Origin of the sequence: Actinomadura rifamycini DSM 43936, from assembly GCF_000425065.1 — a bacterium.
GTDB classification, from domain to species: domain Bacteria; phylum Actinomycetota; class Actinomycetes; order Streptosporangiales; family Streptosporangiaceae; genus Spirillospora; species Spirillospora rifamycini.
In genome coordinates this window covers 1-54133 of record NZ_AULB01000025.1, presented here as the reverse complement: position 1 = coordinate 54133, position 54133 = coordinate 1, and the positions used below count along the sequence as shown (strand labels likewise).

Below are 54133 nucleotides of genomic sequence, written 5' to 3'. Positions count from 1 at the left end.
CAGGGCGTCCAGGTCCGGGACGAACCAGACGTGGCCGCCCGCGTTCGACTCGGCGACGAGGGCGCGCAGCGCCGAGCTCGTCGCCAGGTGCCCGGAGAGGTCGCCGACGATCGCCAGCCGGATCCGGTAGTTGACGAACTTCTGCATGATCTCGCCCGCGAAGCGGGAGCCGAGGGCGAAGAACCGCTCGTCCAGGCGCCGCACGGGCACGGCCACCACCTCGGCGCCGAGGAACGCGGCGCCGATCAGGTCGAGCGCGTCCGCCTCGGTGGCGATCGGCGGGCCGTCCGGGGTGCACACCAGCACCGGTGTCCCGGCCCGCTCCGCCATCTCGTCAGCCATCGCGTTCCTCCGCTCCCAGCAGGTCGTTGCCGCCGTCGAGCACGCTCTCGAGCAGGCGCAGCACGTCCGCGGTCGGGCCCGCGCCGCCGAGGACGACGAACTTCAGGCGCCGCCGCTCCGCGTCGTGCACCGCCTGGACGCGCAGGCGGTCCGCGGCGCTCCCGCCGCTCGCGCCGGTGTTCGCGGCGGCGAGGACGAGCGTGCTGAGCCGGTCGGCCGCGGCCCGGTCGACGCCGTCGATCTCGACGATGCTCGACACCTCGACGGACGCGCCCGCGCCCGTCCCGCCGGGGGTGGAGGGGCGGCCGGTGAGCGCTTCGAGGTCGGCGGGCGCGATCCGGTACTGCTTGCCGATGCGCACGGCGTTGAGCCGTCCGTCGCGGATGTAGCCGCGGACCGTCCGCACGTGCAGCCCGAGAAGGTCGGCGACCTCCTCGACCGAGTACATTTTCTCAGCCATCGCTCCCTATCGTACCGTGAAGAGGAGTGATGGGTGCGTTTGCGTCGCTAGAGCGGGTGATGTTTCACGGGAAACACGCCACGGTCCGGAGGCGACCGGACACGCCCGGATACGGCGACGGGCCGCACACCCCGGACGTCCGGGATGTGCGGCCCGTCGGGCGGCCCGCGGCCGGGTCAGCGGCCGGTGCCTCCGTAGACGACGGCCTCGACCTGCTCGGAGTCGAGGTCGAACGCGCGGTGGGCGGCGGCGACCGCGGTGTCGAGGTCGTCCTGCGCGACGACCACGGAGATCCGGATCTCCGACGTGGAGATCATCTCGATGTTCACGCCCGCGTCGGCGATGGCGGCGAACAGCTTGGCGGTGACGCCCGGGTGCGAGCGCATCCCGGCGCCGATCAGCGACACCTTGCCGATGCGGTCGTCGTAGCGCAGCGACTCGAAGCCGATGCGCTCCTTGACCTTGTTGAGCGCCGACAGCGCGGCCTGCCCGTCCGTGGCCGGCAGCGTGAACGAGATGTCGGTGCGCCCGGTGGACGCGGCCGACACGTTCTGCACGATCATGTCGATGTTGATCTCGGCGTCGGACAGCACCGTGAAGATCGTGGCGGCCTCACCGACCTTGTCGGGCACGCCCACCACGGTGATCTTGGCCTCGCTGCGGTCGTGCGCGACGCCGGAGATGATCGCCTGCTCCATGTCCTGTCCTTCGAGTTCGCTGCTGTCGACGACCCACGTGCCTTCCTTCTGGCTGAACGAGGACCGCACGTGGATCGGGATGTTGTAGCGGCGCGCGTACTCCACGCAGCGCAGATGCAGGATCTTCGCCCCGCTCGCCGCCATTTCCAGCATCTCCTCGTAGGAGATCTTCGGGACCTTCCGCGCGGCCGGCACGATGCGCGGGTCGGCGGTGAAGACGCCGTCGACGTCGGAGTAGATCTCGCAGACGTCGGCGCTGAGGGCCGCCGCCAGCGCCACCGCGGTGGTGTCGGACCCGCCGCGGCCGAGGGTGGTGATGTCCTTGGTGCCCTGCGAGACGCCCTGGAAGCCGGCGACGATGCAGATCGAGCCCTCGTCCAGCGCGGTCCTTATGCGCCCCGGGGTCACATCGATGATCTTGGCTTTGCCGTGGGAGCCGTCGGTGATGACCCCCGCCTGGGAGCCGGTGAAGGACCGGGCCTCGTGGCCCAGGTTCGCGATGGCCATCGCCAGCAGCGCCATGGAGATGCGCTCGCCGGCGGTGAGCAGCATGTCCAGTTCGCGTGCCGGGGGCAGGGGGCTGACCTGCTCGGCCTTGTCGATGAGATCATCCGTCGTGTCGCCCATGGCGGAGACGACGACAACGACGTCGTTGCCCGCCTTCCTCGTCGCGACGATGCGCTGGGCGACCCGCTTGACGCACTCGGCGTCGGCGACGGAGGAGCCACCGTACTTCTGCACGATAAGAGCCACGGTTTTGGGCGCTCCTCGGTTCGGGGTCAGGCGTACCAGCCGTCCAGTCTACCGAGGTCATCCGCTATGCCTACGTCCAGGTAATTCACGGACCGGTCACCCGGCCCGGGACGAAGCCGTACAACCGGCCCGTGGCGCCTTCGCGACTTCGGCCGTGCGCGCGTGCCGCGCCCGGGCCGGGCGCGTAGCCGCCCGGCGCGGTCGGGCGGGTCAGGTGCGGCCCAGTGCGCCGGTGACCATGGCCGTCGCGAGCGCGACGGCGTTCTCGGGGGTGACCCGCTCCGGCGGGCCGGTGAGCAGGCCGAACAGGGCGTTGGCGTACAGCAGCATCAGCGTCCGGACGGCGGCCTCCGGCGTGTCGAGCCCGAGGGCGCGGTGGTGCACGACGGTGAACCGGACGGACGCCTCCTCCATCCCCGCGATCGTCTCGCGGAGCGAGGGCCGCCGGGTGGCCTCCAGGCTGAGCTCGCACACCGCCAGGTACCGGACGCGGTGCTCGGTCGCGGCCGCGAACAGCGACATCCCGATCATCTCCGCGATCCGCGAGGGCGGGACCGGCGGGCCCTCGTGCGCGGCGGCGGCGTCCATGCCGGCGAAGTGGAGTTCGGCGACGCGGGCCGCCGCGGCGGCGAGCAGCGCGTCGCGGCTGCGGAAGTAGTTCGAGGCGGTCCCGGCGGGGACGCCGGCCCGCTCGTCGACCGCGCGATGGCTGAGCCCGTGCACGCCGTCGCGGCCGAGGACGTCGATCGCCGCGTCGGCCAGCGCGCGCCGCCGCTCCGTGTTCTGTGGCGCCACGCCCCGCACCCTACCCGCCGTCACAACGATCGTAGTGTTACGGTTATCGTAGTACAACGATCCTAGTGGTTAGGGGCCCGGATGAAGGTGCTGGTCATCGGAGCGGGCGTCGGCGGTCTCGCGGCGGCGCGCGGCCTGCTCGCCGCGGGGCACGACGTCGAGGTCCACGAGCGGGGACCGGCGCTGCGCACGTCCGGCGCGGCGCTGACGCTGTGGGCCAACGGCACCGGCGCCCTCACCGCGCTCGGCGCGTCGCTGGACGGCGTCGGCGCGCCCATCGACGTCCTCGAGCAGCGCGACGCGTCCGGCCGCACGCTGGTCAGCGTGGACACCGCGCACGCCGCCCGCCGCTACGGGCTCCCGAACATCTCCCTGCCCCGCCGCCGCCTCGTCGAACGCCTCGCGGCCGGACTGCCGGACGGGACGGTCGCGTTCGGCCGCGCGTGCACGGGCATCGCGCACGACGCGGGCGGCGTCCGCGCCGAGTTCGCCGACGGCGCGACCGCGACCGGCGACATGCTGGTGGGCGCGGACGGCGCCCGCTCGATCGTCCGGCGGACGCTGTGGGGGCGCGACCCGGCGGAGCCGAGCGGCTGGGCCACCTGGCAGGGGCTGAGCCGCGTGCCGATCGACGTGGTGGCGGGCCGCACCGGCCTGCTGATCAACGGCCCGGAGGGCGTGTGCGGGCTGATGCCGGCGGGCGAGGACCTGCTCCAGTGGTGGTTCGACCGCCGCTGGACGCCCGGGGAGCCCGAGCCGCCGTCCGTCCTGGACGACCTGCGCGCCCGGTTCGGGCACTGGGCGGCGCCCGTGCCGCAGGTGCTCGCGTCCGTCGCCGACGAGGAGATCGAGTTCTTCCCGCACCACCGGCACCGCGTCCCGGACGTCTGGGGCGAGGGGCGCTGCACGCTCGTCGGGGACGCGGCGCACACCATGCCGCCCACCCAGGCGCAGGGCGCCAACCAGGCGCTGGAGGACGCGTGGGCGCTGAGCCGGGTGCTGGCGGAGGGCGAGCCGGCGGACGTGCCCGCCGCGCTGCGCCGCTACGAGCGCGGACGGTCCCGCAAGGCGGCCCGGATCGCGCGGGTGGCGGCGACCGAGGCCACCGACGCGCACCCGGCGTCCCTCACCCGCCTCCTCCCCGACCGGTTCGTGAGCTGGGCGTACACCCGCTGGCTCGCGTCCATCAGCGACTACCTCGCGGCGGACGGCGCCGCCCGCCGCGCAGGAGCCCGCCGCACCGGAGCCCGCCGCCCGTGACGCGCCCGCCGGGCGGTGCGCGCGTCAGGCGGTGTGCTCGGCGGCCTGCCGGACGAACGCGTCGACGGCCTCGTCCCAGGGGAGGTCGTCCGCGTCCATGCCCACGAGCTCGGCGGAGTCGCGGCCGAGGACGTCGGCGTGCATGAAGACGGTGAACCGTTCGCCGCCGACGGGCACCCAGTAGGGCTCGACGTCGTCGCCGCCCGCGGCGTCGACGTCCACGGACAGGACGCCGGGGTCGATGCGGGGTCCGCCCCGCGCGGCCACGTCGTCCAGGAAGGCGAGGATGTTCGCGAGGAACATCTCCCATTTGGCGGCTTCCTCGGTGAGCCCGGCCAGCAGCGCGTCCCAGGACGTGCTCGTCCCGTCCTCGCACGGGGCCCAGCGGTCGCCGCCGCGCGCCGCCCGGACCGCCTCCAGCGGCACGCCGGGCATCTGGACCGACGTCTCCTCCCACCCGTCCGCGTCGCCGGGCGGTTCCGTGGAGGTGGAGAGCAGGAAGGTGCGCCGCGCGGATCCGTCCATGGCGCGGAAGTCGTCCTCGACCAGGACGTTTCCGCGCCAGCCGATGTGCGCGAGTGCGGAGCGGAGCGCGGCTTCGAGTTCACTGCGCAGCGCCTCGATGTTGGCGCGCGCGTGCCGCTCGACCGCCTCCGGGTCGTTGACGATGCCGTCGAAATCCTGATCCATGCGCGAGAGTGTGCCATCGCCGTCCGTCAGACCCGGCCGCGTCACAGGCCGCTGCCGAGGACGTACCAGACGACGTACACGACGACACCTGCGGCGACGCCCAGGCCCAGGAAGAAGCCGATGGTCTCCCAGGCGTCCGCGTCGGGGCGCATCAGGACGCGGCGCAGCGCGAAACCGATCAGGAACAGGCCGGCCGCGGCCATGCCGCCCGCGCTGACGAGCAACTCGGTGATGTTGGCGCGCCCGGTGTCGTCGGAGCGCGCGATGGCCGGATCGCCCAGTGGGCCGCCCGACGGCGGCACGTAGCGGGCGGGGAAGGAGTCGCCCACGTCGAGTCCCCCGGACTGGTGCCCGTTGTCGGGCGAGACGACCGTCCCCCACGAGCGGCCGTCATCGGCACGGAAGGAGCGCCGGCAGTGCTTCCTTCCCCGGCTGTCCCTCTCGCAGCTTTCCAGCGTGTAGGTGCCCGGTATGCCGTCGTTGAGGGCCCTCTTGGCCGTCAGGGCGGGCGCGGCGCAGATGCTCCAGCCCATGACCATGAGCACCACTCCGCCGACCGCGGCGCCCACGATCCTTTTCCACTCGTGCTCCTGCAGTTCGCGCAAGGCCGTCCCTTCGTCGGATCTTGGACGCCGTCCCGCCCGTCCCTGTTCCAGGGCATCGCGACGCTGATGTCGGTTTCCGCCAGTGGGCGCCCTCCGTGTCGTGTTATCCGCCGCCGTCCGGGGCGCCGGGTTCGCCGACCGCATGGGGCCGCTCGGGGACGGCGTGGGCGACGACGAGCTTGAGCAGCAGGACGACCGGGAGCCATGCGAGCCCCTCGGGTGCGGGGATCGCGGGGGCGAGCATCGCCCCCGTGAGGACGGCCAGCAGCGCGACCGGACGGGCGAGGCGGCGGGGCGCGCGGGCGACGAGGACGACGCCGGCGAGGGCCCACGCGTACCACAGCGGCCCCCACCACCACGCGGCGCCGAAGAGCGCTCCGACGATGATCGGCTGCACGTGGACGGCGGCGAAGCCGATCTCGTCGTGGAGGAAGCGGTTCACGCGGGTGGGCGGCAGCGGCAGGGGCCCGTGGTAGAAGCGCTTCGCGGAGTCGAGGCCGTTGGCGACGACGCCGCCCGCGAGGTCGTACGCGACCGCCGCGGCGACGGCGAGCCGCCACCACGACCAGCCGGCGTCGAGGCCGAGTCCGAGGGACGCGGCGACGCCGAAGGCGCCCGCGAGGTGCGCGAGGGCGCGCTCGCCGCGGGTCGAGCCGACGCCGAAGAACCAGCCGGGTTTCACGCGGGGCCCTCCCCGTGGCCGGCCGCGGCCTCGGCGGTCCAGCGGGCGAGGCCCTCGCGGGACAGCGGGTCGGTGCCGAGGACGTCCGCGATCCGGTGCCGCAGCAGGAGCACCGCGAGGTCGCTGACCAGGAGGAACGCGGCGCGTTCGGCGGTCGGCGCGTGCCGCCGGGCCGCCTCGAACAGGAGGCGGAACAGGCGGGCGCCGGCGGGGTCGTCACCGGGCAGCAGCCGCGCGAGGTAGGCGGGCACGGGGGAGCCGGGCGGCAGCCGGCGCAGCAGCGCGTCCGCGAGCGGCGCGGTGCCGCCGTCCGCCGGGTCCGGGTGGGCGGCGAGCTCGCCGAAGATCTCCTCCAGCAGGTCCGCCACGTGCCGGTCGACGGCCTCGCGGAGCGCGTCCTTCGACCCGAAGTGGTGGATGACCAGGGCGGCGGAGACGCCCGCGGCCGCCCCGATCCGGCGGACGGTGACCCGGTCGGGGCCGTCGAGGGCGAAGAGGCGCAGGGCCTCGTCGCGGATGGCGGCCCGGGCGGTGCGATCGTCGGCTGAACACATGTTCAAGATGCTAAACGTTTGTTTAGCCGGCGCGCAACGCTGATGTCGGTTTTCCGCTAGTGGACGCCCGTGGCCGTCGACGATGCTGGGGAGCATGCACGAGGACGTGGAGAGGTGCGTGCGCGCCGTCCGATCGAGGGACGCCCGGTTCGACGGGTGGTTCTTCACCGGGGTGCTGACGACGGGGATCTACTGCCGGCCGAGCTGCCCGGCCGTGCCGCCGAAGCCCGAGAACATGCGGTTCTACCCGAGTGCGGCGGCGGCGCAGCAGGCCGGGTTCCGGGCGTGCAAGCGGTGCCGCCCGGACGCCAGCCCCGGCTCGCCCGAGTGGAACCACCGGGCGGACGTCGTCGCCCGCGCCATGCGGCTCATCGCGGACGGCGCCGTCGACCGCGAGGGCGTCCCCGGCCTCGCGCGGAGGCTCGGCTACAGCACGCGGCAGATCGAGCGGCAGCTCAACGCCGAACTCGGCGCCGGGCCCCTCGCGCTGGCGCGCGCGCAGCGCGCCCAGACCGCGCGGCTGCTGATCGAGACGACGCCGCTGCCGATGGGCGACGTCGCGTTCGCCGCCGGGTTCGCGAGCATCCGCGCGTTCAACGACACCGTCCGGGAGGTGTTCGCGCTCACGCCCACCGAGCTGCGCGACCGGGTCGCGAAGGGCCACCCGCCGGCCGGGTCCGGCACCCTGGCGTTCCGGCTGCCGTTCCGGGCCCCGCTGTGCCCCGACAACCTGTTCGGGCACCTGGCGGCGACGGCGGTGCCCGGGGTCGAGGAGTGGCGGGACGGCGCGTTCCGCCGGGCGCTCCGGCTGCCGCACGGCCACGGCGTCGCGTCCCTGCGCCCGCACCCCGAGTACGTCGCCTGCACCCTCGCGCTCACCGACCTGCGCGACCTCACCATCGCGATCAGCCGGTGCCGGTGGCTGCTCGACCTCGACGCCGACCCGGTCGCCGTCGACGACCAGCTCGGCGCCGACCCGGCCCTCGCGCCGCTCGTCCGCAAGGCGCCGGGGCGGCGGGTGCCGCGCGCCGCGGACGGCCCCGAGTTCGCCGTCCGGGCCGTCCTCGGGCAGCAGGTGTCGGTCGCGGCGGCCCGGACGCACGCGGCGCGGCTCGTCGTCGCGCACGGGGAGCCGATCGACGACCCGCTCGGCGCCGGGGGCGGGCTGACGCACCTGTTCCCGACGCCCGAGGCGCTCGCGGGCCTCGACCCGGAGACCCTCGCGTTCCCCCGGTCCCGCCGCGCCACCCTGGCGGCCCTCGTGGACGCCCTCGCGCAGGACGCCATCGACCTGAGCGTCGGCAGCGACTGGGAATCGGCCCGCGCGCGCTTGGCGGCACTCCCCGGTTTCGGACCGTGGACGATCGAGACCATCGCCATGCGCGCGCTGGGCGACCCCGACGCGTTCATCCCCGGCGACCTCGGCGTCCGGACGGCGGCCCGCACGCTCGGCCTCCCGCACACCCCGGCCGCCCTCACCCGCCGCGCCGAAGCGTGGCGACCGTGGCGCGCCTACGCCGTCCAGTACCTGTGGGCGACCGGCGACCACGCCATCAACTACCTGCCCGCCTCTTAGGAGAATCGCCATGCGGACAACGCACACGGTTTTGGAAAGCGCAGTGGGGCCGCTCACGGCGGTGGTCACCGACGGCGCCCTGTCCGGCCTCTACATGCAGGACCAGCGGCACCGCCCTGCCCAAGACACGTTCGGTCTCCCCGCGGACGACCCGGACGAGAAGCCGTTCGCGCAAGTCGCGGAACAGCTCGACGCCTACTTCGCCGGGGACCTCACCGAGTTCGACGTGCCGCTCGCACTGAACGGCACCCCGTTCCAGCGGCGCGTCTGGGACGCGCTCCGGCACATCCCCTACGGGGAGACCGTCACCTACGGCGAGCTGGCGCAGGACATCGGCAGCCCCACCGCCTCCCGCGCCGTCGGCCTCGCCAACGGCAAGAACCCGATCAGCGTGATCGTCCCGTGCCACCGGGTCGTCGGTTCGAACGGCGACCTCACCGGGTACGGCGGGGGCATCGAGCGCAAGCGGTACCTGCTGGAGTTCGAACGCACCGTGCGGCACGGCGCCGCCCCCGCGCTCTTCTAGGCCCGGACGAACTGTCGGAGCCCTCGGATAACGTGCGGGCACGGGCCGGACGTCCGGTCCGCGCGGTATCGAAAGGGCAGGTCAGATGGAGTTCCGAGTCGACCGGCACACGCTCGCCGAGGCCGTCGCGTGGGCCGCGCGGACGCTGCCGTCCCGTCCCGCCGTGCCGGTCCTCGCGGGGATGCTGATCGAAGCCGGCGAGGACGGGATCGCCCTCGCCGGGTTCGACTACGAGGTGTCGGCGCGCGCCCGGATCGACGCGGAGACCGCCGAGCCGGGCCGGGTCCTCGTCCCGGGCCGGCTGCTGTCCGACATCGTCAAGAACCTCCCCGCCCAGCCCGTGGAGGTCTCCACGAAGGGCTCCGAGGTCGTCGTCCGGTGCGGGCCCGCCGAGTTCGGCCTGCTCACGATGCCCGTCGAGGACTACCCCACCCTCCCCGAGCCGCCCGCCCGTGCCGGCACCCTGCCCGGCGCCCTGTTCGCGGAGGCCGTCGCCCAGGTCGTCCCGGCCGCCGGCCGCGACGACACCCTCCCGATGCTGACCGGCGCCCGCATCGACATCGAGGGCGACACGATGTGGCTCGCCTGCACCGACCGGTACCGCATCGCCGCCCGCGAACTGACCTGGTCGCCCGCCGACCCGGGCTTCACCGCGGGCGTCGTCGTCCCGGCCCGCACCCTCGCCGACACCGCCCGGGCCATCCGGCAGGGCGACGAGGTCGCGATCGACCTCGGCGGCTCCGGCGAGGCCCTCATCGGCATCTCCGGCGCCGGCCGCACCATGACCAGCCGCCTCCTCGACGACCAGTACATCAACTACCGGGCCCGGCTCACCGGCGAGTGGACGTCCACCGCCCGCGTCCGCACGGCCCCGTTCGTCGAGGCGATCAAGCGGGCCGCGCTCGTCACCGACCGGGGCACGCCCGTCCGGCTGGCGTTCACGCCCGGCGAGGTGCGGATCCGCGCCGCCGCGGGCGACTCGGCCCGCGCCAACGAGGCCCTCGGCGCCGAACTCGACGGCGACGAGATCGACATCGCGTTCAGCCCCCAGTACCTCCTGGACGCCCTCGCCGGAATCCACACCGAGTGGACGCGCGTCGAGTGCACGGGCCCGACGAAGGCCGCGCTGATCACCGGGATCCCCGACGAGGAGGACGCCGCCGACCGCGACACCGGCTTCCGGTACCTCGCGATGCCGGTCCGCCTCACGTCCTGACCTAGAGGTCCAGCACCGCCAGGACGAACCGGACGTCCCGGTCGCCGGCGTTCGCGTACGAGTGCGGCCGGTCGCCGACGAACACGGCGGCCGCGCCCGCCTCGACGAGGTCGGTGCGCCCGTCCACGCCCAGCGTCAGCACGCCGTCCTCCACGTAGACGATCTCCTTGGTGCCGGGCACGTGCGGGTCGCTCTCCCGGGTCTCGCCCGGCCGCAGCTCCCAGCGCCACAGCTCCAGCGACGGCCGCGGGTCGCTGCCCGCCAGCAGCGTGCCGCGCCCGCCGTGCGCGCCCTCCCACAGCACCACGTGCCGCTCCGGCGGGAACATCCGCACCGGCGGCTCCTCCTCGACCTGCACCAGCCGGGTCAGCGGGACGCCGAGCGCGTCGGAGATGCGGATCAGCGTCCCCAGGTTCGGGTTGCCGCGCCCCTGCTCCAGCCCCACGAGGACGCCCTTGCTGACGCCCGCCCGCCCGGCCAGCTCGTCCAGGCTCCAGCCGTGCCCGGCCCGCAGCGCCCGGACCGTCCGCGCCACGGCCTCGCCGATCGCGCCCTGTTCGCCCACGCATTCCTCCTCAACGCGGACACCAGGATGCCACCGACCCGTCCGGTCGGTATGATGCACTGTCGAGTTCATCGAAATGACCGGAGGAAGGGCATGCTGGAGCGGATCACCGTGGACGAGGCCGTACGGGAGCTGCGGCCCGACTTCGCCGTCCTCGCCGTCACCGCGGAGGGACTCGCGAACGGGCCGGGCGACGCCGCCTCGGCCGACCTGCTCGCCCGCGCCGCGGATCGCGCCGACGCCGCGCACCCGCACGTCGAGGCGTGGCGCGAGGCGTACCGGGCGTTCGGCGCGAAGCCCAAGCGCACCCGCCCGTCCGTCGACGCCCTCATGCGCCGCGCCGTCCCGTCCATCAACCGGGTCGTGGACGCCTACAACGCGGTCAGCGTCGAGCACGCGCTGCCGATCGGCGGCGAGGACCTCGACGCCTACCGCGGCCCCGCCCGCCTCGTCCGCGCCGCCGGCGACGAACCCTTCGACGTCGTCGCGTCCGGCGAACCGGCCGTCGAGCACCCCGAGCCGGGCGAGGTCGTCTGGCGGGACGACGCGGGCGTCACCTGCCGCCGCTGGAACTGGCGGCAGTGCGTCCGCACCCGCATCACCGAGGACACCAAGAACGCCCTGTTCCTCCTGGAACGCCTCGAACCGTACCCCCTCGACGACCTGCACGCCGCCGCCGACGTCCTCGCCGCCCGCCTCCGCGAGATCTCCCCGGACGTCCGGATCGCCACCCGCCTCCTCGCATGGTGACGGTCCTCGCCCTCGGCGCCGCCCTCGCCTACGGCGTCGCCGACTTCCTCGGCGGCGCCGTCTCCCGCCGCGCCACCGCCCTCCAGGCGCTGCTGTGGTGCGTCCCCGTCGGCTTCGCCGTCGTCCTCACCGCCGCGCTGGTCGACGGCGGCGCGCCCACCGCGCCGTCCCTCGCCTGGGGGTTCGGCGCGGGCCTCGCCGGCGGCACCGGCCTCATCACCTTCTACGGCGCGCTCGCCCGCGGCCCGATGAGCGTCGTCGCGCCCGTCTCGGCCCTCGCCGCAGCGATCCTCCCCGTCGCCTTCGGTGTCCTGCGCGGCGAACGGCTCGGCGCCACGGTCGTCGCGGGCGTCCTGCTGTGCCTCGTCGCCATCGGCATGGTCAGCATGGAGCGGGACGCCGAGGCGCCCGCCGAGCGCCGCCTCACCGACTCGGGCCCCCTCATGGCGGCCGTGTCCGGCGTCTGCTTCGGCGTCTTCTTCACCGTCCTCGGCGCGGCGGGCGAGGACGGCGGGCTCTGGCCGATCGTCGGCTCCCGCGTCGGCAACCTCGCGGTCGTCCTGACGGCCGTCGCCGTCACCCTCCGCCTGCGCGGCGGGAACCTCGGCCCCCGCGTGTCCGGCCGCGCGCTCATCGCCCTCGCGCTGCTGTCCGGCACCCTCGACGCGGGCGCGAACGTCCTGTTCGTCGTCGCCACGCAGCAGGGCCTGCTCAGCCTCGCGGCCGTCCTGACGTCCCTCTACCCGGCGATCACCGTCCTGCTCGCCCGCGTCGCCTACAGCGAGCGCCTCCGCGCCGTCCAGCGCGTCGGCCTCGCCGTCGCCGCCACCGGCGTCGTCCTGGTGACTGCGGGCGGATAGTGGAATAGATTATTCCGTTCTGCTAGAATGGGGGTCCTGAACAGCGGGGCGAAGGGGCGGAAGATGAACCGGAAGAGCGAGTGGACGATCCTGGACGAGGCGCACGAGCTCCTGCGGGCGGCCGTCCGCGGCGTCCCCGCCGGGGACATGGGCAAGCCGACCCCCTGCGCGGACTGGACCGTCGCCCAGGTGCTCCAGCACGCCGTCGGCGACCAGCTCGCCTACGCCGCCGCCATCACCGGCGGCCCCGGACCCGAGGAGAACCCGTTCACCCCGTCCGGGACCCTCTCCTCCTCCCCGGAGACCTTGGTGGACGCCGCCGTCCGCGCCGTCGCCGACGCGTGGGCGACCGTCGGCAAGGAACGCGCGGGACGTCGCCGTCCCGATGCCGCCCAACACGATGACCGCCGAGACCGGCGCCGGAGCCTGCGCGCTGGACGCCGCCGTCCACGCCTGGGACATCGCCGTCGCCACCGGCCAGGGATCCCCCCTCGGCACCGACCTCGCCCGCGCGCTCCTGCCGGTCGCCCGGACGGTCGTGATCCAGCCCCTCCGCGACTACGGCGCCTTCGGGCCCGTCCTCGCCGACCGTCCGGGCGACGACGACGTCGCGACGCTGCTCCGCTTCCTCGGCCGCGACCCCGAGCACCCCGTCGCGTCCGCCTGACGGCCGCCGACTGGCAGACACTCGTGTCTGCCAGTCGGCGCGAGTGCCTTCTCCCCGCCGCCCCGGCCCGATAGGTTCCGATCATGGGCTGGGACGGCGACGGGGTACTGGCGGGGCGGTACCGGAGGCTCGGCCGGATCGGCCAGGGCGGCATGGGCGCGGTGTGGCACGCCCGCGACATCGACCTCGACCGCGACGTCGCCGTCAAGGAGCTCCGCGTACCCGACCAGGTCACCGACCAGGAACGGGACGTCTGGTACGCGCGGATGGAACGCGAGGCCCGCGCCGCCGCACGCCTCCGGCACCCCGGCATCGTCACCGTCCACGACCGGGTGATGGGCGACGACGGCCGCCCCTGGATCGTCATGGAACTCGTCCGCGGCCGCTCCCTCGAAGACCTCCTGGCCGAACAGACCGCGCTGCCCCCGCACCGGGTCGCCGCGATCGGCCTCGCGATGCTGGACGCCCTCACGGCGGCCCACGCCCAAGGCGTCGTCCACCGCGACGTCAAGCCCGCGAACGTGCTCCTCGAAGGCGACCGGGTCCTCCTCACCGACTTCGGCATCGCCGCCCTGGAGGGCGACGTCACCATCACCCGCTCGGGCGCGGTGCTGGGCACGCCCGCCTACATGTCCCCCGAGCAGGTGCGGGGCGGCGCCGTCACCCCGGCCTCCGACCTGTGGTCCCTGGCCGCCACCCTCTACACGGCGGTCGAGGGCCGCCGCCCGTTCGACGGCCCCGGCCACGGCGCCGTCTTCGTCGCCATCGCCACCGCCCGGCACGCCCCGCCAAGCTGCGGCGGCCCGCTCGCCCGGGTCCTCGACGGCCTCCTGCGCAAGGACCCGTCCGACCGCCTGTCACCCGCCGAAGCCCGCGACCTGCTCCAAGCCGCCCTCGGCCCGGCCACCGGACAGACCACCACCCTCGACCGGCCACCGCCCACCGCGCTCCTCCGCCCGTCCACCGGCGACGTCCCGTTCAGGCGCCACCGGACGGCCATCGTCAGAGCCGCGCTCCTGTGCACCGCGGTCGCCGTCCTAGCCCTTTTGGCCGGGCCGTGGAGAGGGGGGAGCGGGACGCTCCCCATCGAGCTGTACTGGCGCGAATCGATTTTTCTGCTGCTGCCCGTGGTCGTGGTGTTGGTCCTCATGTGCGGGGCGTGGTTCCTGCCGCACAGGCCGCCGCTCGTCCTCACCTTGATGTTCGCGATCCTCGGTGGCCTTCACCTGGAAACTCTCATCGTCTTCGGGCATCAGCGGTGGTTCGGCGGCATACCCAACATCGAGCCCCACGTCGGGTTCGAGGTCTCCTGGGTTCTGAGCGCCCTCGCGTTCATGCTCGTGTTCGCCGCGGTGAACCCGTCGCTCGCCGAACAGGTGGCGCACCCGCTTGCCCGCCGCGCCCTGCTCACCGTGGTCGTGCCCGTCGAGGGCCTGGCGGCCCTCCTCTGGGTCGTCCCCGTCTATTCGGCGGCAGGGGCGGGCCCGGACCTGGAACCGGACCAGAACGGCCCCTTGTTCGCCGCGCTTCTCCTCCTGGGCCTGTTCTGGCTCGGCGTCCAGCCGTTCATCTGGTCGAGCAAAGTCAGGGCCGAGTTCTCCCGCCGCTGACGTCACCAGTAGTCCGGGGTCGGGACGGCACCCCGGAAGTCGCCGGCGCGCAGCGCCTCGACCGGTATCGACCAGTGCATCCAGCCCCCGTCGCCGCCCATGTGCCAATCGTCCTGCTCCGACAACTGGAGCAGATGCTGATGGGCTCTCGACGCCTCGGCGTCCGGAAAACCCGACGCGCTTCCCGTCGGGAAGGCCGGCCAGCCGAAGGCGAGGTCGGTGCTGTAGAGCGCGCCCGGCCGCTCGGGCCAGTCGCTGTCCGGGTTCCAGGTGGCGATGTAGTCGCGGACGGCGTCCGTCCCCGCGCCGAGCACGTCCCAGGCGGGGTCGTAGTCGTCCGGGAAGGCGAACCCGGGCGAGACCGTCCACGCGACCGACGCGAAGACGCTGCACCCGCCGGGCGCGTCCGTCTCGGCGGCGAGCCCCGGACGCGCCGGGACGACGGCCCCCACCTCCGGCGCGTCGAGAGCGAACTCGAGCGCCCGCTCCACCGCGGCGGGTGCCGCCAGGTCGGAGTGGCCGTCGAGGTAGAAGAAGTTGAGCACCCCCGTCCCGTCCGGCACCAGATCGCCGAGCCAGGGCGCCAGGACGTCGAGGTCGAGGACCGCGAACAGGCTCAGCGGAACACCACCGCACTCCGGCCACGCCGTCCCGGGGTCGAGCATCGCCCGCCCCCCGAACCGGCAGTGCCCCGAACCGCTCAATACAGAACTCACGCAACGCCACGCGTCCCGCCCCGCCCGCTCCAGCGAACCGAGAAGCCGGTGGACGAACTCCGCACGGGCGGCGGGCCGCCGACGCACCGTGTCCCCGACACGGACACTGGCGTTCCCGAAGCCACCGGGCGGCGAGGATTCGGACACCCGTCCATCCTGCCCCGCCGACGACGGGTGCCCCGAGCGTCGAGTCCGCGCCTCAGGCGCGGAGGGAGTCGATCAGGGTGTCGACGGCGGCGAGCGCGGTGCTCGTGTCGAGTCCGGTGCGGGACACCAGGGACAGGCCCTGGACGGTGAACAGCAGCAGCTGGGCCTGGGCCTCCGGGGCGGCGTCCCGGGTGACCTCGCCGGTGGCCTGCGCGCGCCGCAGCGCGTCGGCGACGATGCCGGTGAAACGGGCGTGCGAGCGGGCCACGATCTCGCCGGCCTCGGCGTCCTCCGGGACCAGTTCGGCGGTGGTGTTGCCGATCATGCACCCTCGCGGAACGCCGACGTCGGAGGCGTACTCGTGCGCCCGGGCCGGGGTCGCGAGCACCTCGCGCAACGCCGGCAGCACCGGCCCGTCCTCCAGCGCCGCGACCAGCCGCCGCTCGTAGGTGTCCCAGTAGAGCCGGACCGCCGCCAGGTAGAAGCTCCGCTTGTCGCCGAAGGCGCCGTACAGGCTGCCCCGCTCCACGGCCAGCGCGTCGACGAGGTCCTGGACGGAGGTCGCGCCGTAGCCCCGGGACCAGAACAGCAGGAGCGCGCGCTCCAGAGCCTGCTCCTTGTCGAACGCGCGGGGGCGCCCCGTCCGTGCCATGCCCCCAGGCTACGACTTTTTGACCGCCCGCACAAAACTCCGTACGGTGCTGCCCGAGGTACTTCTTGAACGCCCGCACAGAAGTCGGGCGCACCGCGACGACGCGCCTTGAGCGCGAGCGAGGAGAAAGATCGATGGGTCGTCTTGAGGAGAAGTACGCGCTGATCACCGGCGGGACGGGCGGCATCGGGTTCGAGACCGCCCGCGAGTTCCTCGCCGAGGGCGCGTCCGTCGCGATCACCGGCCGCTCGCCGGAACGGCTGGACGAGGCCGCCCGGCGGTTGGACGGTCCGCTGCTGCCCATCCGCAGCGACGCCGGCGACGTGCCCGGCCAGGCGGCCCTCGCGGCGCGGCTGCGGGACGAGTGGCCGCGGCTCGACATCGTGATGATCAACGCCGCCGACGTCACCCACCTGCCGATCGAAGCATGGACCGAAGAGGCGTTCGACAGGCTCGTCGCCACCAACCTCAAGGCGCCGTTCTTCCTGATCAGAGCCCTGCTGCCGCTCCTGTCGCAGGGAGCGTCGGTCATCCTCGTCGGCTCGGTCTCGGCTTTCATCGGGCACGAGAACGCGGCCGTCTACGGCGCCGCCAAGGCCGGCCTGCTGTCGTTGTCCCGCGGGCTGACCTATGAGCTGAGGGACCGGGGCGTCCGGGTCAACGGACTGAGCCCGGGGCCGACCGTCACCGACACGTTCAAGCCCCTCGGCCCCGAGCGCCAGGCCGCCATCTACGACGAACTCCGCCGCACGGTGCCCCTCCACCGCCTCGGTACGGCCACCGAGCTGGCGAAGGCGGCCGTCTACCTAGCCTCGGACGAGTCCGCGTACACCGCCGGCACCGTGCTGCGCGTCGACGGCGGCATCGGAGAACTCGCCTACTGACCACCCGCCTCGCGGAACCTCAGAGGTCGTGGGCGCCCGACCTGATCGCGCCGAGCAGCGCCCCGAAGGCCCCCCGGTCGAACAGCAGCTTCGGCCCGACGGCGTCCTTGCTGTCGTGGACGGCGACCGCGCGGCGGAGGCCGCTCACCTCGACGCAGTTCTCGCCGATCGTGGGCGGCCGTCACAAGCCGGTCGACCTGAGGGGCCCAGGCCCTGCCGCCACACACATCACATAGAGCACACGACGCTCACAGTGACGGCCCAGCGCTCCAGGCGCCCCCTCGCGAGTACGGCGGGGGCTGCGAGGGATTCCGTCGGAACGGGGGCGGACGACCGTGTGTCCATAATGGCTATCGCGAGAAGTGGATGACTTGAAGGAGAGAGCCATGTGGGCCGTGAGTTCGTTGCCCTACCTCGCTCCCCGGCGGGACGGGGAGGGCGACGCCTGGTCCCAAGAAGCGGCTCAGGCCGGACGCACGGGCACGCAGAATCTCCGCAAGGTCGTCATGACGGCGCCACCTGCGGATGCGGCCGCGGCCCTGGCGTTGCCGGAGGACGCGTCGGCCGTGCTGCGCGGGAGAACGATCCTGCTGGACGATCGCCCTGTCGAACTGGTCGACTCGTGGTATCCGGCCGACGTGGCCGCCGGGACGGCGCTCGCCGAACACGCGAAGATCAAAGGCGGTGCGGTCACGTTGCTGGCCGACCTCGGATACACCGTGCACGAGGCTCGTGAAGAGATCGAGGTTCGTCCGGCGACCGCTGAGGAAGCGGACGGGCTCGGGCTCCCGGACGAGGCTCCGGTGATCGTGCTGCGACGGACGTGCCTGACGGCCGAAGGAGTGCCGTTCGAGTACTCGGTGATGGTCATGGTTCCCGAGGGGCGCCGCTTGCGCTACCGGATGATTGCGAGTTGACGGACATGGTGCGTGCTGACGAACGGCCGCCGTACGAGCGGATGGCCGCGATCCTGCGAGCCCGGATCATGGCGGGCGACATCGCACCCGGAACCCAGCTGCCCTCCACGGCGCGCCTGGTGGAAGAGTTCGGGGTGGCCAACACCACCGTGCAGAAGGCTCTGGCGGTGCTCAAGGGCGAGGGCTACCTGACCAGCCGGCAGGGCAAGGGCGTGTTCGTCCGTGACCGCCAGCCGTTCCGGGTCGGGGCCGAGGTGTACTTCGAGCCGGCTCCGGGCGGCTACTCGTACGAACTGCTGGAGGTCGCCGAGGTCGTGGCCCCGCACGAGGTCGCCGTCGCATTCGGCTTGCGGGACGGCGAGCGGGTCATGATGCGTCGTCGGTTGCTGCGGCATGCCGGACGTCCGGTGGAGCTCGACCGGTCGTACTACCCCCTTGAGCTGGCGCACGGCACCGACCTGGCCGGACACCAGAGGATTCGCGGTGGTGCGCCCCGAGTGCTGGCCGAGCTCGGACTCCCTCTGCGTCACCACGTCGACGCCGTGTCCGCGCGGATGCCGACGAGCGAGGAGGCCGAGCTCCTGTCACTGCCGAACGTGCCGGTCCTTCGGCAAGTCAGGGTCGTCTACTCCGACCATGACCGTCCCGTAGAGGTCTCGGTGCTCATCAAAGGGTCCCATTTGTACGAGTTGCAATACCGCCTCCCGGTCTGACCCTCCTGAGCCGCCGCCACCCCCTCGGTGACCCGGCGGCTTCATTTGATTACCTCTTGTATGCTTATCGCGATAAGCATTAAAGTTAGGTCGTGCCGTCGACTCCCGGCTGCCTTTGTGAACGGGGCCGAGAGCTGGCGGGACGAGAGCGCCGCGCGGTCGGGGTGAGATTGGAACCCTGGTCCCGACCGCGCGGCTACCAACCCACAAGGGAGGAGGTGCGGCCATGGTAGACATCCCACCGGCGGCGCGGGGCGAGGTTCGGCGCGTGGCGGCGGAGCTGGGAGACCTGTGCCCCGGCTGGTTCAGCGAGCGGCTCGACGGACGGCTTGTCGCGCGGCGGCTGGAGGCGCTGTCCGACTACCAGCGCGGGCACGGGTGCCTGGACGAGACGACGAAGCGGTGCTCGCCGAGGTGCGGCGCGTGCTGCCGGGCGCGGTGGCGTGGGCGGGCGAGTACACCGGCTCGTTCTGGCTCCTCCGCAGCGACCGCCTGGAGGAGTTCGCGGACGGACGCGCGCTGCTCGCCCGCGTCCGCGGACTCGCCGTGCCCTGGCCGCCGCCACCGGCCCCGAAGGCCCGCCGGACGGACGTCCGGCACGGTGCGGCGACCGGGCCGCCGAACCGGAGGCCCGCCGCGCCGCCGCGACGCGTCCCCGCGCGGCGCCGGGACGACGACCCGTTCTTCCCGCCGCCCAACCGGGTTCGCCGATTCCTCGGCAGATGCGGCGCGCTTCTCGGCCGAGTGGACGCGGCCCGCTGAGCGCGCCGTACCTGGTCACCGCAGAATTTCAGGCTGCTGTCATGTCACCGGCTCTTGGGGGCGTCCGGCGCCGTCCACGGGCGCGGACGCGTGCGCTTCTTCAGCGGCAACCCCACGCGGGCGGACTTCGACGACCTCGCCCGCCATGTGGTCGAGGGCAAGCTGAGCCCCGCGGTGGACGCAGTCTTCCCCCTGGAGGAGACAGCGGCGGCGCACCGGGCGCTGGAGGCGGGCGGCGTCCGGGGCAAGTACGTGGTCGAGGTCGCGTGGACCCCTGGGAAGGTGCGCGGGGCTTGTCCCCCGTGAGAGCTACCCGGGAATGTCCGCTGAGCGGTGACGATTCGTGGGGTGCCGATTCCGTAGCGTTCTTCTCGTCGCCACGGACACCGCGCCGAGGCGCGAGGCAGACCCCCGCTCCCGCTATGGAGGACCACGATGTTCCGCACCGTCAAGACCGCTGCTCTGACCGCCCTCTCCGCCGCTGTGCTCGGCGCCGGGCTCGTCGGCTGCGACGGTGAGGACCTGGAGAACTGGGACCCGCTGGCCGCGAGCCCGAAGGCGGAGGCCGCGACGTTCACGGGCGCCGAGAAGCTCGACGTGGACGGCAAGTCGGTGAACGTGTCGTGCTCCGGTGAGCTCGCGGACGGCAAGCCGGTCGTGGTCCTCCTGCACGGTGCGGGCGACGGTGTGGACAAGCTGGCCGCGCTCCAGAAGTCGGTGAGCGCCGAGTACCGGGTGTGCTCCTACGACCGGCTCGGGTCGGGCGCGAGCGCCAAGCCGGACGGGCCGCAGAGCTTCGACAGCACCGGGAAGGTGCTGACCGGGGTGCTCGACCAGGTCGCCGGCGACCGTCCGGTGGTGCTGGCGGGGCACTCGCTGGGCGGACTGATCGCCGCCCGGTACGCCCCCGACCACACCGACCGGGTGAAGGGCCTGGTCCTGATGGACGCCACGCCGGCGATGATGACCACCGACGTCAGCAGGATCATCCCCGAGTCGGCGACGGGCCCGGCGGCGGAGCTGCGCGCCCAGAACATCGCGGTCGCGCAGGGGCAGAACCCCGAGCAGCTCGTGATGAAGGACGGGCCGGTGAAGTCCGCCGGGAGCATCCCCGTCGAGGTGATCAAGCACGGGCAGCCGTACCTGGCGGCCGTCCCCCGGTACGGCCAGGGCCTTGAGGACGCGTGGACGGCGGGCCAGAAGAAGTGGCTGGAGCTGTCGAGCGCGAGCAAGCTGACCGTCGCCGAGAAGAGCGGCCACTACGTGTACGTGGACCAGCCGGACGTCGCCGTCAAGGCGATCGGGGGCGTCGCGGAGAAGGCCGCGGCCGCCTGACGGCACGAACGGCGAAGGGCCGCGACCGGAGACGGTCGCGGCCCTTCGCGGTGGCGGTGGTGGTGGGATTCGAACCCACGGAAGGTTGCCCTTCACACGCTTTCGAGGCGTGCGCCCTCGTCCACTAGGCGACACCACCGCGGAAGAGCCTACCGGACGCGGCGGCGTGCGAAGAACTCGATAAGCGGAGCGGCGCACTCGTCGGCGAGGAGACCCGCGATGACCTCGGGCCGGTGGTTGAGCCGGCGGTCGCGGACGACGTCCCACAGCGAGCCCACGGCACCGGCCTTCTCGTCGACCGCGCCGTAGACGAGGCGGGCGATGCGGGCCTGGACGGTCGCGCCCGCGCACATCGTGCAGGGTTCGAGCGTCACGACGAGGGTGCAGCCCGACAGCCGCCACTCGCCGCGGACGGACGCCGCCGCCCGCATCGCGACGATCTCCGCGTGGCCCGTCGGGTCGCCGCCGCCCTCCCGGTCGTTGCGGCCCGTGCCGATGACCTCCCCGGACGGGTCGAGGACGACGGCGCCGACGGGGATCTCGCCCGCGTCCGCCGCGCGCCGCGCCTCGTCCAGCGCGCGCCGCATCGCCGGGACGAGCCCGGGGGTGGGGTCGTCAGTCACGGATCCGGTCGAACTCCTCGCCGAACCCGGCCCGCTCGGCGACCGCCAGCAGCGCGTCGCCCGGCAGGGACCGCTCGCCGAGGTCGGCGAGGCCGCCGGCGTCGACGCCCAGGTCGTCCAGCAGGGCCGGGTCGCCGCCGGGGGCGCCGTCCGGCACCTCTCCGACGAGCTGGTGGAACAGGGGGCCGAGGCCGTCCTCGCGGACGGTCGACACGTACGCGCGGGGCTCCTCCTGGCCGTCCAGCCGGACGACCGCGAACCAGTCGTCGTCCTCCTCGACGAGCAGCAGCACGGGGTCGCCGTACGACTCGACGGCCGCCTCCCGCATCAGGTCGGCGACGTCGTCGGCGTCCGCGGCCTCGGCGAGGACGGCCTCGGCGCCGACCCAGCCCTCCGGGGTCCGTGCGAAGACTGCGGCGAAAGAGGACACGCGTCCATTGTTACCCAACGGGTTCCCCAGGTCACGCCCGTGCGGGCGAGCGGTCCCGCGGATCAGGCGACGGTGTCGGCGGCCCGCTCGAACGCGGCGGCGAAACCGATGCGGCCCGCGATGCTGAGCAGCATCTCGTCCGGGTACAGCTCGAGGTCGCCGGAGATCGCGCCGAGCTCCATCTCGTCCAGCCCGAGATCCGCGAAGATCGACATGTCGCCGACCGGGAGGACCTGGTCGAGTTCCTCGTCGTCCGGGACGGGGATGTCCAGGTATTCCAGGACCTGCGTGGCGAGCGGCCAGTCCACCGACGCCGTGACGTCCGACAGGAACACCATCACCTCGTCGCCGAGCAGGCGGATCGCCACGAAGAAGTCGTCGCCGACCGCGACCAGCCCGATCGTGCCGCCCAGGCTGGGCTGCTGCCGCAGGGCATGGATCAGCCCCGCGAGGTCCTCGGTCAGCGCCACCGGGAGCACCTCGGCCTCCCAGGCTTCGTCCTCCCGGTACACCACGACGGCGAAGTCCGTCGCGTCCACATCCGTCATGTCCACCCCACCGGCGCGGTTCCTGCCAGGGCATGTTCGCAGATGCGGGGCGCCCCCGTACGTCCCACCGCCGAATTCGGGGCGGGCCGGCGCGGACGCCCGGCGCGTCGCGGCACCCGGCGCAACGAACCTACTCGATCGGCGCCGGGGGCGGACCGGCCGCACCTCCCGCGGCGGACGGGTCAGTTGATGCGGAACGTGCGGCGGCGCAGCGCCGCGTGGATGCGGGCGCGCCGCGACCGGTGCGGCGTGACGCGGCGCCGCAGCTCGCGGGCCTCGGCGAGTTCGCGGAGGAACACGGCCCGGCGGCGCAGGTGCTCCCGCACCTCCTCGGGCGAGATGTCCCCCTGGGGACCGGGACGGGACGCCCCGCGCCCCTCGTCCCCCGGGCGGGCTTCGGTGTCGGCGCGGCGGTCCGGGGAGGGCCGGGCGGGTGTGACGTCGCTCACGGACGGTTCGGGCGTCGAGTCCGGCGCGGGGTCGCGGGCCGGCCCCGGCGGCATCGGCTGCTGATCGCTGTCGCGGCTCATACCGCTTTCGTGCCCAGCTCATCCGCGTCCTATCCTGCCTCGTCCCGGACCGGACGAACGCCGCATGTCGGCTACCGTGTGCGCATGCAGACCCTCGCCGTCGACCACCCGCTCGTCGCGCACAAGCTCACCACCCTGCGGGACTCGCGCACCGACTCGCCCACGTTCCGCAGGCTGGCCGACGAGCTGGTCACCCTGCTCGCCTACGAGGCCACCCGCGACGTCCGGGTCGCCGAGGTCACGGTGCCCACCCCGCTGGTGGACGCCGAAGGCGTCCAGCTCGCCAGCCCGAAGCCGCTCGTCGTGCCGATCCTGCGCGCGGGCCTCGGGATGCTGGACGGGATGACCCGGCTGCTGCCGACCGCCGAGGTCGGCTTCCTCGGCATGATCCGCGACGAGGGGTCGCTGCAGGCGCAGACGTACGCGACGCGGCTGCCCGACGACCTGTCCGGCCGGCAGTGCTACGTCCTGGACCCGATGCTCGCGACCGGCGGGACCCTCGCCGCCGCGATCCGGCTGCTGTGCGAGCGCGGCGCCACCGACGTCACCGCGATCTGCCTGCTGGCGGCGCCCGAGGGGCTGAAGCACCTGGAGCAGGCGTTCACCGACATCACCGCGCCGATCCGCGTCGTCACCGCCGCGATCGACTCGCACCTGGACGAGAACGGCTTCATCGTGCCGGGCCTCGGCGACGCGGGGGACCGGCTCTACGGCGTCGTCTGACCGCTCCCGCCGCCCGCCCGTCGCGCCGTCCGCGGGCCGTCCGCGTGCGGCCCGTGCGCCGTCCGTCCGGATGACCACGCGGTCGCAAAGGGTGCCCGAAGATGTTCGTCGGCCCTGGTAGGGGGTATTGAACCCCCACGGAACGCCAGCGCGCGTTCCCCTCCGCCGCCGCGGCACAGGGGACCGTTACGGACCGGGCGGCGTGAGCGAGCTCGAGGATGTCGCAATGGCTCACCACGGGGATGGGGACCTGCCGCGCTACGCGGCGATCGGCGAGCGGCTGACCGAGGAGTTCGCGGGGGTGCATGCCGCAGAGACGGTGACCCGCTGCGTGTCCGCGGCCCGGTACGGCGCCGAGGAGGTCGTCGGGTCGGCGCCCGCCGACCTCGTCGAACGGATCGCGCGCCGGCACCTGGAGGTGCTGGCGGCGGTCGCGGCCGAGAAGCGCCGCACGGCGCGCCGGTCATCTCTCGACAACGCGCCATAGACCTTCCTTTGCCGCGGGTGGCGGCTGTGCGAAACTGATCCGGGGTCTCGAGTCAAGTGCTCCGGGAGGCAGCCGTGCCCGCCAAGAAGTACCTGACGTTGGCCGCGGCGGCCTTCGTGGCGTTCTACGTCGTCACACAGCCGGACGGCGCCACGCGGTCGGTCGAGACCGTGGCCGGCGGGCTCGCCGGCGCCGCCGGTTCCGTGATCACCTTCATCAACGCGGTCGGCTGAGGCCGCGATGAGACTGGTCACCCCCGGCGACTCCGCCCCCGCGTCCGTCAACAAGTACCTGCTGCCGCACGAGAACCAGGTCATCACCGTCCGCCGGCACCCCGCGGTCCTGATGGTCCCGGTCGGGCTCGTCCTCGGCGGCCTGATCATCGCGGGCGTCCTGGTCAACACCGTCGGCGCCGTCATCATGTGGATCTGGTGGGGCTGGCTCGCGCTGCTCGCCTGGTTCGTGTGGCGCGTCGCGGAATGGTCGGTCGACTACTTCGTCATCACGAACCAGCGCATGCTGCTCACCACGGGAATCCTCACCCGCAGCGTCGCGATGATGCCGCTCGCCAAGGTCACCGACATGAGCTTCAAACGCTCCATCACCGGCCGGATGCTGGGCTACGGCGAGTTCGTCCTGGAGTCCGCCGGCCAGGACCAGGCCCTCACGAACATCGACTACCTCCCCTACCCCGAGCAGCTGTATCTCGAGGTCTGCGAGATGATCTTCCCCAACAAGAACCCGGACGACTAGCCGAACCCGCGCCCGACCGCGGCCCGCTTCGTTACTCTCGATGTGCGTTAACCCGCAATGTGCAATCATGTCGGCACCCCAGCCGCCTGATTACTTCCGCTAAGTGAGTCCACATGCCGGGTCCAGGCAATGTCGGCGAACGTGTCCGCAACCTGCGGCTGACCAGACGCTTGTCGCAGGCACAGCTCGCCGGTCACGACCTTTCCGACAGCTACATCTCCTTGATCGAGTCGGGCAAGCGCACACCGACCCCGACCGTGCTGCGCATGCTGGCCGAGCGCCTCGGCTGCACGCCCGAATACCTCGCCGAGGGCGTCGAGCCGGAGCAGCGCACCCACCTCGAGGTCCGGGAGCGCCACGCGCACCTCGCCCTGCTGGGCGGTGACCCGGCGGCCGCCGAAGAAGGCTTCGACGACGTCATCGCGCGCAGCGACGACCCCGACCTCACCTCCCGCGCCCGCTGGGGCCGGGCCCGCGCCCTCGAAGAGCTCGGCCGCACCGACCTCGCCATCGGCCTGTTCGAGGAGCTGCGCGAGCAGGCCGAACGCGACCCCGGCCGGGTCAGCACGCTGCCCGCCGTCATCGCGCTCGCCCGCTGCTACCACACCGTCGGCGACCTCGGGCAGGCCATCGCGCTCGGCGAGCGCGCCATGGAGCGCCTCCGCGTCGTCGGGCTGGGCGTCGGCCGCGAGCACACCGAAGCGGGCCGCGTCCTCCTCCTCGCGTACGTGGACCGGTCCGACCCGGCGCGCGCGCACGAGATCGGCCGCCGGCTCCTGTACCCGGAGGGCGCGGACGAGCCCACGAGCGTCCACTACCAGCGTGCGAGCCTGCGCGCGCTCGACGAGGGCGCGATCGGCGACTCGCTGTACTTCGCCGACCAGGCCCTCGCGGCCCGCACCGAGGGCGCCCCGCCGCGCGCCGACGCCCGCCTGCACCTCGCCGCCGCCAAGGCGCTGCTCCGCGGCGTCGCGCCGTTCTCGGCGGAGAACCCCTCGATCGTCCCCGACGCCTTCGGGCGCCCCCGCCCCGAGGGGACCGCCGACGCCGCCCGCGAGGCGCTCGAACTCCTGGACCGGACGTCCGCGCTCACCGGCGCCGAAGCCACCGAGTCCGCGATCACCCGTGCGCGCGCGCTCGTCCTGGTCGGGAGCCTGGACGAGGCCATCGCGGGGCTCGAGCGGTTCCTCGACACCGGGTTCGCTTTGCAGCCGCCGAGCCCCGCGTTGGCCCGTCCGCTGGCCCCCCAGCCCGGACAGGACCTCGTGGCCCGCGCCCGGACGGCCGTCCGGGCACGTCTCGTCCTCGCGCGCGCTCGCGTCGCGCAGGGCGACCCGCAGGCCGCGCAGGTCGTCCTGCAGGCCGCGTCCGGGCAACTGGAGACGCTCCCGGCGGGACGGACGACGGCGCACCTGCTGCGCGACATGGGCGAGCTGTTCGAACTGGTCAAGGACGGCGAGAGCGCGGCCGCCGCGTACCGGCAGGCGCTCGAGGCCACCGGCCTGCGCGCGGGCCGCCCGCACGAGGCCAACTGCGACCTCGGCCGCGTCTGACGCCCGTCCGGGCCCGTCCCGGCGCCCGGCCCCGTCGCGGCTCCGCCGCGGCGCGGAATAAACGCACGCCTCCGGTGGTCCTACCATGGAGACATGGGATGACCGGCTGACTGCGGCCGGGTGATGGAGGGGACCGCCGATGACGCTGCGCACCACGCGCCGCTCCTCGCTCGTCGACCAGGTGATCGACCAGCTGAGGGACGAGATCGCGAACGGCGTCTGGCCGGTCGGCGGGAAGATCCCGCCGGAGCCGGTCCTGTCGGAGACCCTCGGCGTCGGCCGCAACACCGTCCGCGAGGCCGTCCGCGCTCTCACCCACGCGGGGCTGCTCGACAGCCGGCAGGGCGACGGCACCTACGTGCGCGCCACCAGCGAGCTGTCCGGCGCCGTCCGGCGGCGCCTGGAGAAGGCCGAGCTCATCGAGATCCTCGAGGTCCGGCGCGGGCTGGAGGTGGAGGCCGCCCGGCTCGCCGCCGGCCGCCGCACCGAGGCCGACACCGCCGCGATCGCCGTCGCCCTCGCCCGCCGCGACGCCGCCTGGGCCGCGGGCGACCACGCCGCGTTCGTCGAGGCCGACCTCGCCTTCCACACCGCCGTCGTCGACGCCACCCACAACCGGGTCCTCACCGACCTCTACCGCGACTTCAGCACCGCGCTGCGCGCGAGCATCGGCGCCGCGGGCGTCCTGCTGCGGCACGCGGACGTCCCGCACGGGCCCATCGCCCGCGCCATCGAGGCCGGCGACGCCGAGGCCGCCACCCGCGCCACGCACGCCTGCCTCGACCGGATCCTCGCCTCCGCCGCCCCCGACGCGGACGCCCCCGACGGCGCGGCCCCCGGCGCGGGGCCCGCGAGCGCGGTCGTGCCGGGCGCGCCGGAGCCGCCGCCCCCCGTCGGGACGCCCGGCGGGGCCGGGGCCGCCACGTAGCGAGACACCGCCCAGCGGGCCCCCTCCCTCCCCATCGCGGGCCGTCGCTCTGACACGCCCGATTCCTCCCACCGATTCCCGTTCCGTGGAGCCGCGCCGCGAGCGCACGACGAAGGTGAAATGAACGCGTCCTCGAACCCCTCCGCCACGACGGCGACCCCCGCCCCGGCGGCGTCACGCGCCACCGCGGCCTGGGCCCTGGCCGGGCTGGTGCTGCTCACCGTCAACCTGCGCGCCGCGATCACCGGGATCTCCCCGGTGCTCGGCGAGCTGCGCGACGCCTTCGGGCTGTCCGGCGTCGGGGTGAGCGTCCTCACCACGCTCCCGGTGCTGTGCCTCGGCGTCTTTGCCTCCCTCGCGCCGGTGCTGGCCCGCCGGCTCGGCACCGAGGCCGCCATCGCCGGCTCCCTCGTCATGATCACCGCGGGGATCCTGCTGCGCGTCGTCGCGTACGCGCCCGCGCTCTACCTTGGAACGGTCCTCGCGGGCGCGGGCATCGCGATGGGCAACGTCCTCCTGCCCGCCGTGATCAAGCGGGCGTTCCCGCGCCGCGTCGGCTCCCTGACCGGCGTCGCGATGATGCTGATGGCCGCGAGCGGCGCCGTCGCCGCCGGACTCGCCGTGCCGCTCGACCACGCGGGCGGCTGGCGCCTCGCGCTCGCCGTCTGGGCCGTCCCGTCCCTGGTCGCCGCGCTGGTGTGGGGCCCGCTCGCGCTCCGCGGCCGGCGCGCCGCCGAGGCGGCGGACGTCCCCGGCGGCGCCGCCCGCCCGGTGGAGGGCTCCCTGCTGCGCTCGCCGCTCGCCTGGTGCGTCGCGGTGTTCATGGGCCTGGCCTCGCTGATGTTCTACGTGCTGATGTCCTGGCTGCCGGAGATGATGCAGGACGCCGGGTACGCGCCCGCCACGGCCGGGATGATGGTCTCGGTCATGATGATCGTCGGTATCCCGCTCGGCTTCCTCGTCCCGGTGTTCGCCGCCCGGCTCCGCGACCAGCGCGCCGTCGTCGCCGCGATCGGCGCCGTGATGGTCGTCGGCATCGGCGGCATGCTCCTCGCGCCGTCCGCCGGCTGGGTGTGGACGGTCACGCTCGGCCTCGGCGTCGGCAGCGCCTTCCCGCTCGCCTACACGCTGCTGAGCCTGCGGTCGCCGAGCCCGTCGGTCGCCGCGCGGCTGTCCGGGATGGCGCAGACCGGCGGGTACCTGCTCGCCGGCGCCGGCCCGCTCGCGGCGGGCGTCCTGCACAGCGCCACCGGCGGCTGGGACGTCTCGCTCGTGCTGCTGCTCGCCCTGGTCGTCCCGGAGATCGCCTTCGGGCTGCTCGCCGCCCGCCCCGGCTTCATCCGCCTCGGCGGCGGCGGACCGCTCGTCGAGGCGAAGGAGATCGCCGTCCCCGCCCCGGCCCGCACCCGCTGACCCGCGCCGGGGTCAGCGGCGCAGGTCCACGGCGTCCAGGTCGAGGACGCGGGCGTGCAGGACGGTCCGCTGCTGCAGGGCCGCGCGCAGGGCGCGGTGCAGGCCGTCCTCCAGGTACATCTCGCCGCGCCACTGGACGACATGGGGGAACAGGTCGCCGTAGAAGGTCGAGTCCTTCGCGAGGAGCGACTGGAGGTCGAGCTCCCGCTTGGTGCTGACGAGCTGGTCGAGGCGGACCTGGCGAGGGGGGATCTTGGCCCAGTCCCGGGACGAGAGCCCGTGGTCCGGATAGGGCCTTCCCACGCCGACCGCCTTGAAGATCACCCCATGAGTCTACGGTGTCGGACGCGGTCGCAGAAAGAAACGCAACTACCCGGGTCACCATTTTCACCTCGGGTGTAAACCAATTACATCGCAGGTCAGCGACCCTGTGAGTATTTTGCGTCAGCGCAGTTTGATCGCCCCGCCGTCGGCCATGACCGTCTGGCCGGTCATGTACCGGGCGTCGTCCCCGGCGAGGAACGCGACGATGGGCGCGACGTCCCGGAGCGGGTCCCCGAACCGGCCCAGCGGCACCTTCGCGGCCGACTCCGCGTACTGCCGCGGGTGCGCCTCCGCCCACTGCGCGACACCGGCGGTCTTCGCCATCGGGCAGACCACGTTGACGCGGATCCCGTGCACCGCCCACTCGTTCGCCACGACCCTGCTGAGACCCCGGATCGCCTCCTTCGCGGCCGCGTAGGACGCCTGGTTCCGCTGCCCGTCCAGCCCGGCACCGGACCCGAAGTTCACCACCGACGCGCCGTCGGCCTTCTTCAGCTCCTCGAACGCCGCCAGCATGAAGTTCCGCGTCGCCCCCAGCCCGCTGTCCATCGCGAGCCGCCAGTCGTCGTCCGTCTGCTCGGCGAACGGACGCTGCCGCGACGCGGACGCGTTGTTGACCAGCGTGTCGAGCCCGCCGAACCGCTCGGCGGCCGCCGCGACCGCGCCGTCCGCGACGGCCCGGTCCGACACGTCCCCCTGGCGGAACACCACCGCGCCGCCGAACTCCCCGGCGAGCGCCTCCCCGGCGTCCCGCTGCAGGTCCACGACGACGACCCGGGCGCCGCGCTCCACGAACAGCCGGGTGATCGCCTCCCCGATGCCCGACGCGCCCCCGGTGACGATCGCCGTCTTCCCGTCCAGACCGCCGCTCCCCATGCCGTCCCGCCCCTCGTTCGTCCCGTTCGCGTCCCATCGGCCGCCGATCCGCGCGCCGACACCCTCACCGTAAGCAGGGGCGGAACGGCGCGGACGCGCCGGTACCGCTGATCGGTACCGGCGTCCCGGCGGCGCGCCCCGGACCGCCGGCCGGCGCGGCGATCCCGCGGATCCGGCCGGTGGGCGGGACGGGCGGTGGCGTGCCGCGCCGCGTCAGCGCGCCGCGAACTTCTCGACGGCCTCCGGGGTGACGGGGGTGAAGAAGTTGACGAGGTTGCCGTCGGGGTCGCGGAACAGCAGCGACCGGTTGCCCCACGGCATCGTGGCGGGCTCGGCGACGACGTCGGTGACGGCACCGGCCAGGTCCCGGTAGACGCGGTCCACGTCGTCGACGAGGAACTCGGTGATCACGCTGCCGTTGTCCGCCGGACGGGCGGAGCCCGGCGCGAACAGCGGGACGGTCGCGGTGCCGGCGATCGCGAGAGTGCCGCCCGCGGTGGCGATCTCGGCGAAGTGCTCGCCGGCCCACGCCGCCCGCACCCCCGTCGCCCGCTCGTAGAACGCGACGAGGCGCTTCACGTCACCGGTGATGATGCGGATCGAAGTGAACTTCATTGGGATCTCCTTGGCCGTGTGCGAGGCGTGCGTGCCCTGCGCCGTGCAGGCTAGGAGGGATAGTGGACAGAATCGGTCCAGTATTCGCGTTAGGTTGTGGAGATGTCCCGCCCCACCACCCGCGTTCTGACCCTCCTGGAGCTGCTGCAGTCGGGCGGCACCCGGACCGTGGCCGAACTCGCCGACCGCCTCGGCGTCGAAGGGCGCACCGTGCGGCGGTACGTGGACCACCTCATCGACCTGGACGTGCCCGTGGAATCGGTGCGCGGCCGCTACGGCGGATACCGGCTCGCCCCCGGGTACCGCCTGCCTCCCCTCATGTTCAGCGACGACGAGGCGCTGGCCGTCCTGCTCGGCCTCGTCGCCGGACGCCGGTCGGGGCTGACGACCGCGCAGGAGACCGCGGGCGAGACCGCCGCGGCGAAGATCCGGCGCGTGCTGCCCGAGCGCGTCGCCCGCCGTTTCGACGCGGTCCGGGAGTCGCTCGCCTTCACGGAACCGCCCGGAGCGTCCGGCACCCCGGACGCGGAGGCCCTGCTCACCGTCGCCGACGCGGTCCGCCACCGCCGGCCGGTCTCGGTCCGCTACACCGACCGCGACGGGCGGCGCAGCGACCGCACCCTGCACGCGTACGGGATCGTCGCGCATGCCGGCCGCTGGTACGTCACCGGCCAGGACGCCCGCATCGGCGAGGACCGCACCTTCCGGCTCGACCGCATCGCGGACGCGCGGACCCTCCCCGGCTCGTTCGAGGCGCCCGCCGCTCCCGCCCCCGCCGAGCGCCTGCTGACGTCGTTCGCCGCGGCCGAGTACCGGCACACGGTCACCCTGCGAATCCACGGGACGGTCGAGCAGATCCGCACCCGCCTCCCAGCGACCATCGCCACCATCGATGAGCACGACCCCGCGACGGGCGAGCGGGAGTCTGCGGATGAGCGTTGGCTGCGTGTTCGGCTGCGGGTGGAGCGGCTCGACTGGCTGCCCCCGGTTCTGGCCTCGCTCGACCGGCCGTTCGCCATCGAGCGGCCCGACGAGCTCCGCGACCTCGTCGCCGCACTCGCCGAACGCCTCGCGTCCTCCGCACGCCGCGCCTGACCGACCGACGGTGCCCTAGCGCGGCGGCATCGCCGCGATCGCCGCCCCGGCGACCTCCCGGGCCTTCGCCCGGCACCCCGACCGGCCCAGGTCCCCGTTCAGCGACACGTCCCCCATGAGATTGCCGTCCAGGACGTACAGTGAACAGGCCCCACTCCCCGGCCCAAGGGGAAGTCGGATCGGGCACCTCCCAGAACGCGCGACTGGAGGCAGCCATATAGACATGAGTGTCTCTTCGGCTGTGGCGACCGACACGCGCCACAAAACACTGAAGGCGGCACCCGATGGGTGCCGCCTTCGACGTCGTGCGCCCCGAAGGGCGAGCGGAGGATGCGAGATTCGAACTCGCGAGGGCGTGAACCCAACACGCTTTCCAAGCGTGCGCCCTAGGCCACTAGGCGAATCCTCCGCAGGACAGCCTACCGGGTACCGGGCAGTGGTCGCGCATCAATTACCGCCCCCACCGGAATCGGACCGTAGACGTGCGGGAACACCCCGTCCCCCACCGGCTCGTCCCGGACGGGCGCGCCGCCCAGCCGCGACACGTCGATCACCAGCAGGACCAGCTCGTCCCGGTCCACACCCTTGTAGAAGCGGTCGAGGACGCCTCGCACCTGGTCCATGTCGGACGAGCAGTGCACGAAGCCCTCGTCGTCCAGCGTCCGTCCGAGGGTGGACATGCGGTACGACACACCCGCGTCCCTCGCCGGTTCCCAATGGCGTCGTTCCGCGATGTGCAGGAGTGTGCGCCGCGCCGGAGCGGTATCGGAGTCGCCCATGAGGCGGAGAGTAACGCCGGAACCGTGCCAATCCCGGGCCGGGATGCCATAGACTCTGAGCAGACCCCTCGCATGGCGTCACCCTGTGAACCTCCCCAGGGCCGGAAGGCAGCAAGGATAAGCAGGCTCTGGCGGGTGTGCGGGGGGTCCTTTCGTTTCTGACGCTCTGCTCTTGAGGAGGGCGGACCCCCGATGAGTCTGGCTCTGTACCGCAAGTACCGGCCTGCGACGTTCGCCGAGCTCAAGGGGCAGGAGCACGTCGCCGAACCGCTGCAGCAGGCGCTGCGCAACGGCCGGATCAACCACGCGTACCTCTTCAGCGGCCCGCGCGGCTGCGGCAAGACGTCCAGTGCCCGCATCCTGGCCCGCTCCCTGAACTGCGAGAACGGCCCCACCCCGGACCCCTGCGGCAAGTGCGACTCGTGCGTCGCGCTCGGCCCGACCGGCACCGGGCACATCGACGTCATCGAGATCGACGCCGCCTCCCACGGCGGTGTGGACGACGCCCGCGACCTCCGCGAACGCGCCTTCTTCGCGCCCGTCTCCGCGCGCTTCAAGGTCTACATCATCGACGAGGCGCACATGGTGACCCGCGAGGGCTTCAACGCGCTGCTGAAACTCGTCGAGGAACCGCCGCCGCACCTGAAGTTCGTGTTCGCGACCACCGAGCCGGAGAAGGTCATCGGGACGATCCGGTCCCGGACGCACCACTACCCGTTCCGGCTGATCCCGCCCGGCACCCTCACCGAGCTCGTCGAGGAGATCCTCGAGTCGGAGAACGTCCCGTACGAGGCGTCCGCGCTGCCGCTGGCGGTGCGCGCCGGCGCCGGGTCCGCCCGCGACACCCTGTCGATCCTCGACCAGCTGCTCGCCGGATCGGACGAGAACGGCATCACCTACGCGCGGGCCGTCTCCCTCCTCGGCTACACCGACTCGACGCTGCTCGACGAGGTCATCGGCGCGTTCGCGGCCCGGGACGGCGCCGCCGTCTTCGCCGCGATCGACCGGGTCATCGAGAGCGGCCAGGACCCCCGCCGGTTCGCCGCCGACCTGCTCGAACGGCTCCGCGACCTGGTCATCCTGTCGAACGTCCCGGAGGCGGCCGGGTCCGGGCTGCTGAACGCGCCGCCGGACGAACTGGAGCAGATGCGCAAGCAGGCGTCCTCGCTCGGCCCCGGGGAGCTGACGCGGGCCGCCGACCTGCTGCACACCGGACTGACGGAGATGCGCGGCGCGACGTCCCCGCGGCTGCTGCTGGAGCTCATCGCGGCGCGGATCCTGCTGCCGGGCGCGTACGAGGACGAGGCGTCGATGTTCGCACGCCTCGACCGGTTGGAGCGCCAGGCGTCCCAGGGCGGTTTCGGCGGCGGTGGCGCCGGGGGCGCGGGCGTCGGCGGCGGTGCCGGTGGCGCGTTCGGGGGTGGCGGTGCCGGGGGCGGGGCTGGGGGGCTTGGGCAACCGGCCCCTGTACAGCCCCCGCCCGCCCAGGGGGGCGACCCCACTTCCAGTGTCAACCGCCCCACCCCACCCGCGCCCGCAGAATCGCGCCCTGTGGATAACTCCCGCACCGCGCAAGCCGCTCCGCCCCCGGACGGCCGCCCCACCGCGGGCCACGACCAGCGCCCCCCCGCCCAGCCGCACGCCGCCCAGGCCCAGCAGCCCCACGGGCAGGCACCCGCCCAGGCCCCCTCCGCTCCCACCCCCGCGCCCCAAGCGGCTCCCCAAGCCCCCGCCCCCGCCCCCGCCCCGGCGGCGGCCGACGGCGGCCCGGACCTCTCGACGATCCAGCGGTACTGGCCCGACGTCGTCGAGGCCGTCAAGCAGAAGAGCCGCGCCACCTGGATGGTCATCATGGCCGGGGTCCATCCGGTCGGGCTGGACGGCAAGGTCCTCACCCTCGGCTTCGACGCCGACGGACGGCGCCTCGGCTTCGTGAACGGGGGTCGCGACGTCGTCGTCCGCGAGGTCCTCAAGGAGCGGATGGGCGTCGACTGGCGGATCGAGACCGTCGTCGGCAACTCGGCGCCCCCGGCGGGCGGCGGCGGACGCCCCGGCGGCGGGTCGCCCGGACCGTCCGGCTTCGGCGGCCCGGGCGGCGGCCGCCCCACCGGAGGCTTCGGCACGGCCCCCGGCCACACCCCCGCCTCAGCCCCCGCCCCGGCTGCCCCTGCGCAGACTCCGCCGCGACCCGCCCCCGACCCGTCCGCCCCCGCCCCCGCGCCCGCCCAGGGACGCGGACCGGGCGCGGGACCGGGACCGGGACCGGGCGGGGGAGCGGGCGCGCCCGTCCACCACCCGGGTCCGCCGCCCCCGCCGCCGGACGAGCCCCCGCCGCCGCCCGAGCCCGCCCCCATGGACGAGAGCGACGAGGTGGACCCCGAGGGCGACGCCGACGCGGACGGGCTCGAGGCGGAGATGAGCGGGATGGCGCTCATCCAGCGGGAGCTCGGCGGACAGATCATCAAAGAGATCGACAACTCCTGACCGGAGCCGCGCGCCCGATCGGGACCGGCGCACCGCCGTCCGCACTTACCGCCGCGCGCCGCGACCCCGTAGTCTCGGGGGACGGACGTCCGGTGGTCGGCGGGGTCACCAGAGAGAAGGCCCTCACGAGGGGCCGGAAGAAGGAGTGCACCGTGGAACCCGGTGGTTTGAACATCCAGGAACTGCTCCAGCAGGCGCAGGCCATGCAGGAGCAGCTCTTCACCGCGCAGCGCGAGCTGTCGGAGGCCGAGGTCAAGGGCACCGCGGGCGGCGGCCTGGTCACGGCGACCGTCAACGGCGCCGGTGAGATCACCGGCCTGACGATCGACCCGAAGGCCGTCGACCCCGACGACCCGGCCGACACCGCGGAGACGATCGCCGACCTGGTGCTCGCCGCGATCCGCGACGCCGGCCGGGAGGCCCGCGAGCTGCAGCAGGAGAAGATGGGCCCGCTCGCGCAGGGCCTCGGCGGCGGGGGCGGCATGCCCGGCATGCCGGGACTCGGCGGTGAGGGCGGCGGCCTGCCCGGCGGCTTCCCCGGCCTCGGCGGCGGCGGCCGCTGACGCCTCCCCGCCAGCCTCCCCGCCAGCCTCTCCGCCAGGCTGCTCCCCGGCGACGTCCCCGGCGGCGTCCCTGACGCCTCCCCGGCGCCGCACGTCCACCAGAACCCGAACGGAAGGAAAGGTCCGTTGTACGAAGGGGTCGTTCAGAACCTCATCGACGAACTGGGCAGGCTGCCCGGCGTCGGCCCCAAGAGCGCGCAGCGGATCGCCTTCCACCTCCTGGCCGCCGATCCGGCCGACGTGGACCGCCTCGGCAAGGCGCTCAAGGAGGTCAAGGACAAGGTCCGCTTCTGCAAGACCTGCGGGAACGTCGCCGAGGAAGAGGAATGCCGGATCTGCCGCGACGCCCGGCGGGACCCCCACGTCATCTGCGTGGTCGAGGAGTCCAAGGACGTCGTCGCCATCGAGAAGACCCGGGAGTTCCGCGGCCGCTACCACGTGCTCGGCGGCGCCATCAGCCCGATCGAGGGCGTCGGCCCGGACGACCTGCGCATCCGCGAGCTGATGCAGCGGCTCGCGGACGGCACCGTCACCGAGCTGATCCTCGCCACCGACCCGAACCTGGAGGGTGAGGCGACCGCGACCTACCTCGCGCGGCTCGTCAAGTCCATGGGCCTGAAAGTCACCCGGCTGGCCAGCGGCCTGCCGGTCGGGGGCGATCTGGAATACGCCGACGAGGTGACGCTTGGCCGCGCATTCGAAGGACGGAGGCTGCTCGATGTCTGACACCAACAGCCCGCAGGAGTGGACGGCCCTTGCCGAACGGGTCGCCAAGCACGTCGAGAACTACCTCAACGGCCTGGAAGCCGTCGCGCGCGGCGACGGCGGCACCCAGACGGTGTCGCTGCTCCTGCTGGAGGTGTCGCAGATCATTCTGGCCGGCGCGCAGCTCGGCGCCAGCGCGGACGTGATCCTGCCCGACAACTGGGAGCCCGAGATGGGGGACGACCCCGATCTCGACGCCGTCCGGACGGGCCTCGCCGAACGCCTCGTCACCGTCGACGAGTACGTCGAGGTGTTCGACCCGTACAAGGACACCGAGCCGACCGCGTACCGGCTCTCCGACGACCTCGTGGACGTCGCCAGCGACCTCGTCCACGGGCTGCGCCACTACCGGCAGGACCGCCCCCTCGAGGCGCTGTGGTGGTGGCAGTACTCGTACTTCAACCACTGGGGCAACCACGCGGGCGCCGCGCTCCGCGCCCTCCACGCCGTCGTCGCGAACGTCCGCCTCAACGTGTCCGAGGAGATCGCCGGAGAGGTCGCCGCCGCCGCCGAAGAGGTCGCCGCCGCCCAGTAGCGGTCAGAGCTCCCGCGCCGGTTCGTCCAGCCGCAACCGGTCCCCCTCGGGCGTGACCGCGAGCCCGAAGCGCTCCACGCCCGGACGGTCGCGGCGGACCATGGCGTGCGGGGAGGTTCCCGAGCAATGCTCGCGGGGCCGGGCCCCGAAGGGTGCAGCAACGGGAGAGGGCAGATCACGGTTCCGGCGAACGGGACGACCGTCTCGTCCGCGCCGGTCTGCCTTCGCACCACCGCCGGGCAGGAGCCCGCGACGGTGCGTTTCCACCTCTTCATCGGAGAAGGAAGCGGCAGGGGACAGACGGCCGTGGAGATTCCGCTCACCGGGGACGGGCGTCGGCGGTAGGGCTTCGCGGGCGCGGGCGCGGGCGCGGGTGCCTGGGCTCGGGGGCGGCGCCGTGCGTTCGGACGGTCGTCGACTGACCGCGCGGCGTTCCGGGCCGTAGGGTGGCAGGCGTGACCGAGACGAAGGCGGTGAAGTCCGAGCAGACCCGCGCGCTGATCGTCCAGACGGCGCTGCGGCTCTTCCGGGAGCGCGGGTACGAGGCGACGACCATGCGCGCGATCGCCAAGGAGGCGGGCGTCTCGGTCGGGAACGCCTACTACTACTTCGGCTCCAAGGAAGAGCTGATCCAGGCGTACTACGACGAGTTGCAGGACGAGCACGTCGCCGCGTGCCGGGCCGTGCTGGAGGCGGAGACGGAGTTCGCGGCGCGGCTGCTGGGCGTGCTGCGGGCGCGCGTCGACACGATGGTGCCGTACCACCAGTTCGCCGGGAAGTTCTTCAAGTTCGCGGCGGAGCCGACGAGCCCGCTGAATCCGTTCAGCGCGGAGTCGGGGCCGGCGCGCGACTCGGCGGTCGCGATCTACCGCGAGGTGGTCGACGGCTCCGATCTGAAGGTCGACAAGGAGTTCCGGAAGGAACTGCCGGAGCTGCTGTGGCTGTACTCGATGGGCATCGTCCTCTACTGGGTGCACGACAGCTCACCGGGCTGCCGCAAGACGTACCTGCTCGTCGAGCGGACCGTGCCGCTGGTCAACCGGATGGTGGCGATGTCCCGAATTCCCGGGTTCAAGTCGGTCACCCGGGAACTCGTGGACATCATCCGCGATGTTCGGGCCTGACCGTCACGTATACGTGATGTCCCAGTGGTCGCTTTCGCGGGCGTACAGCCCGCCTTCGGGTGACCGGTACAGCTTCGACCCGTCGCCGCGGACGCCTTCGCGGTCGTAGCCCTCGATCTCCCGGTCGACGCACGGGGTCGGCGCGATGTCGATCTTGTAGCCGTTGTAGTGGCTGTGGCGGCCGGGGGCGTGGCCGCGCTCGGTGCCGCCGGTGACGACGATCCGGCAGCCGCTCTTGTCCGCGAAGCGCAGCAGCCCGTCGAGGGTCGTCCAGCGCAGCCCGTCGAAGGACGTGCACGTCGGCTTCTCGCGGTCGGAGCAGTTCCCGGTCGACCGCCACTCGATGTCCCGCGACCGCAGGACGTCGGTGACGAACGCGTGGTCGAGGTGCATCGTCTTCGACGGCGGCGCCAGGCCGCCCGGCTTCCCCGGGCGGGCGGCCGGCTTCCGGGCGGCGGGCGCCCTCCTGCTCGCCTCCGCGGCCTCGGCGGGACGCCCGTTCCGTGCGGGCGGGGCGTCCTGTGCGGGCGCCTGCAGGATTTCGACCATCGAGCTGGTCGCCCCGGCGTCCGGCTCGGTGCCGGGACCGGTGTTCGGGAAGACGGGCGCCGCCGGGCGGCCCATGGGCAGCGGCGCGGCGTCGGTGGGCACCGGAGGCCCGTCCGCCGGAGCGGCGGCCGCGGCCGCGGACGTCGTCACGATGATCGCCGTGGCGGCGAGCAGGGTGCCCGCGCCGAGGGCGAGCAGGCGCGGCACGGGGCGGCGGAGGTCGAAGCGCCCGGGTTTTCGCCGGTCGGCGGCGCGGAGCGGTCCGGCCGGCTCCGGTGCGCGGGCGTGCGGGTGCGGGTCGTGCGGCGGCCGTGTCATGCGATCCCCCCGATCAGCGATGTGGAGCGCTGCGCCGCCGCGTCGGACGGCGGCGCCGGGGGGCCATCAGTCACACTGCGTATATCAAAAGTGACTGACTGTGCTCGTTGGTGGCCGACGGAGGGATGCCCCACCATCTGATCGTGTAAACGCGGGGTCGTGCGGATGATCCGCACGACCCCGCGTCAGATCACGACATACCGAGATGTTTCCGGGCGAAGTCGATTTCGGCGGCCATCTGGGTGATGCGTTCCTCGACGACGAGCGAGCCGTGCCCGGCGTCGTACCGGTACACCTCGTGCGGCAGGCCCAGCTCCGCGAGCCGCGCGAGGTAGTTGTCGATCTGCCGGATCGGGCAGCGCGGGTCGTTCTCCCCGGCGAGGACCAGCACCGGCGCCCGCACCCGCTCCACGTACGTGATCGGGGACGACTCACGGTACCGCTCCGGGACCTCCGCGGGCGACCCGCCGAACAGCGACCGGTCGAACGCCTGGAGGCCCTCCATCTCGTCCTCGTACGCCGCGACGTAGTCGGCGACCGGCACGGCCGCGACGCCGACGCTCCAGTCGTCCGGCTGCGTGCCGATGCCGAGCAGCGTCAGGAACCCGCCCCACGACCCGCCGGTCAGGACGAGCCGGTCCGGATCGGCGAGCCCGGACGCCACCGCCCAGTCGCGGACGGCCTTGATGTCCTCCAGCTCGGTGAGCCCGACCCGTCCCTCGATCGCGTCCCGCCACTCCGACCCGTAGCCGGTCGAGCCCCGGTAGTTGACCCGGACGACCGCGAACCCGTGGTCGACCCAGGCCGCGGCGGACGGGACGAACGAGTCGTCGTCCTGCGCGGTCGGGCCGCCGTGGACGTCGAACACCGTCGGGTACGGGCCGGCCGAACCGTCGCCGGGCTTGCTGACCAGCGCGTGGATCCGGCCGCCGGGGCCGTCCACCCACGCGTCCTCGACCGGGACCGACGGCGGCGCGGCCGGCCCGGGCGGCGTCAGCACGACCGCCCCGGACGTCGACCGGATCACCGGGGGCTCCGCGGCCGACGACCACGAGAACTCGACCGTCCCGTCCGGGCGGACGTCCGCGCCGCCGATCACGCCGCGCGGCGTCTCGATCCGCGTGAGCGCGCCCGTGCCGAGGTCGTAGCGGTACAGCTCGTCGCGCGCCTCGTGGGAGTGCGACACCAGCAGCGCCGACCCGTCCGGGTACCAGTCCGCGCCGATCTCGCCGGGCAGGTCGAGGACGATCTCCTGCTCGGTGCCCGCGACCGGGTCCCAGACGAGCATCTCGTCGCGGCCCCGCCGCTCATGGTTCACCAGCAGCCGCGCGTCCCCCGCGACCGGCGCGAACCCGGCGCCGTAGACGCCCTTGCCGGGCCCGTCCCACAGGTCCGCGACCGTCGACCCGTCCGGGCGGACGACGCGCAGCGCCATGTGGCGGCTGTCGCCGTGCTCGCTGTGCCCGATCGCGATCAGCGCCTCGTCCCGCGACAGCGCCGCGACGTGCGCGTCCTCCGCGTGGTGGTACAGCACCTCGGGTTCCGCGCCCGGACGGCACAGGTGGATCGTGTTGCCCGCCTCCGTGGTGCGGCCGACGACGGCGAGGCCGCTCGCGCCCAGGGACAGCCCCGCCGGGTACGACGGCTCCAGCCCCGGGACGGCCGGGACGCTCTCCGCGCCGTCCTCCGCGTCGAACGCGACGCGCTTCCACACGCCGAACTCGTCGCCGTCGGTGTCGGCGAACCACCACACCCACGCGCCGGACGGGTCGACGCCGCCCGTCCACGTCCCGTTCGGCCGGTCGGTGACCTGCCGCCGCGCGCCGGTCGCCCGGTCCCACGTGTAGATCTCCCACGTGCCGGTCACGTTCGACCGGTAGACGCTGCGGTCGGGCGCGTCACGCGCCCATCGGGGCAGGCTGATCCGGGCGGCGCGGAACCGCGCCTTCCAGCGCTCTTCGTCGACCATGCCCCCAGTATGGCCGCCCCGGGCCAGGACGGGCGCCGGTGCGGGCCCGGGCGCGCGGGTGCGCGCGTCCGGGGGCCGGGTCAGGGGGCGAGGGGGCCGAGCAGCCGGTCGATGGCCGCGCGCACCTGCCGGTCCATCGCCGCCGCGAAGCCCGCCTCCACGGTGACCTGGGCGCCCGGCCGCAGCCGCGCCAGCGTGTCGGTCAGCTCGCCGAGGTCCTGCTCCTCCAGCCGGCCCACGACGTGCGTGGCGATGAGGTCGACGAACATCGCGGCGAGGGCGTCCATGCTCTGCTGCAGCTCGCGCCCGGCCGACAGGACCGCCTCCAGCGGCACCCCGGCCCGGACGAGCGTCACCGTGGCGTCGAGCTGGCGGCGGCTCCAGTGCGTCACGCGGTCGCCGTCGATCTCGATGAGGCCCAGGTCGAGGGCGCGCCGCACGGACGCGGCGCCGACCTCCTCGTCGGGGAACAGCGCGGCCAGCTCGTCCATCGTCATCGTGACCGGCACCTCGGTCGACCACGGCGTCGTGACCGCTTTCTCGACGCCGAGCACGGTCTCGATGTCGCGGCCCTGCTCCCACGCCGCCAGCAGCTCCCGGATGCCCTCCAGGGTGTGGCCGCGCTCCAGCAGGTTGGCGATCATGCGCAGCCGGGCGAGGTGCTCCTCCGAGTACAGCCCGATGCGGCCCTCGCGGCGCGGCGGCGGCAGCAGCCTGCGCTCCTGGTAGTAGCGCAGCGTGCGGACCGGGACGCCCGCGGCCTCCGCGAGCTCCCCGATCCGGTACTCGCGTCCGTCCGGTTCCGTCACGGGCTCATCGCTCACAGGCGTCAGCATAGTTCGGCGGCGGGCACCGGGCCCGCCCGCGCGCCGGAACGGTCACCGCCCGGCGCACGTCTGAGTGTCGCGCCCGCCGTCCCGGAGGGCTCGGAATGGAAAGGCAAGGATGATGAGCAGAAGAGTCGCCCTCACGATGGCCGTGGTCGTCGCGGCGTTCGGCCTGACGGCGTGCGGCGGGGGCGGGGACCGGTGGTGCGAGCACGACGCCACCGACCGGCGGGTGAGCGACAGCCACTGCGAGAAGAACGAGCCCGGCTACGAGTGGGAGTCGGACGGCGACTCGAAGAGCAAAAAGAAGAAGAAGACGCGCCACTGAGGCGCGCCCGTGCGGCGGGGCCGCGCGTCCGCCGCGCCCCCGGCGTCGCGGGGCGCACGGACGCCGGGGGCCGGGCGGACGTCAGGGGGCGCGGCGGACGGCCATGACCCTGCGCCGTCGCCGCCTGCGGCGTTCGTCCTCGCCGCGCGGGGGCGTGCCGGGGTCGGTGGCGAGCAGGTCGCGGAGGCCGCGCGGGACGATGTCCTCGCGGCGGTCGGCGAACGGTGAGCGCGTCGGCTTCATGTCCCTCTCCTCTCCCTTCGCGGCCGGACCACCCGGACGGGCGGCCGGTTCATGCGCACGTCGGTTCGCGGGGCGTCCCACGGGACGTCCCACGGGACGTCCCGCGGGCCGTGTCCCGGGGCGCGGAGGGGCGGCCGTAGGCGCGGGCCACCGCGGCGATCGCCCAGCGCATCCGCGCGAGGTAGGCGTCGGGGTGGTCGCCGGCCTCCTGCGCGATCTCCGCGAGGCAGGCGCTCCGGTCACCGCCGCACGCGCCGAGGCGGGCGCGGACGGCCCCGCGGACCTGCTCGGCGGACGGACGGTCGGACTCCTGCAGCGCGGAGCCGTACAGGAGCCGTGCGAGTTCGGTGGTGTTCATCGAGGTGAGGATCGAGGTGTCGGACATCGTCGCCTTCTTCCTGCGGCCCGGTCCCTTCTCCGGTCCGCGTCCCTGCCGCCGTCGCCGACTCTGCCGCCGTTACCGACTCTGCCCGTTCGGCGGACTCATCGCCATCCGGGAAAACACCCTCAAAAGGGATGCGGCTCACCCGTACGCGGCCCGTGGACGGGGTTCGGGGTACTTGGGAGGCCCGGGAGTCCCGGCGTGTCGCGGGACTCGTCAGGGGGCCGGAAGGTCGCCTCGGCGATGGAGGGACGTGATGTTCCGTGGTGATAAACGGATGTTGTGCATCCGAGCTTAGCCGCCGGATGCAAATCCTTTGAGGGTGCTTTGGGGATGCTCGTGCGGAGGCCGTTCCCGCAGGGGGCGGGCGAGGGCCTCGCACCACGCGCGGACGGCCGGGTGCGCGCCGCTCCCCCGGCGCGTCGCGGCGAACAGGCGCCGGACGTGCCGCCCCCGCGGCAGCCGCGCGACCGGGACGGTCGGGGCGGCGCCCGTCCACACCAGGTCGGGGAGCAGGGCGGCGGCGTGCCCGCGCTCGACGAGCCGCAGGTGCAGCAGCAGGTCGGTCGACTCGTAGCGGACGTCCGGCTCGAACCCGGCGTCCCGGCACAGCCGGGTCGCCCAGCGCCGCGACGCCGTCCCCGCGGGCTCCATCACCCACGGGAGGCCGGCCGCCGCCGCCGGGGCCGCCTCCCCGTCGATGCCTCCGTTGGCGGATCCGGCGGGGAGGGCGAGCCGCATCTCGTCCCGCCCCAGCTCCGCGTACTCGATGCCGTCGGGGCGCGGTATCGGCTCGTCCGGGTACTCCTCGGTGACGGCGACGTCGAAGTCGCGGGCGAGCAGCGCGGGCAGGGCGCTCTCCGGCTCGCACTGGGTGACCTCGACGCGCAGCCGCGGGTGGGCGGCGCCGAGCCGGCCGAGCGCGTCCGGGACGAGCGCCAGCGCGGCGGTCTGGAACGCGGCGACGCGCAGCGTCCCGGTGAGGCCCTCGAGCGACGCCGCGAGGTCGGCCTCCGCGCGTTCGAGCCGCTCCAGCACCGCCTCGGTGTGCGCGACGAGGATCTCGGCCTGCGGGGTGAGCCGCACCCGGCGCCCGACCGGTTCGAGCAGCCGCACCCCCGCCTCCCGCTCCAGCACCGAGAGCTGCTGGGAGACCGTCGACGGGCTGTACGCGAGCGCCTCGGCGACGGCGGCGAGCGTCCCGCGGTGCTTCAGTTCGCGCAGCAGCCGCAGCCGGTGCAGGTCCAGCATCCCCGCCCTCCGATCGTTCGGTTCTGCTGATGATTATCGCTCGGAAACATGCGCTGGACCGATCGAACGACGCTGCGCAAGCCTGAACGTATGACGACGATGACCCGAACCTCCTGGTACGTCCGCCCCCGGTCCGCCGCCCGGGACCGGCCGTCCGGACCGCCGCCCGCTCCCCGCGCCGCCGTCGCCGCCTTCCACCGGACGCTGCCCGGCTACGCGCCGACCCCGCTGGTCGAACTCCCGGCGCTCGCCGCCGAACTGGGCGTCCGCCGGCTGTTCGTGAAGGACGAGTCGTCCCGGCTGGGCCTGCCCGCGTTCAAGATGCTCGGCGCGTCGTGGGGCGCCTTCCGGGCCGTGTCCGAGCACTGCGGCGTCGTGGAGCCGACGCTCGAACGGCTGCGTGCGCGCGTGCGCGGCGGACGTCCGGTCGAGCTGGTCACGGCGACGGAGGGCAACCACGGACGGGCGGTCGCCGCGATGGCGCGGCTGCTCGGCGCGCGCGCCCGCGTCTACCTGCCGGACGGCGTCCACCGCGCGGCGGTCGCGGCGATCGAGGGCGAGGGCGCGCGCGTCACGCGGGTCGCGGGGTCCTACGAGGAGGCGGTCCGGCTCGCCGCGGAGGCCGCGTCGGCCCCGGACGCCCTGCTCGTCCAGGACACGTCCGTGCCCGGCCACGAGCAGGTGCCGCAGTGGATCGTGGACGGGTACTCCACGCTTTTCACCGAGATCGACGACGAGCTGCGCGCGCGCGGGGCCGAGCCGCCGGGCCTCGTCGCCGTCCCGGTGGGGGTGGGGTCGCTGGCCCAGGCCGCCGTCGCGCACTACCGGACGGGCGGGGCGTCCCCCGTGCTGCTGACGGTCGAGCCGGACGCGGCGCCCTGCCTGCTCGCGAGCCTCGCCGCCGGACGGTTCACGACGATCGGCACGCGGGCGACGATCATGTCCGGGCTGCACTGCGCGGCGCCGTCCGCGCTCGCCTGGCCGCACCTGCGGGACGGCGTCGACGCGGCCGTGTCGGTGTCCGACGCGGCCGCGGCCCGCGCCGCCCGCGACCTCGCGGCGCTCGGCGTCCCCGCCGGGCCGTGCGGCGCCGCGTCCCTGGCGGGCGTCCGCGCCGCGCTCGCCCCCGGCCGCCGCGCGGACCTCCCGGACGGCCGCGACCGGACGGTCGTGCTGCTCGCGACGGAGGGGGCCTCCGCGAACCCGGCGGTCGCCGCCGGCGCCCGGCCCTGACCCGGGGGACATATCTCCGGAATCGGGGTGAAATCAGGGGGGACAGGCGTTCTACGCGTCGGTAACATGCCACTACTCGCGGGTACGGCACCACCGCGAACCACCGACCCGTGCGGAGGTGACCGATGCGGACCATCGCGGCACCCGTGGCCGACCGCCTCAACGACCGCCTCGACGAGATCGCCGCCGAGGTCGCCGGCGACATCACCGTCCGCGTCCCCGCCTACGCCCACCTGCCCGACAAGGTCGTCGCCCGCGCCCTGCGCGACGCCCTCGCCGTCTACGCGGGCGCCCACGGCAAAGCCGCCGCCCTCGACTGGTTCCGCCGCCTCGGCGCCCGCTCCGCCCGCGCCGGCCAGGACGTCCGCCAGCTCGAGTCCGCGCTCCGCACGGGCGCCCGCATCCTCGTCCGCGAGATGGCCGGTGCCGCCGCGCGGCTCTACCCGCCCAACGACGAGTTCGTCGCCGTCATGGAACGCGCCTTCACCGGCGAAGCCGAGATCATCGACGCGGCCCTCACCGCGCACCGCATCGCGTACGCGGCCGACGGCCGCCCCTGACGCGGAAGGGGCGGCCGCCGGAACCCGTCACCGCGCGCCGCTCCGGCGGGCCGTCACCCCTCCCCGAAATGGTGGACGGCCCGCTCGTTCGGCACGCAGTGCGTCATCTTCAGATCCCCGACGTCCCGCGACCCGTTCTTGCCGAGGTTCGCGCGGCGCCGCTCGTCCTCGTCCGTCAGCGTCTGCCCCGGCAGCGGGTCCAGGTGCGCGACGGCGTCCGGCCCGATTCCGAGCCCCTCGCCGACCCGGAGGCCCAGATCGTCCTCCGCCAGCAGGAAGTGCCACACCATCCGCTCCTGGATCGGCCGCTCGCACTGCGACAGCTGCCCCACGAACGTCTCGACCAGCGAGTCCCGCTCCCAGTCCTCCATCAGCAGGTACCGCTGCCCGGCCTGCACGTAGTCGTTCGTCCGCGGGATCCGCTTGCGCGTCACCCGGCCGACGATCTCCGGGCCCTCGTCGTCCGACGTCGGGTACTGCGCCTCCCGCAGGCCCCCCGTGATGGACGGCTCGTAGTTCACGTGCGGGTTGTCGCCGGAGCCGTCGACGTAGTAGGCCATCTGGCCGTCCCGCTGGTTCGTCCGCACGGTGGCGCTCTTGGCCCGGTTGACCGGAAGCTGCAGGTAGTTCGGGCCCACCCGGAACCGCTGGGTGTCGCTGTAGGAGAACGTGCGCCCCACCAGCATCTTGTCGTCGGAGAAGTCGAGCCCGTCCACCAGGACGCCCGTCCCGAACGAGATCTGCTCGTTCTCCGCGAAGTTGTCCTTCACGTTCTCGTTCAGCACCATCCGCCCGACCGGCTGCGGCGGGAACTCGTTCTCCGGCCACACCTTCGTGTCGTCCAGCGGGTCGAAGTCGAGCTCCGGGTGCTCGTGGTCGTCCATCATCTGCACGACGAGCTCCCACTCCGGGAAGTCGCCCCGGTCGATCGCCTCGTGCAGGTCCCGCGTCGCGTGCCCCAGGTCGCTCGCCTGCACGGCGGCGGCGTCCGCCTCCGTCATGCTCCGGACGCCCTGCTTCGGCATCCAGTGGTACTTGACCAGCTTGGTCTCCCCGGCCTGGTTCACCCACTTGTAGGTGTTCACCCCGAACCCCTGCATGTGCCGGTAGTCGGAAGGGATCCCCCGCGGGCTGAACAGGTTCACGAGCATGTGCAGCGCCTCCGGCGTCTGCGACATGAAGTCGAAGATCCGGTTCGGCTCCTGCCGGAACGTCACCGGGTCCGGCTTCAGCGCATGGATGACGTCCGGGAACTTGATCGCGTCCCGGATGAAGAACACCGCCAGGTTGTTCCCCACCAGGTCCCAGTTGCCGTCCTCGGTGTAGAACTTCACCGCGAAGCCCCGCGGGTCGCGCGCCGTCTCCGCCGAGTCGCGGCCGCCGATGACCGTCGAGAACCGGATCGCCAGCGGCGTCCGCTTCCCCTCCTCCTGGAACAGCTTCGCGCGCGTGTAGTTCGCGATCGGCTCGTCGCCCCACCGGCCGTACGCCTCGAAGTACCCGAACGCCGTCACGCCGCGCGCGTGCACGACCCGCTCCGGCACCCGCTCCCGGTCGAAGTGGCTGATCTTCTCCAGGAACTGGTAGTTCTCCAGCGTCGCCGGGCCCCGCGCCCCGACCGTCCGCTGGTTCTGGTTGTCGTAGACCGGATGGCCCTGCCGGTTGGTCAGCACCTCCCGCTCGTCACCCGGTTGCGACCCCCTGCTCGAAACGTCGGTCACGACGCCCCTCTCCTCTCGCTGCGCGACGGTCCCCTCAGGGCCGCCGTACCCGGAGCGACACAGGGAAAAGTCACGCGCGGTGCTGTTTCAGTAAACGCCCGACCGCAGACGGTGAGCAGTTCACGGGCTGCGGAGAAGGTTCAGGCTGGTGAACATCTCCTGGCACCAGGCCAGCGCGGTCTCCGCCGTCTCCCACTGCGGGTCGCCCGGCGAGAGGTAAGGCAGGACGTACGGGTCGGGGACCCCGTCGGGCAGATCGTCCGGAAGGCAGGTGTACGGCGCACGCCCGTATTCGTGGTCGCGCATGCGCCTCGCCACGGGGCGCGGGGCGCTGTCGTAGACCGCGAACCACAGGCGCCGCAGCATCGCCGGGTGCGCCATCACGAACATCAGCCGCCCCATGTCCAGCGGCTCCGCCGCCGACACCACCCGCGCCACCCCCGCGTACCGCTCGCCCGCCCCCACGTGCGCGCAGAAACCCGACCAGACCTCCACGCTGTGCCCCGCCGCGATGATCGTCGAGCACAGCGCGGCCAGCGCCACCCCCCGGTTGCGCACCGCCGCGTGCGGGGTCGTGTGGACGTACCCGGCCGGGACGAGGAACGCCACCACGCGGCCCCGCGTCGAGAGCCGCTGCGGCACCGCGTCCACCATGCACTCCGGCGTACCGCTCAGGTAGACGCCGACGTCCACCTCCCCGCCCGTCACGTCCCACGCGGGCGCGAGCGCCGTCGTCACCACCTCGTCCCGCACCCGTTCCCGCAGCTCGGCGACCTCGGCGTCCACCTCCGGCAGCACGGTCGCCCAGCCGTCCCTCGCCAGCCGCAGCGCCTCCTCCCAGGACGCGCCCGGCCACGTCCCCCGGTCGTGGCGGCCGCAGCCGTCCGGAATGCTGTCGGGTTCGCGCGCCCGGTCCACGAACTCCTGCCACGACCACATCGGCTCCAGCGCGTGCACCGTCTCGCCGACCCCGCTCACAGCCCGAGCGCCGAACGGTGCGCCGCCGACATCCCCCGGACGACCCGCCACCGCATCGCCTGCTCGACGCTCGCCCCCGCCTGCAGCAGCCGCGCCGCGTCGATGCAGGCCCGCGGCGAGAACATCACCGGGAGCCGCTTCTCCTCGGCCGCCGCCCGCAGCCGCCGCACCTCCGCGAGCACCCCGCGGGCGTCGTCCGTCCGGTCCGGGGCGTGCGCGAGCGCCACGCGCTCCTCGAGCTCCTCGTCGACCGGGACGTCCACGACCGCGAACCGGTCGAGCGTCGCCGCGTCGAGCGCCTGCCGGCCCACGTACCGCCGGTCGCCGCCCGTCCCATACGTGTTCGCCGTCGCGACCAGCCGGAAGTCCGGGTGGGCCCGCACCATGCCGTCGGCGAACGCGCACGACCGGATGGACAGCGCCTGGTTCAGCTCGGCGAGCAGCCCCGGATGGCCGCTGTCCAGCTCGTCGAGCAGCATCAGCCCGCCGTGCTCGAACGCCCGCCGGAACGGGGTGCCGTGGTAGTTCCCGTGCGCGTCGTAGTAGCCGAAGATCTTGCTCATCGGCGTCGTCGGCCCCAGCGACAGCGCGTGGAACTCCTGCCCGAACGCCTCCGCGGCCTGCTGCGCCATCATCGACTTCCCCGTCCCCGCCGGACCCACCAGCAGCACGTGGCACCCCGCCCCCAGCGCCAGCACCAGGTCGGGGAACACCGCGTGCGTGTGCCCGCCGACCCGGACGGCCTCCGCCGCGGCGCCCACCCGCACCTCCACCACGGGCGGCACCGCCTCCGCGGCGGCCTCGGCCACGGCCCGCGCCGCCTCGCCGCGCGCGAACTCCCCGACCGTCCGGGCCAGCTCGGTCCGCGACTCCTCCAGCGCCTCCCACGCGTCCCCGAGCTCCTCCTCCACCGCCGCGAGCGCCCGCTTCAGCGTCTCCGCCGACGCCGACTCGGCCACCTTCTCCGCGGTGCGCGCCGCGACCTCCTCGGCCGCCCCCTCCGCGGACCGCACGATCACCTCGGCCTCCGCGACGCGCTCCCCCGCCACCGCCCGCGCGACCCGCTCGGCCACCCGCCGCGCCGCCGCCCCCATCGTCTCCTCGGCGTACGCCGTCCGCGCGAACGCGTCCGCGTGGTGCATGACCGTGTCGAACGCGACCGCCCCCGCGATCCGGCGGACCTCCGCCCGTGAACTCTTCCGCATGCCCGAAGTATCGGCCGCCGCCCCCGGGACCCCTCCCGCCGGACGAACGGGTGAGGCCCGCGCCGTCGCCGGCGCGGGCCTCGTTCGGACGAAACGGTCCCGGGCTTCTACACCCGGACGTCCGGGGAAGCGTTGCCCGAACGGCCTTCGGGCCCCCGCTCCAGCCGCTTCAGCCGGCCCCGGCCGGGATCGGGCGCCGGCCCACTCCCGCCGCTGGCCGGCGGACCGCCGGCGTTGCCCGGACTCGGCTGCCCGCCGCCCCCGGACGGAGGCGCGGACGGCGCCGGGGCGGACCCGGACGGCGCGCCACCGGACGGCGGCCCCGACGGCCCGCGGCCGCCGCCCTCGTGCAGCATGTTGCCCTCGCGCCGCTGCGAGGAGCCGTCACGCTCGTCCTCGTCCCGGTTCCCGTAGCGCGGCGCGTCGTCGCTCCGCCACCCCTCGTGGGGCATGCGGCCGCCCGACCCGGCACCGTGCCGCAGCTCCCGGCCGTACTGCCGCACCCCCGTCCGCGGCGGACGGTCGTCACGGGACTCCGCACCCGGCGCGGGCTCCCCTTCCGGCGCGACCACGGTCGGCTTCGGATCGCGGAGCAGCAGGGTCTGGTCGAGGCCCACGCCCTCCTTCCCCACCGGCGCCCGGTACACCGCCGGATCGGGCAGCCGCTCGATCTCCTCCGGCGTCAGCGGCGGAGCCTCCGGCTCCTCGATCCGCTGCACGAACAGATCGGGGTACATCGCCTTGACGCGATCGAGCAGCTCCCGGCTCAGCTCGCCGGACTTGAACCTGTGGTCGCCGAACCCCCAGGTCACCTGCGACCACCAGTCGCGGTTCCGCTCGTTGTACTCGTCCACGAACTCCTTGGCCGCGCCCCTGTCGGTGGCGAACTCCTCGGCCAGCTCGTCCGCCCTCGTCCTGGCTTCCTCGGCCCGCTGGAACCCGTAGTTGAGCGAGATGACCTGCGCGTTCATCGCCATCCCGCTCATCGCCATGCCGTAGCCCCCGGTCATGCCCTGGAACCGGGCCGACGGCGGAACCCCGACGACCGGCGGCCGTCCCGCCCCCGGCGGAAGCTTCACCGGAGGCACCTGACCGGGCTGCGTCTCCGGACCCGCCGGAGGCACCACACCCCCGGGCGAGGACCCCGGCACCGACGGACGACCCGCCCCACCGGGCGGCGTCCCGGGTCCGGTCGGCGTGCCGGGTCCGGTCGGCGGCGCGACCGGACCGCCCGACGCCCCGGGAACCCCGCGCGCCGGCCAGCTCCGCCCGGGCGGCACCGGGTCCGCCGCCCCACCGGACGGCGCGGGCGCCACGGGCTTGGGCCCCGTGGACGGCCCCGGCCGCGTCGGCGGGAGACCCCCACCGTCACCACCGGTCCCACGCGGCCCGCTCGGCCCGTTCCCCCCGAAGCGGGGCCCGGACCCATCGTCCCCACCCCGCGGCGCGCTCGCGCCCGGCGCGGCACGTCCGGCGCCGCCCGCACGGAGACTCGGCCAGGCACCCTGGCGATTGCCGCGCCCGGGAATGGGCCCGGTACGCGGGTTGGCGGCCGGCGCGGTGCGTCCGGCGCGCAGGCTGGGCCAGGTGCCCTGTCGCCCGCCTCGCCCAGGAATGGGCCCGGTGCGCTGGGTGCCGGCCGGTTCGGTTCGTCCGGCGCTGGGCCCCGTGCGGGGGGCTGTGGCCGGCGCGGTGCGTCCGGTTCCCGGTCCGGTGCGCAGGCTGGGCCAGGTGCCCTGCTGCCTGCCGCGCCCGGGAATGGGCCCGGTACGCCGGTTGGCGACCGGTGCGGTGCGTCCAGTGCCGGGGCCAGTGCGCGGGGCCGCGGCTGGCGCGGTGCGTCCGGTGCCCGGTCCGGTGCGGAGGCTGGGCCAGGTGCCCTGTCGGCCGCCGCGTCCGGGGATGGGCCCGGTGCGCTGGGTGCCGGCCGGCGCGGTGCGTCCGGTGCTGGGTCCGGTGCGTGGGGCCGCGGCCGGTGCGGTGGGTCCGGTGCGGAGGCTGGGCCAGGTGCCCTGCTGCCTGCCCCGTCCGGGGATCGGCCCGGTGCGCGGAGCCGTGCCGCCGGTCCGTCCGGACGACTGCCCGGTGCGTCCGGACGACGGCTGCTGCTGGGTGCGTCCGGACGGCTTGGGGGACAGGGACCGGTCGCCCTCGCCCGGGCGCCAGCCTGCCCCGCGCGCCCAGGACTCGTCGTCGAGCTGCTCGGCGGCGAGCACGGCGCTCCACCGGGCATGGCGCGCCATGACCAGGTCGTCGGAGACGAGCCCGCGGGTCAGCGGGTTGCGGGTGTTGGCGCGCTTCGCCTCGAGTCGTTCGAGACGCTGCTGCGTCCCCACCAGGTCCTTGCGGACCGCCTGCACGTGCTTCTGGCGCGCCTTGACGAGGGCCTGGTTGGCCTTGGCCAGACGCCGGTAGGCGCGCTGAGTGCCGGCCCCTTGGCTACGTGCGCGCTCGACGGCCTGGGCGGCGCGTTCCGCCCGCTTCTCGGCCCTCGTAAGCGCCTGCGCGCGGTGCTCCCGCAGGTACGGCTCGAGGAAGTCCCCGACCGGCTGCACGAAGCGAAGCGGCGTAACGGGGTTGTCGAAGGGGTTGGTGCCGTCCGCGAGTATCGGCCCACCGCTGTACACGGCCCGCTGGGCCAGGGGGTCGATGGCCTCGCCCGCGGCGGCGGTCCGCCCCCACAGCACCCGCATCGTGCGCGGACTCGTCATGATCCAGGGCTCGGGATGGAACGGCCCGCGCCCGACGGGTCCGAGGCGTCCGCGCCACCCGGAGGTGGTGCGCCGCTCGGGCGCCGTGCGGTCCTCCTCGCCGTCCCGTCCCACCGGTCCGGAGGCCGGCGGCACGCTCTCGGGGAGGTCCGGGGCATCGGACGAACCGGGACCGTCCGCGCCCGGGACGCCCGGGGCCGGGTCCGGTCCGGGCTTGGCCGGGGTGTCCTCGGGCCGCTCCGGGTTCGGGGTCCGCCCGGGCTCGTCCTGGTCGCCGGCGCCGTCCGGGCCGTCCGCACCGCCGAACTGGACGGGCCGGTCCGGTGCGTTCGAGGACGGGCGCGGCTCCGCGTCCCGCGGCCGGGTCTGCGGCACCCGGTACTGCTCCTGGGCCCGCTCGATCCGCTCGCGCAGCCGCCGCTGCTGCTCCTCGAGGCGCTGCGCGAAGGGGTTGTCCGACGCGCTCGGGGACGACGCCGCGTGCACGAGCCTCGGGGGCGCGGGCCCCTCCGCCGCGTGCGCGGCGTCCGCCGCCAGCACGTCGTGGGCCAAGGCACCGAGGACGGTGAAGAGGAATCCCCCGCCCAGGGTCAAGCCCACTCGTATCGGTCTGATCATGCTCGCCAGCCCATCCGTCCGGCGAGGCGTCCGGCAACCCTTCCGGGGCGTCCGGACACCTCCCGGACACTTCCCGGACACCCCAGGGACGCCCGCGCGCGCGAGGCCCGCGCCGGTCGGCGCGGGCCTCGCTCAGACGGAACGCGGGTCAGACACGGACGGACGCGTCACCGGACGGCCCGCCGTCGTCCTCGGGCCCCCGCTCCAGCCGGTGCAACCGCTCCGGTGCGGGCGCGGGAGCCGGACCGCCGCCACCCGACGGCGCACCCCCGCCACCGGACGCCGGAGGGCTCGCGGCCGGCGGCGGGCTCGACGGCCCCTGGGCGGGCGGCGGGCCGCCGTCCCCGCCGCGGCCGCCGCCGTCCCGCGCGTCGAGGCGCTCCTGCTCCTTCTCGGCCTCGCGCTCCCGCCGCTCCTCCTTCTCCTCGCGGCGCTCGTCCATCCGGTCCATGAGCCGCTGGTGCCGCTCGAGACCGGACTCGCCCTTCTCCTCCCGCTCCGGACCGGACTCCCCGGACGGCGCGGGCGCCCGGCGCGGCTCGTCCCGGAGCAGCAGGTCCAGGTTCTCGCCTTCCTCCCCGACCTTGTAGCGGTAGACCGCCTCGGTCGTGCGGGTGTCGGCCTCGTCCCTGGGGGTCATCACACCGAACCTGGTCCGGTCGTCGTCCGGTGCGGGCGGCGACGTCTGCTGCGGCGCCGGGGGATTCAGCACCTCCTCCACGAGCTCCCGCAACTCGGGCACGAAGTAGTCTTCCGGGAACCGCTCCGAGTCGGCACCGAAGAACTGGCTGAAGTCCCGCGTGCGGCGCTCGACCCACGAAAGGTCCTGGTACCGGTCGTACTCGTCCGCGAACTGCCGCGCGAACTCCGGGTCCTCGGTGATCTTCTGGGCCACCCAGTTCAGTTTCGGGGCGAGCAACCTCCCGTACAGCCCCTCCAGCCCGATGGTGGCGACCTCGGCGGCGATGTTGCGCCCCCGCAGCGGCGACTTGCCCGTGATGCCGGGGGCCTTGTCGGGCGTGAACGTCGGCGCCTGCGGCTTCGGCTGCCGCGGCTGCTGCGGAGGGCGGTCCGGCATGGGCGGTTCCCGCTTGACGGTCGGCCCGGTCTCGTCCCACTCGGGGACCGGCCCCGGCCTGGGGTTTCCGAGCGGCGGCCGGTCCGGCGCGGGCGCAGCCGGCCCCGAGGGCCGCCCCGGCCCCGCCTGCGGCCCGGCAGGCGCGGGCAGGGTCCGCACCGGCCCGCCGGGCACGGGTGCGGGCAGCGTCCGCACCGGCCCGCCGGACCCGGGCCGCGGTGCGGCCGGACGCACCGGCTCGCCGCCGCCGAGTTCGTCCCCCACCCCACGAGCCACACC

60 protein-coding genes, 2 tRNA genes, 1 other RNA gene and 2 pseudogenes (1 of these 65 cut by a window edge) are annotated in these 54133 nt (G+C 74.1%); 32 read left to right on the top strand and 33 right to left on the bottom strand.

The genetic code is table 11. The annotated features are described in order from the left end of the window. The 4 genes from H505_RS0123615 to H505_RS0123600 form a co-directional block, all read right to left on the bottom strand. On the bottom strand, positions 1–342 hold the 5' portion of the coding sequence (locus H505_RS0123615; protein ID WP_026403948.1) for a DUF4180 domain-containing protein. 27 nt of this gene lie to the left of the window's left edge; only the first 342 of its 369 coding nucleotides appear in the window; it begins with the start codon at positions 340–342; its stop codon lies off the left edge, out of view. Continuing rightward, positions 335–802 (bottom strand): helix-turn-helix domain-containing protein, encoded by a 468-nt coding sequence (locus H505_RS0123610; protein ID WP_026403947.1) that lies wholly within the window; start codon positions 800–802, stop codon positions 335–337. Before H505_RS0123610 ends, H505_RS0123615 begins: the two co-directional genes overlap by 8 nt. A 176-nt stretch (positions 803–978) precedes the next feature. After that, entirely contained in the window at positions 979–2253 is a 1275-nt protein-coding gene (locus H505_RS0123605; protein WP_026403946.1) for an aspartate kinase, read from the bottom strand. Between the two features lie 210 nt (positions 2254–2463). Further along, entirely contained in the window at positions 2464–3048 is a 585-nt protein-coding gene (locus H505_RS0123600) for a TetR/AcrR family transcriptional regulator (protein ID WP_026403945.1), read from the bottom strand. Positions 3049–3129: 81 nt separating this feature from the next. Between H505_RS0123600 and H505_RS0123595 the strand changes: the two genes are divergently transcribed. Beyond that, positions 3130–4308: an FAD-dependent oxidoreductase gene (locus H505_RS0123595; RefSeq protein WP_026403944.1), complete on the top strand. Its 1179-nt coding sequence runs from the start codon at positions 3130–3132 to the stop codon at positions 4306–4308. Between the two features lie 24 nt (positions 4309–4332). On the opposite strand, the gene H505_RS0123590 is transcribed toward H505_RS0123595, so the two are convergent. From H505_RS0123590 to H505_RS52475, 4 genes are all read right to left on the bottom strand, one after another. Further along, positions 4333–4998 (bottom strand): hypothetical protein, encoded by a 666-nt coding sequence (locus H505_RS0123590; protein WP_026403943.1) that lies wholly within the window; start codon positions 4996–4998, stop codon positions 4333–4335. 41 nt (positions 4999–5039) lie between these two features. Continuing rightward, positions 5040–5603, bottom strand: a complete 564-nt coding sequence (locus H505_RS0123585) for a hypothetical protein (protein ID WP_026403942.1) — start codon at positions 5601–5603, stop codon at positions 5040–5042. A 103-nt stretch (positions 5604–5706) separates the two neighbouring features. After that, a complete protein-coding gene (locus H505_RS43950; RefSeq protein WP_051301085.1) occupies positions 5707–6285 on the bottom strand; it encodes a hypothetical protein in 579 nt (192 codons plus the stop codon). Continuing rightward, positions 6282–6839, bottom strand: a complete 558-nt coding sequence (locus tag H505_RS52475; RefSeq protein ID WP_026403941.1) for a TetR/AcrR family transcriptional regulator — start codon at positions 6837–6839, stop codon at positions 6282–6284. Before H505_RS52475 ends, H505_RS43950 begins: the two co-directional genes overlap by 4 nt. A gap of 94 nt (positions 6840–6933) precedes the next feature. Between H505_RS52475 and H505_RS0123570 the strand changes: the two genes are divergently transcribed. The 3 genes from H505_RS0123570 to dnaN all read left to right on the top strand — a co-directional run bounded on the left by H505_RS0123570 (position 6934) and on the right by dnaN (position 10157). Continuing rightward, positions 6934–8415 (top strand): DNA-3-methyladenine glycosylase 2 family protein, encoded by a 1482-nt coding sequence (locus tag H505_RS0123570; protein WP_026403940.1) that lies wholly within the window; start codon positions 6934–6936, stop codon positions 8413–8415. Between the two features lie 10 nt (positions 8416–8425). Beyond that, entirely contained in the window at positions 8426–8941 is a 516-nt protein-coding gene (locus H505_RS0123565) for a methylated-DNA--[protein]-cysteine S-methyltransferase (RefSeq protein WP_026403939.1), read from the top strand. A gap of 85 nt (positions 8942–9026) precedes the next feature. After that, the gene (gene dnaN / locus H505_RS0123560; protein WP_026403938.1) at positions 9027–10157 is read left to right on the top strand and encodes a DNA polymerase III subunit beta; all 1131 of its coding nucleotides are present in this window, start codon (positions 9027–9029) and stop codon (positions 10155–10157) included. A 1-nt stretch (position 10158) separates the two neighbouring features. Here dnaN and H505_RS0123555 read toward each other — a convergent pair whose 3' ends face one another. Beyond that, the gene (locus H505_RS0123555) at positions 10159–10722 is read right to left on the bottom strand and encodes a helix-turn-helix domain-containing protein (RefSeq protein WP_026403937.1); all 564 of its coding nucleotides are present in this window, start codon (positions 10720–10722) and stop codon (positions 10159–10161) included. Positions 10723–10815: 93 nt separating this feature from the next. Between H505_RS0123555 and H505_RS0123550 the strand changes: the two genes are divergently transcribed. The 5 genes and pseudogenes from H505_RS0123550 to H505_RS48030 all read left to right on the top strand — a co-directional run bounded on the left by H505_RS0123550 (position 10816) and on the right by H505_RS48030 (position 14609). Next, complete coding sequence (locus H505_RS0123550; RefSeq protein ID WP_026403936.1) at positions 10816–11472, top strand: B3/B4 domain-containing protein; 657 nt, start codon at positions 10816–10818, stop codon at positions 11470–11472. Next, on the top strand, positions 11466–12332 hold the full coding sequence (locus H505_RS0123545) for an EamA family transporter (RefSeq protein WP_026403935.1): 867 nt from the start codon (positions 11466–11468) through the stop codon (positions 12330–12332). Before H505_RS0123550 ends, H505_RS0123545 begins: the two co-directional genes overlap by 7 nt. 27 nt (positions 12333–12359) lie before the next feature. Further along, a pseudogene (locus H505_RS52765) lies at positions 12360–12716 on the top strand (maleylpyruvate isomerase N-terminal domain-containing protein); the annotation flags it as partial. A gap of 16 nt (positions 12717–12732) precedes the next feature. Further along, positions 12733–12999: a DinB family protein gene (locus H505_RS51890; protein WP_245592615.1), complete on the top strand. Its 267-nt coding sequence runs from the start codon at positions 12733–12735 to the stop codon at positions 12997–12999. Between the two features lie 83 nt (positions 13000–13082). Then, on the top strand, positions 13083–14609 hold the full coding sequence (locus tag H505_RS48030) for a serine/threonine-protein kinase (RefSeq protein WP_051301084.1): 1527 nt from the start codon (positions 13083–13085) through the stop codon (positions 14607–14609). Between the two features lie 2 nt (positions 14610–14611). Here H505_RS48030 and H505_RS43935 read toward each other — a convergent pair whose 3' ends face one another. Both H505_RS43935 and H505_RS0123525 read right to left on the bottom strand, forming a co-directional pair. Then, positions 14612–15325: a DUF1963 domain-containing protein gene (locus tag H505_RS43935; RefSeq protein ID WP_211238544.1), complete on the bottom strand. Its 714-nt coding sequence runs from the start codon at positions 15323–15325 to the stop codon at positions 14612–14614. A gap of 199 nt (positions 15326–15524) precedes the next feature. Next, positions 15525–16124, bottom strand: coding sequence for a TetR/AcrR family transcriptional regulator (locus H505_RS0123525; protein ID WP_026403934.1), 600 nt, complete (start codon positions 16122–16124; stop codon positions 15525–15527). A gap of 134 nt (positions 16125–16258) precedes the next feature. On the opposite strand from H505_RS0123525, the gene H505_RS0123520 reads away from it, so the two are divergent. After that, entirely contained in the window at positions 16259–17008 is a 750-nt protein-coding gene (locus H505_RS0123520) for an SDR family oxidoreductase (RefSeq protein ID WP_026403933.1), read from the top strand. 19 nt (positions 17009–17027) lie between these two features. Here the strand turns inward: H505_RS0123520 and H505_RS49210 are convergent, their stop codons facing one another. Next, the gene (locus H505_RS49210) at positions 17028–17177 is read right to left on the bottom strand and encodes a DUF397 domain-containing protein (protein WP_084550702.1); all 150 of its coding nucleotides are present in this window, start codon (positions 17175–17177) and stop codon (positions 17028–17030) included. A gap of 217 nt (positions 17178–17394) precedes the next feature. Here H505_RS49210 and H505_RS0123510 point away from each other — a divergent pair, with 217 nt between their 5' ends. The 5 genes from H505_RS0123510 to H505_RS0123490 all read left to right on the top strand — a co-directional run bounded on the left by H505_RS0123510 (position 17395) and on the right by H505_RS0123490 (position 20735). Continuing rightward, complete coding sequence (locus H505_RS0123510; protein ID WP_034519511.1) at positions 17395–17925, top strand: UTRA domain-containing protein; 531 nt, start codon at positions 17395–17397, stop codon at positions 17923–17925. A 5-nt stretch (positions 17926–17930) separates the two neighbouring features. Next, complete coding sequence (locus H505_RS0123505) at positions 17931–18638, top strand: GntR family transcriptional regulator (protein WP_026403931.1); 708 nt, start codon at positions 17931–17933, stop codon at positions 18636–18638. 378 nt (positions 18639–19016) lie between these two features. Continuing rightward, complete coding sequence (locus H505_RS0123500; RefSeq protein WP_157433102.1) at positions 19017–19400, top strand: hypothetical protein; 384 nt, start codon at positions 19017–19019, stop codon at positions 19398–19400. A 90-nt stretch (positions 19401–19490) separates the two neighbouring features. Beyond that, a complete protein-coding gene (locus tag H505_RS0123495; protein ID WP_026403929.1) occupies positions 19491–19706 on the top strand; it encodes a zinc-binding dehydrogenase in 216 nt (71 codons plus the stop codon). 129 nt (positions 19707–19835) lie between these two features. Beyond that, the gene (locus H505_RS0123490) at positions 19836–20735 is read left to right on the top strand and encodes an alpha/beta fold hydrolase (RefSeq protein ID WP_026403928.1); all 900 of its coding nucleotides are present in this window, start codon (positions 19836–19838) and stop codon (positions 20733–20735) included. Between the two features lie 51 nt (positions 20736–20786). Here H505_RS0123490 and H505_RS0123485 read toward each other — a convergent pair. From H505_RS0123485 to H505_RS43930, 5 genes are all read right to left on the bottom strand, one after another. Further along, positions 20787–20874: transfer RNA gene (locus tag H505_RS0123485), tRNA-Ser, on the bottom strand. Between the two features lie 10 nt (positions 20875–20884). After that, positions 20885–21322, bottom strand: a complete 438-nt coding sequence (gene tadA, locus H505_RS0123480) for a tRNA adenosine(34) deaminase TadA (RefSeq protein ID WP_034519562.1) — start codon at positions 21320–21322, stop codon at positions 20885–20887. Positions 21323–21350: 28 nt separating this feature from the next. Next, on the bottom strand, positions 21351–21788 hold the full coding sequence (locus H505_RS0123475; protein WP_026403926.1) for a tRNA adenosine deaminase-associated protein: 438 nt from the start codon (positions 21786–21788) through the stop codon (positions 21351–21353). Between the two features lie 62 nt (positions 21789–21850). Next, the gene (locus H505_RS0123470) at positions 21851–22336 is read right to left on the bottom strand and encodes a tRNA adenosine deaminase-associated protein (protein WP_026403925.1); all 486 of its coding nucleotides are present in this window, start codon (positions 22334–22336) and stop codon (positions 21851–21853) included. Between the two features lie 182 nt (positions 22337–22518). Further along, positions 22519–22866, bottom strand: a complete 348-nt coding sequence (locus tag H505_RS43930; protein WP_034519508.1) for a hypothetical protein — start codon at positions 22864–22866, stop codon at positions 22519–22521. Positions 22867–22950: 84 nt separating this feature from the next. On the opposite strand from H505_RS43930, the gene upp reads away from it, so the two are divergent. From upp to H505_RS43920, 7 genes and pseudogenes are all read left to right on the top strand, one after another. Beyond that, positions 22951–23589 (top strand): uracil phosphoribosyltransferase, encoded by a 639-nt coding sequence (gene upp, locus H505_RS0123460; RefSeq protein ID WP_026403923.1) that lies wholly within the window; start codon positions 22951–22953, stop codon positions 23587–23589. Between the two features lie 226 nt (positions 23590–23815). Further along, positions 23816–24076 carry a hypothetical protein gene (locus H505_RS0123455; protein WP_026403922.1) on the top strand — a complete coding sequence of 87 codons (261 nt, stop codon included), beginning with the start codon at positions 23816–23818 and terminating at the stop codon, positions 24074–24076. 74 nt (positions 24077–24150) lie between these two features. After that, positions 24151–24309: a hypothetical protein gene (locus tag H505_RS50685; RefSeq protein ID WP_169528856.1), complete on the top strand. Its 159-nt coding sequence runs from the start codon at positions 24151–24153 to the stop codon at positions 24307–24309. 7 nt (positions 24310–24316) lie between these two features. Further along, entirely contained in the window at positions 24317–24829 is a 513-nt protein-coding gene (locus tag H505_RS0123445) for a PH domain-containing protein (RefSeq protein WP_026403921.1), read from the top strand. Positions 24830–24942: 113 nt separating this feature from the next. After that, positions 24943–26382 carry a helix-turn-helix transcriptional regulator gene (locus tag H505_RS0123440; RefSeq protein WP_026403920.1) on the top strand — a complete coding sequence of 480 codons (1440 nt, stop codon included), beginning with the start codon at positions 24943–24945 and terminating at the stop codon, positions 26380–26382. Positions 26383–26521: 139 nt separating this feature from the next. After that, positions 26522–27184 (top strand): annotated as a pseudogene (locus tag H505_RS43925) (FadR/GntR family transcriptional regulator); the annotation flags it as partial. A gap of 246 nt (positions 27185–27430) precedes the next feature. Continuing rightward, positions 27431–28723 (top strand): CynX/NimT family MFS transporter, encoded by a 1293-nt coding sequence (locus H505_RS43920; RefSeq protein WP_084550696.1) that lies wholly within the window; start codon positions 27431–27433, stop codon positions 28721–28723. 12 nt (positions 28724–28735) lie between these two features. On the opposite strand, the gene H505_RS0123425 is transcribed toward H505_RS43920, so the two are convergent. The 3 genes from H505_RS0123425 to H505_RS0123415 all read right to left on the bottom strand — a co-directional run bounded on the left by H505_RS0123425 (position 28736) and on the right by H505_RS0123415 (position 30538). Continuing rightward, positions 28736–29047 (bottom strand): type II toxin-antitoxin system VapB family antitoxin, encoded by a 312-nt coding sequence (locus H505_RS0123425; RefSeq protein WP_026403919.1) that lies wholly within the window; start codon positions 29045–29047, stop codon positions 28736–28738. A gap of 120 nt (positions 29048–29167) precedes the next feature. Then, positions 29168–29923, bottom strand: a complete 756-nt coding sequence (locus H505_RS0123420; RefSeq protein WP_026403918.1) for an SDR family NAD(P)-dependent oxidoreductase — start codon at positions 29921–29923, stop codon at positions 29168–29170. A gap of 213 nt (positions 29924–30136) precedes the next feature. After that, entirely contained in the window at positions 30137–30538 is a 402-nt protein-coding gene (locus tag H505_RS0123415; RefSeq protein WP_026403917.1) for a VOC family protein, read from the bottom strand. Between the two features lie 102 nt (positions 30539–30640). Between H505_RS0123415 and H505_RS0123410 the strand changes: the two genes are divergently transcribed. Continuing rightward, complete coding sequence (locus H505_RS0123410) at positions 30641–31633, top strand: helix-turn-helix transcriptional regulator (protein ID WP_026403916.1); 993 nt, start codon at positions 30641–30643, stop codon at positions 31631–31633. Between the two features lie 324 nt (positions 31634–31957). On the opposite strand, the gene H505_RS0123400 is transcribed toward H505_RS0123410, so the two are convergent. Both H505_RS0123400 and H505_RS0123395 read right to left on the bottom strand, forming a co-directional pair. After that, positions 31958–32042 (bottom strand) — tRNA-Ser (locus tag H505_RS0123400). A gap of 10 nt (positions 32043–32052) precedes the next feature. Further along, positions 32053–32412, bottom strand: coding sequence for a DUF952 domain-containing protein (locus H505_RS0123395; protein WP_051301082.1), 360 nt, complete (start codon positions 32410–32412; stop codon positions 32053–32055). Between the two features lie 59 nt (positions 32413–32471). On the opposite strand from H505_RS0123395, the gene ffs reads away from it, so the two are divergent. The 6 genes from ffs (at position 32472) to H505_RS0123360 (ending at position 37883) form a co-directional block, all read left to right on the top strand. Next, positions 32472–32567, top strand: an RNA gene (gene ffs / locus H505_RS48565) — signal recognition particle sRNA small type. A 37-nt stretch (positions 32568–32604) separates the two neighbouring features. Further along, the gene (locus tag H505_RS0123390; protein WP_026403914.1) at positions 32605–34896 is read left to right on the top strand and encodes a DNA polymerase III subunit gamma and tau; all 2292 of its coding nucleotides are present in this window, start codon (positions 32605–32607) and stop codon (positions 34894–34896) included. 152 nt (positions 34897–35048) lie between these two features. Next, the gene (locus tag H505_RS0123385; RefSeq protein WP_026403913.1) at positions 35049–35459 is read left to right on the top strand and encodes a YbaB/EbfC family nucleoid-associated protein; all 411 of its coding nucleotides are present in this window, start codon (positions 35049–35051) and stop codon (positions 35457–35459) included. Positions 35460–35585: 126 nt separating this feature from the next. Next, a complete protein-coding gene (gene recR / locus H505_RS0123380) occupies positions 35586–36185 on the top strand; it encodes a recombination mediator RecR (RefSeq protein WP_026403912.1) in 600 nt (199 codons plus the stop codon). Further along, positions 36178–36759, top strand: coding sequence for a DUF5063 domain-containing protein (locus H505_RS43915; protein ID WP_051301081.1), 582 nt, complete (start codon positions 36178–36180; stop codon positions 36757–36759). Before recR ends, H505_RS43915 begins: the two co-directional genes overlap by 8 nt. Before the next feature lie 455 nt (positions 36760–37214). Next, positions 37215–37883 (top strand): TetR/AcrR family transcriptional regulator, encoded by a 669-nt coding sequence (locus H505_RS0123360; protein ID WP_026403910.1) that lies wholly within the window; start codon positions 37215–37217, stop codon positions 37881–37883. Between the two features lie 3 nt (positions 37884–37886). On the opposite strand, the gene H505_RS49200 is transcribed toward H505_RS0123360, so the two are convergent. The 3 genes from H505_RS49200 to H505_RS0123345 form a co-directional block, all read right to left on the bottom strand. Then, on the bottom strand, positions 37887–38750 hold the full coding sequence (locus H505_RS49200; RefSeq protein WP_084550690.1) for a hypothetical protein: 864 nt from the start codon (positions 38748–38750) through the stop codon (positions 37887–37889). Between the two features lie 190 nt (positions 38751–38940). Next, positions 38941–40719 (bottom strand): S9 family peptidase, encoded by a 1779-nt coding sequence (locus H505_RS0123350; RefSeq protein WP_026403908.1) that lies wholly within the window; start codon positions 40717–40719, stop codon positions 38941–38943. An 80-nt stretch (positions 40720–40799) separates the two neighbouring features. Then, the gene (locus tag H505_RS0123345) at positions 40800–41543 is read right to left on the bottom strand and encodes a MerR family transcriptional regulator (protein ID WP_245592613.1); all 744 of its coding nucleotides are present in this window, start codon (positions 41541–41543) and stop codon (positions 40800–40802) included. Positions 41544–41664: 121 nt separating this feature from the next. On the opposite strand from H505_RS0123345, the gene H505_RS0123340 reads away from it, so the two are divergent. Then, the gene (locus tag H505_RS0123340) at positions 41665–41874 is read left to right on the top strand and encodes a hypothetical protein (protein WP_026403906.1); all 210 of its coding nucleotides are present in this window, start codon (positions 41665–41667) and stop codon (positions 41872–41874) included. 81 nt (positions 41875–41955) lie between these two features. Here H505_RS0123340 and H505_RS50025 read toward each other — a convergent pair whose 3' ends face one another. The 3 genes from H505_RS50025 to H505_RS43905 form a co-directional block, all read right to left on the bottom strand. Then, positions 41956–42117, bottom strand: a complete 162-nt coding sequence (locus H505_RS50025; RefSeq protein ID WP_157433101.1) for a hypothetical protein — start codon at positions 42115–42117, stop codon at positions 41956–41958. Positions 42118–42166: 49 nt separating this feature from the next. Beyond that, a complete protein-coding gene (locus H505_RS43910; protein WP_051301080.1) occupies positions 42167–42502 on the bottom strand; it encodes a hypothetical protein in 336 nt (111 codons plus the stop codon). 291 nt (positions 42503–42793) lie between these two features. Next, complete coding sequence (locus H505_RS43905) at positions 42794–43750, bottom strand: LysR family transcriptional regulator (RefSeq protein ID WP_084550687.1); 957 nt, start codon at positions 43748–43750, stop codon at positions 42794–42796. Between the two features lie 90 nt (positions 43751–43840). Here H505_RS43905 and H505_RS0123320 point away from each other — a divergent pair, with 90 nt between their 5' ends. Together H505_RS0123320 and H505_RS0123315 are read left to right on the top strand one after the other, a co-directional pair. Continuing rightward, positions 43841–44983, top strand: coding sequence for a diaminopropionate ammonia-lyase (locus tag H505_RS0123320; protein WP_026403905.1), 1143 nt, complete (start codon positions 43841–43843; stop codon positions 44981–44983). A gap of 125 nt (positions 44984–45108) precedes the next feature. Next, the gene (locus H505_RS0123315) at positions 45109–45543 is read left to right on the top strand and encodes a PucR-like N-terminal domain-containing protein (RefSeq protein WP_026403904.1); all 435 of its coding nucleotides are present in this window, start codon (positions 45109–45111) and stop codon (positions 45541–45543) included. Between the two features lie 53 nt (positions 45544–45596). Here the strand turns inward: H505_RS0123315 and H505_RS0123310 are convergent, their stop codons facing one another. From H505_RS0123310 to H505_RS50020, 5 genes are all read right to left on the bottom strand, one after another. Next, positions 45597–47264 carry a catalase gene (locus tag H505_RS0123310; protein WP_026403903.1) on the bottom strand — a complete coding sequence of 556 codons (1668 nt, stop codon included), beginning with the start codon at positions 47262–47264 and terminating at the stop codon, positions 45597–45599. A 120-nt stretch (positions 47265–47384) separates the two neighbouring features. Continuing rightward, positions 47385–48242, bottom strand: coding sequence for a DUF7192 family protein (locus tag H505_RS0123305; protein WP_026403902.1), 858 nt, complete (start codon positions 48240–48242; stop codon positions 47385–47387). After that, on the bottom strand, positions 48239–49447 hold the full coding sequence (locus H505_RS0123300; protein ID WP_034519547.1) for an AAA family ATPase: 1209 nt from the start codon (positions 49445–49447) through the stop codon (positions 48239–48241). Before H505_RS0123300 ends, H505_RS0123305 begins: the two co-directional genes overlap by 4 nt. A gap of 107 nt (positions 49448–49554) precedes the next feature. Next, positions 49555–52758, bottom strand: coding sequence for a hypothetical protein (locus tag H505_RS48025; protein ID WP_157433100.1), 3204 nt, complete (start codon positions 52756–52758; stop codon positions 49555–49557). 166 nt (positions 52759–52924) lie between these two features. Further along, positions 52925–53854, bottom strand: a complete 930-nt coding sequence (locus tag H505_RS50020; protein ID WP_157433099.1) for a hypothetical protein — start codon at positions 53852–53854, stop codon at positions 52925–52927. Between the last annotated feature and the right edge of the window lie 279 nt (positions 53855–54133).

Coding starts and splice junctions, on each gene's coding strand:
- H505_RS0123595 (WP_026403944.1), top strand. CDS start 3,130: ATGAAGGTGCTGGTCATCGGAGCGGGCGTCGGCGGTCTCGCGGCGGCG.
- H505_RS0123445 (WP_026403921.1), top strand. CDS start 24,317: ATGAGACTGGTCACCCCCGGCGACTCCGCCCCCGCGTCCGTCAACAAG.
- H505_RS51890 (WP_245592615.1), top strand. CDS start 12,733: ATGACCGCCGAGACCGGCGCCGGAGCCTGCGCGCTGGACGCCGCCGTC.
- H505_RS48030 (WP_051301084.1), top strand. CDS start 13,083: ATGGGCTGGGACGGCGACGGGGTACTGGCGGGGCGGTACCGGAGGCTC.
- H505_RS0123545 (WP_026403935.1), top strand. CDS start 11,466: ATGGTGACGGTCCTCGCCCTCGGCGCCGCCCTCGCCTACGGCGTCGCC.
- H505_RS43905 (WP_084550687.1), bottom strand. CDS start 43,750: ATGCTGGACCTGCACCGGCTGCGGCTGCTGCGCGAACTGAAGCACCGC.
- H505_RS0123510 (WP_034519511.1), top strand. CDS start 17,395: ATGTGGGCCGTGAGTTCGTTGCCCTACCTCGCTCCCCGGCGGGACGGG.
- H505_RS0123565 (WP_026403939.1), top strand. CDS start 8,426: ATGCGGACAACGCACACGGTTTTGGAAAGCGCAGTGGGGCCGCTCACG.
- H505_RS0123410 (WP_026403916.1), top strand. CDS start 30,641: ATGTCCCGCCCCACCACCCGCGTTCTGACCCTCCTGGAGCTGCTGCAG.
- H505_RS49200 (WP_084550690.1), bottom strand. CDS start 38,750: ATGACACGGCCGCCGCACGACCCGCACCCGCACGCCCGCGCACCGGAG.
- H505_RS0123415 (WP_026403917.1), bottom strand. CDS start 30,538: ATGAAGTTCACTTCGATCCGCATCATCACCGGTGACGTGAAGCGCCTC.
- H505_RS0123550 (WP_026403936.1), top strand. CDS start 10,816: ATGCTGGAGCGGATCACCGTGGACGAGGCCGTACGGGAGCTGCGGCCC.
- H505_RS0123455 (WP_026403922.1), top strand. CDS start 23,816: ATGGCTCACCACGGGGATGGGGACCTGCCGCGCTACGCGGCGATCGGC.
- upp (WP_026403923.1), top strand. CDS start 22,951: ATGCAGACCCTCGCCGTCGACCACCCGCTCGTCGCGCACAAGCTCACC.
- H505_RS0123490 (WP_026403928.1), top strand. CDS start 19,836: ATGTTCCGCACCGTCAAGACCGCTGCTCTGACCGCCCTCTCCGCCGCT.
- H505_RS0123570 (WP_026403940.1), top strand. CDS start 6,934: ATGCACGAGGACGTGGAGAGGTGCGTGCGCGCCGTCCGATCGAGGGAC.
- H505_RS0123315 (WP_026403904.1), top strand. CDS start 45,109: ATGCGGACCATCGCGGCACCCGTGGCCGACCGCCTCAACGACCGCCTC.
- H505_RS0123470 (WP_026403925.1), bottom strand. CDS start 22,336: ATGACGGATGTGGACGCGACGGACTTCGCCGTCGTGGTGTACCGGGAG.
- H505_RS43910 (WP_051301080.1), bottom strand. CDS start 42,502: ATGTCCGACACCTCGATCCTCACCTCGATGAACACCACCGAACTCGCA.
- H505_RS43930 (WP_034519508.1), bottom strand. CDS start 22,866: ATGAGCCGCGACAGCGATCAGCAGCCGATGCCGCCGGGGCCGGCCCGC.
- H505_RS0123420 (WP_026403918.1), bottom strand. CDS start 29,923: ATGGGGAGCGGCGGTCTGGACGGGAAGACGGCGATCGTCACCGGGGGC.
- H505_RS0123390 (WP_026403914.1), top strand. CDS start 32,605: ATGAGTCTGGCTCTGTACCGCAAGTACCGGCCTGCGACGTTCGCCGAG.
- H505_RS43915 (WP_051301081.1), top strand. CDS start 36,178: ATGTCTGACACCAACAGCCCGCAGGAGTGGACGGCCCTTGCCGAACGG.
- H505_RS0123340 (WP_026403906.1), top strand. CDS start 41,665: ATGATGAGCAGAAGAGTCGCCCTCACGATGGCCGTGGTCGTCGCGGCG.
- H505_RS0123590 (WP_026403943.1), bottom strand. CDS start 4,998: ATGGATCAGGATTTCGACGGCATCGTCAACGACCCGGAGGCGGTCGAG.
- H505_RS0123320 (WP_026403905.1), top strand. CDS start 43,841: ATGACGACGATGACCCGAACCTCCTGGTACGTCCGCCCCCGGTCCGCC.
- H505_RS0123440 (WP_026403920.1), top strand. CDS start 24,943: ATGCCGGGTCCAGGCAATGTCGGCGAACGTGTCCGCAACCTGCGGCTG.
- H505_RS0123525 (WP_026403934.1), bottom strand. CDS start 16,124: ATGGCACGGACGGGGCGCCCCCGCGCGTTCGACAAGGAGCAGGCTCTG.
- H505_RS0123395 (WP_051301082.1), bottom strand. CDS start 32,412: ATGGGCGACTCCGATACCGCTCCGGCGCGGCGCACACTCCTGCACATC.
- H505_RS0123350 (WP_026403908.1), bottom strand. CDS start 40,719: ATGGTCGACGAAGAGCGCTGGAAGGCGCGGTTCCGCGCCGCCCGGATC.
- H505_RS43920 (WP_084550696.1), top strand. CDS start 27,431: ATGAACGCGTCCTCGAACCCCTCCGCCACGACGGCGACCCCCGCCCCG.
- H505_RS52475 (WP_026403941.1), bottom strand. CDS start 6,839: ATGTGTTCAGCCGACGATCGCACCGCCCGGGCCGCCATCCGCGACGAG.
- H505_RS0123520 (WP_026403933.1), top strand. CDS start 16,259: ATGGGTCGTCTTGAGGAGAAGTACGCGCTGATCACCGGCGGGACGGGC.
- dnaN (WP_026403938.1), top strand. CDS start 9,027: ATGGAGTTCCGAGTCGACCGGCACACGCTCGCCGAGGCCGTCGCGTGG.
- H505_RS0123505 (WP_026403931.1), top strand. CDS start 17,931: ATGGTGCGTGCTGACGAACGGCCGCCGTACGAGCGGATGGCCGCGATC.
- H505_RS50020 (WP_157433099.1), bottom strand. CDS start 53,854: ATGCCGGACCGCCCTCCGCAGCAGCCGCGGCAGCCGAAGCCGCAGGCG.
- tadA (WP_034519562.1), bottom strand. CDS start 21,322: ATGCGGCGCGCGCTGGACGAGGCGCGGCGCGCGGCGGACGCGGGCGAG.
- H505_RS50025 (WP_157433101.1), bottom strand. CDS start 42,117: ATGAAGCCGACGCGCTCACCGTTCGCCGACCGCCGCGAGGACATCGTC.
- H505_RS0123300 (WP_034519547.1), bottom strand. CDS start 49,447: ATGCGGAAGAGTTCACGGGCGGAGGTCCGCCGGATCGCGGGGGCGGTC.
- H505_RS0123610 (WP_026403947.1), bottom strand. CDS start 802: ATGGCTGAGAAAATGTACTCGGTCGAGGAGGTCGCCGACCTTCTCGGG.